Source organism: Pseudomonas sp. Van50, assembly GCF_055390755.1.
In genome coordinates, this window is record NZ_AP024343.1 from 4,359,051 (window position 1) to 4,414,073 (window position 55,023).

Consider the following 55,023-nt stretch of genomic DNA (forward strand, 5'->3'; position numbering starts at 1 on the left):
GCATTGGATGATCCTGCGCGGGATGCGCACCGCCGCCAAGGCCAACGCCCTGACGACGATCGCCAAGGTGGTGCCGTTGCTGTTGTTCATCGGGCTGGTCATTGCCGCGTTCTCCAAGGACACCTTCATGGTGGATTTCTGGGGCACGCCGGCGCTGGGCAGTACGCTGGACCAGGTCAAGAGCACCATGTTGGTGACGGTCTGGGTGTTCATCGGTATTGAAGGCGCCAACGTATTCTCCGCCCGGGCCGCCGAACGGGCCGACGTCGGCCGCGCTACCGTGATGGGCTTCATCCTCACATTGTTGCTGCTGATCGCCGTTTCCCTATTGTCGTTGGGCATCCTCAGACAGCCCGAACTGGCCGCGCTGAAGAATCCTTCCATGGCCGGTGTACTGGAAGCGGTGACCGGGCCTTGGGGCGCGGTGCTGATCAGTATTGGCCTGATTGTGTCAGTGGGCGGCGCGCTGCTGGCCTGGACGCTGTTGGCAGCCGAATCGGTCTTCACCCCGGCCAAGGAAAAGGTCATGCCACGCCTGCTGGCCACGGAAAACCAACATGGCGCACCGGCCAACGCGCTGTGGATCACCAACGGCTGCATCCAATTGTTCCTGCTGCTGACCCTGTATTCGAGTGCCAGCTACCTGGCGCTGATTTCACTCGCCACCTCGATGATCCTGCTGCCGTACCTGTTCAGTGGCCTGTATGCACTGAAAATGACCTGGCAAGGCCAGACCTACGCCGGCCATCGCGGCCTGCAACTGCGCGACATGGCCATCGCTGTGGTCGCGACGGGCTATTGCGTCTGGCTGCTCTACGCCGCCGGCCCCCGGTACATGCTGCTCAGTGCCCTGCTCTATGCCCCCGGCTCGCTGATCTACCTGAGCGCCCAACGGGCCAGGACAGGCCGGGCCCTCACTGGTTTTGGCTGGGGCCTGCTGATAGTGATCTGGGTGGCGGCGATCTTCGCCGGCTGGATGCTCTGGGCCGGCCAACTGTCTTTGTAAGTTCGCAAGCGTGCATTGACCCGTTCGGCAACGGTATCTGCTCATCTGGCCAGGTACCCGTCCGGACATCACCAAAGAGGAAAATCAAATGTCCAATTCAGTGAAGAAAATGCCGGTCAAAACCGAAGAAAACGCTCCACCTCTCGCCAAGCCTGAGCTCAGGCATCCGTTTGAAAAGCTCCGCCAGCAGGTGGATCGCCTGTTCGATGATTTCAACCGGGGCACGGGGCTTTCGCCTTTCAGTCGCGGCTTGTTCGATGTCGAGCCTTTCTGGCGTCGCGAGTTTTCCACCAGCAGCCTGCCGGCCGTTGACATCAGCGAGAAGGAAAAGAGCTTTGAAATCACCGCCGAGTTGCCCGGCATGGATCAGAAAGACATCGAAATCCGTCTGGCCAACGGCAACCTGATCATCAAGGGGGAGAAAAAAGACACCAAGGAAGAAAAAAGAAAGGGTTATCACCTGTCCGAGCGCCATTACGGCTCCTTCGAACGCGTGTTCAACCTGCCAAAAGGCGTCGACAGCGACAAGATCGAAGCCCAGTTCAGCAAAGGCGTGCTGACGCTGACACTGCCAAAAAAACCGGAAGCACTGAAAGCGGAAAAGGTCGTGCCCATCAAGGCCGATTGATCGCTTTGAACCCTGCCCCTCGCCGGCCAACGACGAGGGGCTTTTTCCTGCCTGTGCCTATTTCAGGCCGAATGCGTGGTTGAAGCGACCACCGCTATCGCGAGCAAGCTCGCTCCCACACTGAACCTTGGCGGGCACAAATCCCGTGGGCACAGAAAATCCCCTGTGGGAGCGAGCTTGCTCGCGATAGCGGTGGGTCAGCTGACGATGATGGGGGCTGGACTAATGCCTTCGCGAGCAAGCCCGCTCCCACACTGAACCGTGGCGGGTACAAATCCCGTGGGCACAGAAAATCCCCTGTGGGAGCGAGCTTGCTCGCGAAGGCGGTGGCTCAGAGTTCGACGCTATCGCGGTACTCCGGCACCGACACCGACCAACCCAATTCGTCGTGAATGCGGTGGCGCAAGACATCGGACGCATTGGGCTCGCCATGCACGACATAGGTGTGCCGGGGTGGTGTCTTGAAGCCGCCCAGCCATTGCATGATTTCGTCCGCATCGGCATGGGCCGACAGCGTTTGCATGGGCACCACTTCGGCATTGATCGGCACATCCTTGCCATGAATGCGCACCGCCGGCTCGCCGGCCACAATCCTCGCACCGCGTGTACCGCCAGCCTGGAAACCGGGCATCAGCAAGGTGTTGATGGGGTTGGGCGCCAGGCTCTTGAGGTGGTGCAGCACTCGCCCGCCGGTGGCCATGCCACTGGCGGCGATGATCACCGCCGGGGTGCGTTGCAGGTCCAGGGCCATGGAATCCTTGACCGAGCGCACCGGATGGGCGATGTGGCACATGCCTTCGCACTCTTCCCTGGAGAGACGGTGCTCGTCACCAAAGCGCTGGTACAACCGGGTGACGTCGATGGCCATGGGGCTGTTGAGATAGATCGGGATATCGGGGATCGCCCGGCGCTGTTTCAGGCGATACAAGTGGTACATCAGCAACTGGGCACGGCCAACCGTGAACGAGGGCACCAACGTGATGCCACGGCGCAACGCGGTGCGAGTGATCACCTCAGCCAATTGATCTTCCGGCGACTCGTGTGAGTGTCGACGGTCGCCGTAAGTGGACTCCACCAACAGGACATCCGCCTGCTCGATGACCTTCGGCGCGAACATCACCGGATCCTCGGGGCGCCCCAAGTCCCCGGAACACACCAGCGTCACCCCTGCGGCCTGGACCTGTACCGTCGCGGCACCGAGGATGTGTCCGGCGCGACGCAGCAAGATGGTTATCCCCCGGGCGATCTCCACTGGGTGTTCGAATGCAATCGGGCGCAGCAGTTTCAGCGCTCGTTCAGCGTGTTCACGGGTGTACAGCGGGAAGGCCGGTGCGTGTTTGGAAAACCCCTTGCGGTTGGCGTATTCGGCTTCTTCTTCCTGCAGGCGGGCGCTGTCACGCAGCAGGATCTTCACCAACTCACAGGTCGCTGGCGAAGCATAGATGGGGCCGCGATAGCCATTACGCACCAGCACCGGCAGGTAGCCGCTGTGGTCCAGGTGGGCGTGGGTCAGTACGATCGCATCCAGGTCACGCATCGGCAGCTCGAAGGGATCCCAGTTATGCAGGCGCAATTGCTTGTAGCCCTGGAACAGGCCGCAATCGATCAGGATGCGCTGATCGTCGTGTTCCAGCAGATACTTGCTGCCGGTGACCGTACCGGCGGCCCCGAGAAATGTCATGCGCATGGCGGTGCTCCTGGGCAATCGATCGTCAGTCTATTAATCACATTGCTGGACCTCGTTGCCGTTGATCTTTGTCAACAGCTAAGCGGTCGAGTCCGATCCATCACACCGCCAGGACACTGCAAGACACCTGGTACAGGATGTGCTCGGTCGTGCTGCCCAGTAGCCCATGCAGATCGTCGTGCTGGAATCGCCCCATGACGATCACGTCCACTTCATGCTCCAGGGCAAACTCACTCAGGGCCGAGACCGGATGCCCCAGTAGAAAATGCCTGCGCTCGGCCGGCACACCAAACAGGTTCGCCAGTTCCAGAAAGGTTTTTTCCAGGCTCCTGCGCAGTTCCTTGCTGAGCTGCGACAGCGCCAGGCCGCCACCGCCCACATCCCCCAGATAGACTGACGACACTTCATAGGCGTGAACCAGGTGCAGCTCGGCGTCGCACTGCAAGGCCAGCCCCATTGCCTGGCGGATGATCCGGTCGTTCAGCCCACTGTTCTGGGCAAACGCACTGGAAGGGTCCACCGCCGCGACCACTGTACGCGGCAGCGCATGACCGGTGGCCCCAACCAGATACATCGGCACAGGACAGTTGCGCAGCAGTTGCCAGTCCAGCGGGGTGAAAAATGCCCGCTTGAGCATGGGCTCGTGTTGTACCTGCTTGATCAGCAAGTCCGGCTGGATCTGCGTAACGTGTTTCAGGATCTGCTTGCCCATCTTCTGGGCCCATTCCACCTCAGTGGTGACCCGCAGGCCACGGCGGCGCAACTTGTCCGCCTCATCCTCCAACCAATGGCGATGGTCCTGGAGATAGTTCTGCCGCGCTTCCTCACGAGGCCCCTCTTCAAGCAGCGAAAGAATGTCCAGCGAGGGAATCAGGGCGGTGACATGCAAGTGCGCTCCACTGGCCGCCGCCAGGGCCGCGGCGTGATGCAGGGCGGGCGAATGACGCTGTGCCGGGTTGAGGATCAGCAACAGGCGTTGGTACTGGCTCATGATGGGTCTCCAAAGTCGGGCTCGAACGCCACGGCGCAGCGTCGATGCCATGAGGCATGTTGGCCGTCATTGCGGCGTCGGCGTCCAGCGCCAATTCAAGACTTCGGGCATGTCCTGCCCATGCTCGATGAGGTACAACTGGTGCTTTTCCATGGTTGCCCAATAGCGATCCCGAGCACTGTCCACCAGCGGCTGCAAGCGTGGCACGCGCTGGATGACATCGAGCGCCAGTTGGTAGCGGTCCAGGTGGTTGATGACCGCCATGTCGAACGGCGTGGTGGTGGCGCCCTCCTCCATGAAACCGCGGACATGGAAGTTATCGTGGCCGTGACGCTTGTAGACCAGCCGATGGATCAGCGACGGATAGCCGTGGAAGGCGAAAATCACTGGCTTGTCCACGGTAAACAACCCATCGAACTCGGCGTCCGGCAACCCGTGGGCATGCTGTTGCGGCGGTTGCAGGGCCATCAGGTCCACGACATTCACTACCCGCACGCGCAGGTCGGGTACGTATTCGCGCAGCAACGTGACAGCGGCCAGGGTTTCCAACGTTGGCACGTCACCGGCACAAGCCATCACCACATCCGGGTCTTCGTCGTTGTTGCAGGCAAAGGCCCAGCGACCGATCCCGACCGAGCAGTGCCGAACGGCCGAATCGATGTCCAGCCACTGCCATTCCGGCTGTTTGCCGGCCACGATCACATTGATGTAATCGCGGCTCTTGAGGCAGTGATCGGCAACGGACAGCAGGCAATTGGCGTCTGCTGGCAGGTAGATGCGCACCACGTCGGCGCTCTTGTTCGCCACCAGGTCGATGAACCCCGGATCCTGGTGGGAAAAGCCATTGTGATCCTGTCGCCAGACATGGGACGTGAGCAGGTAATTGAGCGAAGCAATCGACGCGCGCCACGGGATCTGGGCGGCAGTCTTGAGCCATTTGGCGTGCTGATTGAACATCGAATCGACGATATGGATGAACGCCTCATAGCAGGAAAACAGCCCATGCCGGCCAGTCAGCAAATACCCCTCCAGCCAGCCTTCACACACTTGTTCGCTGAGGATTTCCATCACCCGGCCATCGCATGCCAAGTTCGTATCGTTTGCCTCCAGGGCCGCCATCCAGGTTTTGCCACTGACCTCGTACACCGCATCAAGGCGATTGGAGGCGGTTTCATCGGGGCCGAACAGACGGAAATTGCCTGCCCGCAGGTTGTGCTTCATCACATCACGCACAAAACCGCCCAACACCCGGGTGGCCTCTGCCTGCACGCTGCCGGGCGCGCCGAATTGCACGGCGTAATCGGTGAACCGCGGCAGTTCCAGGGGTTTTAGGAGCACGCCACCATTGGCATGGGGATTGGCGCCCAGGCGCCGATGTCCCGTCGGCGCCAATGCGGCAATGTCCGGCAGCAACGCACCGTTGTCGTCGAACAACTCCTGCGGACGGTAGCTCTGGAGCCATTGTTCCAGTTGCATCAAATGCAGGGGCAACTCGAAGTGGCTCAGCGGCACCTGGTGGGCGCGCCAGGTGCCTTCGACCTGCTGGCCATCGACGAATTTCGGACCGGTCCAGCCCTTGGGCGTGCGCAGCACCAGCATTGGCCAAAGCTGGCGCTCCAAGGTACGTCCCGACGAATCCGCGCGGGCCATGCGCTGGATTTCGCGAATCTTGAGCAACATGCCGTCCAGGGTCCTGGCCAACTGTTGGTGCACCGTTTGCGGATCGTCGCCTTCGACAAAATAAGGATCGTAGCCGTAGCCATACATCAGGGCCGACAGTTCGTCTTCACTGATGCGCGAAAGCAGCGTGGGGTTGGCGATCTTGAAACCGTTGAGATGAAGAATGGGCAGCACGGCCCCGTCACGCCTGGGGTTGAGGAATTTGTTGGAGTGCCAGCTCGCCGCCAACGTGCCGGTTTCGGCCTCACCGTCGCCGATGACGCAAGCCACGATCAGGTCAGGGTTGTCGAACACTGCGCCATAGGCATGGGCCAGGGAATAACCCAACTCCCCACCTTCATGGATGGAGCCGGGAATCTGCGCAGAGACATGGCTGGATAAGCCATAAGGCCAGGAAAATTGCCGGAACAGGCGCAGCATTCCGTTTTCATTCTGCTCCACCGAGGGGTAACACTGGGTGAAGCTGCCCTCCAGGTAACTCTGGGCGACGATGGCGGGGCCGCCATGACCGGGGCCGGTGATCAGGATCATGTTCAAGTCACGGGTCTTGATCAGGTGATTGAGGTGCACGTAAATCAGGTTCAGCCCCGGCGTTGTGCCCCAATGGCCCAGCAGGCGCGGTTTAATATGATCGCGTTGCAGCGGTTTGCGCAGCAACGGGTTGTCCTTGAGGTAGATTTGCCCCACGGCCAGGTAATTGGACGCACGCCAGTAGGCGTCAATGCCTTCCAGTTGGTCGGGGCTGAGAAAATCGCTCATCACGTCCTCCGCAAAAACACAGGATTGCCATGCTTGATTCTGGAACGCAGGAAGGCATGTGACTTGATTTACATCAGAACCAGGGACGCTAAGGTCATACCAGGTGCTTGCTCGATGCCCTGGTGCCGCCGGCCTTGCCTGCTACCCATTGGTCCAAGTCAAACCAAACGCTGGAGCGCCTGATGAGCGGACAGGTCCATGGGGCCGTCGTACTCACTCCTTGACCGCCAGCACACTGCCCGGCACCGAATACAAGGCACGCTCTGTCGTGCTGCCAATCAAGCGCTCAAGACCGGCGCGGTGCACAGTACCCATCACCACCACATCGGCCTCGAATTCGTCGATGAATTCCTGGATGACCGGCACCGGCAGGCCAACGACGAAGTGCCGACGCTCCGCCGGTACGCCACAGCGCTCGGCCAGGCTGATAAGCGCCGCATGCAGCGATTCGCGCAGGGCGTCGGTAAAGTCGTCATCCCAAGCACCGGCCAGCAACGAGGCTTCGCCATTGAAGGCCGGCGACAGGTCGCAGGCGTACAACAGATGCAACGAAGCGTCGCACTGCCGGGCCAGCGCGGTAGCCGTCTGGACGATACGCTCATTCAAGGCATTGGCCTCGGGATCCGAGGGGTCCACCGCAGCCACGACCCGCCGCGGCAAGCTGTGCACCGCCTGGTTGACCAGGTGCACCGGCACCGGACAGTCACGCAACAAATGACAGTCAAGGGGCGTGGCGAACACGCGCTTGAGCAAGGGTTCAAGGGTAACGTCCTTGATCAGCAGGTCTGGCTTGAACTGCTCGACGTAGCGCAGGATTTCCAGCAACGGATGGAGCGTCCACACCACGTGAGTCGTCACATCCAGGCCTTCCTCCTTGAGCAGCGCCGCCTCTTCTACCATCCAGCGACGATAGCGGTGCAAATAGCGCTGCACGCTCGCTTCATCGATTTTTTCACCCCATAAATGGGTGCGGGCCGGTGGCTGGACGAACGCGCACAAGTGCAGCGCAGCCCCGCTGGCCCGGGCCAGGGCACAGGCCCTGCGCATCGCCGCAGAAGGATGCAGGTCGGGTTCGACGATCAATAGCAGACGCTGGTATTGCCCCATCGCACACCTCCATCGGATTGCCCATACGAAATCCAGAACCTTGCACCGGCCTTTTCCGGCACGATCTTCAGCGTGCGCCCATCTAGGCCCCGGACGGTTTGATCTGAATCAAAGGCAGGGCAATCGACGGACGGATACGCGGGCACTGATCCAGATCAGAATCGATCGCCGTGGCGGGCGTAGAACACTATCGAATGCGTAGCTTTTTATCGCACCGCACGTGTACATCCGAGGGAGGATCGCACCATGCTCACTGTCAAAGACCACAACGAACGCGCCGCTGCCCTGTATGCCAGCATCAGTGGCAAACACTGGATCCAGGCACTCAAGGACGGCCGGCATGTCTTGATCCGCCCGCTCAGGGAGCAGGATCGCCAGCGCGAATACGACTTCATCATGCGCCTGTCACCGGAGTCCCGGCACATGCGCTTTCTGGCGCAGATCAATGAGCCGGGCGCGGCGCTGCTCGATAATTTGATGGACGTCGACTGCAAGACGCGCATGGCCTACATCGCCCTGGTCCATGACAACGGCGAGTTGATCGAGATCGGGGTCAGTCGCTATTGCGCGACCCAGGAACACGAATGCGAGTGCGCGGTGACGGTCGCCGACCCTTGGCAACACCTGGGGCTGGGGACATTGCTGATGGAGCACCTGATCGACACCGCGCGTAAAAATGGCTACCGCCAGATGTACTCCGTCGATGCGGCCAGCAATGCCCCGATGCGGGATTTGGCCCATAGCCTGGGTTTTGAAACCCACAGCGATCCCGACGACACCCGGCAGGTCATCCACCGGCTCTACCTTTAGCTCCGGACGCTGCGCGAGGCCTTGGTATGGCCTCGCACAGCGTTGATCCCGTCACGCTTGCGGCTTGATCGCCAACACGCTGCAGGGCGCCCGTTGCAGCAGCAGCTCAGCGGTAGTGCCCAAGCGCCTGTCCAGGCCACGATGCGCCGTGGTGCCCATGACGATGACATCGACCTGGTGATCGGCGGCGAACGTGCAAATGCTGTTCAGCGGCGCTCCTTCGATGAAGTGGCGCTGCTGCGGTGCGACCCCATGCCGCTCGGCCAGGGACTCGAACACCTCATGCTGGGCCTGGCCCAACGCTTCATAGAGCCCGGTGGCCAGGGGCAGCGCGCCAATGCCCATGTCCGAGGCGTAGACAGCCGTCCAATCGAAGGCGTGCAGCAACTCGACCTGGGCATTACATTGTTCCGCCAGTTTGACCGCGGCGTCGACGATCTGGTCGTTGAACACCAGATCCTGCTCCTCGCTGCGCAGCACATCGACAATCGCCAGGACCCGCCGAGGCCGCGGGTGACGCGAATCCGTGACCAGATGCACCGGCACCGGACAGTCACGCAGCAAGCGCCAGTCCAGGGGTGTGAAAAACACCCGTTTCATCGCCGGTTCCGGCTGCGCGTCCTTGATGATCAACGCCATCGGCATCTCCTTGACGTATTGCTGCAAGGCTTGGAAGGCATCCTTGCTCCACACCACCTCGCAGGTCACCTCGACGCCGTGCCGGCGCGCCAGTTCGGCCTGTTGCCACAGCCAATGCCGATGGGTTTCCAGATAACCCTCACGCGCTTGCTTGACCTGTTCCGGGGCGAACAGACCGGCCACCGAGAGCAACTCCAGGTAGTCGAACGCCACAATATGCAGGGGCAGGTCCAGCGCCAGGGCCAACTCGGTGGCGCGGTCGAACGCCGGCGTACGGATCATGGCGTCAGGCGCCACTAGCAATAAACGTTGAGTCTGGGACATGGAACACCTCGGCACGTGGCGACAGCCACTTAAAGGATTGAGGTTTCCAGAATGGACGCCTGCCCGAGACAGGACTTGATCTTCATCAAACAGCCATCATTCAGGCTGACAAACTCGGGAGCAACAGCCCTGCCCACATCGCCAGTGTGACCAGCACCTGGCCGGGGATCACATACCCGGCGAACCTTCGCCCGCCACTGAGCCAGGCGACGACGCATTTGCTCAGGGAGTTGCTGCTCAGCGCCATCAGCACCGGTACGGCGACGCCGTCGAAGGGCAACAACCCGCCCTTGGCTAGGGACGCGATGGAGGCCGTCGAAGCATGTGCGTCGAGCAACCCGCTGAAAATCGCGGTGACGGTCACCCCGGCCTGGCCAAACGCATCGAGCATCGCCGACGAGAGGACGGTGATACCGGTCATTGCCAGAACCATGGTCAACGCCAGCTTGAGGCTGAAGGCACCGCCGTGTTTGATGGGTTCATCGGCCCGCGCCCTTGGACGGGGAAACATCAGCAGGCCGGCGTAGAGCAATACCATCAGCATCCCGCACACCAACGGCCCCCACATCCAACGCAGCAGCACGGGGTCCACGGCTGCGAGAATCAGGCTCATTTGAACCACCGTCGCCAGGTTGGATAATACCGCCGCGGCGCTCACCACCTTGAGATTGATCGGCTCTTTGACCGCGATACCGCCCATGGTCGCGACAGTCGCCGTGGCAGAAGCAAACCCCGAGGCAATCGCACTGAGGGCGTAGCCATAGCGGGTCCCCAGGGTTCGAACCGCGACATGCCCCAGCGCACCCACCGCCATCAGCATGACGGTGAGGGTGCACAGGTTGCGCAGGTTGATTGCGTCATAAGGCCCGAGGAATCGATCCGGTGCCAGCGGGAGCACGACCAGCGCGGCGATCAACAGCACCAGGCCATCGCGCAGCTCGGTGGCAGTCAATTGGTTGCGGGCAAAGTGGTGTAACGCCTGGCGGCTGGCGAGCAGCCCGGCAATCACTACGCCAATCGCCGTCGCCAGGCCCGGGGCGCTCGCACAGAGCGCACCCAGTGCCAGTACCGCGAACAACGCCACCTCGCTGGTAATCCCCGGGTCCTTGTCGAGATTTCGCCAATAGGCCACGGTCACCAATGCGCCCAGGGCGAGCGTCATGCCCCCCAGCAACAAGGGACCGCCCGCCTGGACCGCCAGGTAGCCGAGCACGGACGTGATGGCGAAGGTGCGCAGGCCGGCGAAGTCGCGCCGGTCACCCTCGCCTTTGCGTCGTTCGCGCTCAAGCCCCACCAGCAGGCCGATTCCCAGCGCGGCGGCGGCATTGGCGAAGGCCAGGGTTTCAGTCATGGTCACGGCTCTCTGGCGCTGCCTGCGGTTGTCACTCAATCCAGAGGCCCGAGCCGACTGCGCTCGGGCCCTGGGGCGACTGATCATGCTCAAACATAGCGCGATTGCCGCGCCGTTGCCGCCTTCAACGCAACGCTTTGAAGCGTGTTTGATGCAAATCAAGTTACCGGGCGCCATGACGCTCATGATCGATGACAGACACCACGCCGCGCGAAACGTCGCCCGGCGCCAACAGGTCCTTGCCCGGGAGGTTTGTCATGTCTACGCAATCACGCTTGATGCTGGTCGTCTCGCCACTGATGGAGCACAGCCCGGCGTTCGACCGGGCGGCCGCGCTGGCCAAGGCCGAAGGCGCGGCACTGCATATTGTCGCTTTTGACTACCTCGAAGGCCTGGCCACGGCGGGCCTGGTAAACGAACAAGCACTGGAGCAGATGCGCCTGGGCTACATCGAGCGCCATCGGCAGTGGCTGGAGGAACAGGCCAGGCCCCTGCGCAACCTCGGCATCGAGGTCACGACAGAAGTGACGTGGGTCGAGCGCCCCTTGCAGGAAATCCTGGTCCACCTCAAGGAAGCGCCTATGGATGCACTGATCAAGTCGGTGGACCCTGAGTCATGGTTTTCCCGACTGATGTTCACACCGCTGGACGTGCACCTGCTGCGCGAATGCGCAGTTCCATTGCACTTCGTCAACAAGGTCGCCCACGCTCGTCCGCGCAAGATCCTGGCCGCCATCGACCCGTTCCATCAGGACGGACACTACGAAGGCCTCAATGACCGTATCCTGAGCGAAGCCAACAAGCTGGCCACCCGCTGCGACGCGACGCTGGAAGTCATCTACGCCTATGACCTTTCGTCCATTACCGCCGCCGAATACGGTTTCGGCAACGGTTCGATGTTCTTCTCCTCGACCCTGGCCCGCCAGCTCTACGAATCCCAGGGCGCCGCCTTCGATGCACTGGCCGAACGCAATGGCATCGCCCCGGACCAGCGACGCATGATCATGGGTGACCCGGCCAAGGTGTTGGCGAGCTACGCCGCATCCCATGACATTGACGTCATCGTCATGGGGCGCGTGCGCTACGGCAGCCTGGACAAGCTGATCGGCAGCACCGTGGAAAGCCTGCTGTACAAAATGCCCTGCAGCCTGTGGGTGATTGCGCCGCAGCGAATTGGCTGAGGTGCAGTTGCGCAGATGACCCGCAGAACAACCGCACCGTACCCACAGGAGCGCGGCTGATGAACCGACCGAGCAACATACCTGCGGCGCACCCGACAACGCCCTCGCAGGACCTGGCCTGGTACACGTTGCCCGCCGCACAGGCACTCAAACACCTGGGTGTCGATGAGCAAGCCGGGCTGGACATCGCCGAAGCCCAGGCCCGGCTTGAGCGTACGGGTTTCAACCGGTTGCCAGCGTCAGCCCGGCGGCCAGCGTGGCAGCGATTTCTGCTGCAATTTCATAACATCCTGATTTATGTACTGCTCGGTTGCGCTGCAATCACCGCAACGCTGCAACACCTGTGGGACACGGTGGTCATTCTTGCCGTCGTGGTGGTCAATGCGATCATTGGCTATGTCCAGGAAGGCAAGGCCGAGCAGGCCATGGATGCCATCCGCAACATGCTGGCGCCCCGCGCAACGGTGATACGTGCCGGCGAACGCCTGGGCATCGCAGGCGAGGAACTGGTACCCGGCGATATCGTCTTGCTGGAGGCTGGCGACAAAGTCCCGGCGGATCTGCGCCTGCTGCATGCCAATCGGCTCCAGGTCCAGGAAGCCATCCTGACCGGAGAATCCGCACCGGCTGAAAAAAATACCGAACCGGTGCGCATCGAAGCAGCCCTGGCTGATCGTGCCTGCATGGCCTTCAGTGGCACCCTGGTGACCTGCGGCCAAGCAACAGGGGTCGTCGTCGCCACCGCAACCTCGACTGAAATCGGGCGCATCAGCAACCTGCTGTCGGCAGTGAAGCCGCTGACGACGCCCCTGATACAGCAAATGGACGTCTTCGCCCGCTGGCTGACGCTATTGATTTTGCTGATCGCCGGTCTGCTACTCGCTTATGGCCACTTTGTCGGGCATTACGTCTTCACCGAGATATTCATGGTCGTGGTGGGCATGTCGGTCGCGGCCATACCCGAGGGGTTGCCCGCCGTACTCACCATCACCCTGGCGGTGGGCGTGCGGGCAATGGCCCATCGCAACGCCATCGTTCGGCACCTGCCGGCCATCGAAACCCTGGGCTCGGTATCGGTCATCTGCACGGACAAGACCGGCACCCTCACCCGTAACGAGATGATGGTGGCATCCGTCGTCACCAGTGACCTGACCTTCACGGTCGACGGGGTCGGCTATCAGCCTTCGGGCAACATGAACCTTGCCGATCAGTTGATCGACACCTCTCACCACCCGGTGCTGGCCGAACTCGGGCGCGCGACCAGCCTTTGCAATGACGCGAGCTTGAGGCAGCACGAAGACGCCTGGAAGGTCGAAGGAGACCCCATGGAAGGTGCATTGCTGGTGTTTTGCGCCAAGGCCGGTATCAACGGTGAAGAGGAACGCGGCACTTGGGCGCGCACCGATGCCATTCCGTTCGACGCTAAACACCGCTTCATGGCAACGCTGCATCACAACCATGACCGACAAGCCGCGATTTATGTCAAAGGCGCGCCGGAGCAGGTTTTGACCATGTGCACATGCCAGCGTAGCAGCACGGGGGCAACGGCCCCGCTCGATACCGACTATTGGCACGCGCAGGTCAATGCCATCGCCCGCAAAGGCCAACGCGTGTTGGCGCTCGCCGTCAGGTCCGTCCCACCCGAACACGCCATCCTGGAATTTGCCGATGTGCAAGGGACACTGACCTTGCTTGGCCTGGTCGGGATGATCGACCCGCCCCGCCCGGAAACGATCCAGGCGATCAAGCAATGCCAGGCGGCCGGCATTGTCGTGAAAATGATCACAGGGGACCACGCCGGCACCGCCTGCACCATCGCTGATCAGATCGGCCTGGACAACCCCTACAAGGTACTGACGGGCATTGACCTGGATGCAATGAACGATGCAACCCTCAGGGAATCGCTCAAGCAAGTGAACATCTTCGCGCGTACCAGCCCCGAACATAAGCTCCGGCTGGTGACGTTGCTGCAACTCAACGGCATGACCGTGGCCATGACCGGCGACGGCGTCAACGACGCGCCAGCGCTCAAGCGCGCAGATGCCGGCATCGCCATGGGCGGCAAAGGCAGTGAAGCAGCCAAGGAAGCCGCGGACCTGGTACTGGCGGACGATAACTTCGCCTCTATCGTCGCCGCTGTGCGTGAAGGCCGCACGGTCTATGACAACATCAAGAAAGTGCTGAGCTGGACGTTACCCACCAACGCGGGCGAGACAATGACCCTGATTGTCGCGCTGCTGTTTGGCCTTACATTGCCAGTCACGGCGATACAGATCCTGTGGATCAACCTGATTACCGCTATCACGCTGGGTATCGCGCTGGCGTTCGAACCGACCGAAGACAACACCATGCGCAGGCCACCGCGCTCACGACAGGAGCCGTTGATCAGCGGCGCATTGGTCTGGCATATGGTGCTCGTTTCCATTCTGTTCCTGTGCGGTGTCTACGGCATCTTTACCTATGCCCTGGACCGAGGCTACTCCGTCGAACTGGCCCGCACCCTGGCAGTGAACACCTTGGTCGTGATGGAAATTTTCCACCTGTTCTTTATCCGCAATCTCTACGGCACGTCACTGACCTGGAAGGGCCTTCGGGGTACGAAGGTTGTGTGGGCGACCATCGCGGTGGTGACCGTCGCTCAATTCGCCATCACCTACGCGCCGCCGCTGCAAACCGTGTTCGCCACCCAAGCGGTGCCCTTCATGGATGGACTGCTGATCATCGCGGTGGGCATTGCGCTGTTCGCCATCATCGAAATTGAAAAACAGCTTCGACTGCGTTTAAGCGAGTCCGATCGTCAACCGTGACGATCACTCCCCTACCCACCCGCCAGGACCTGAACCATGAACGCATCCAGACTCGCCGCCCTCGCCCTGACCGCGGTGCTTTTCCCCACGCCTACCTTTGCCCAGCAGGCCACCGACGCCGCCAATCCGACGCCGCCATCAATGAGCATTGAACAATTTGATCAGCAGATGGCGAAAGCCCAGGAAAACCTGAAGAAGATGCAGGAGCAAATGAGCCTGATCCAGAAAACCACCGATCCGGCGCAACGCCAGAAGCTCATGCAAGATCACCAGGCCATGATGCAGCAAAGCATGCAGATGATGAATGGGATGATGGGGGCGGCATGATGGGCGGCCATATGAAGGGACACGGCCCGATGATGGGTTGGAAACAAATGGGCAACCACTATTCCCGGATGACGCCTGAGCAGATGAAGCAACACCAGTACATGATGGACAACTACATGGGCATGCAGCAAATGATGATGGAACAGATGATGCAGCACCAGCAGAACATGGGGACGCCATCTCCCTAGACCGGTCTCCCAGGGCAGCGCCTAACTGGACCGGCCCTTGCGCGTGGGTGCTCACGACTTAGGGCGTGGTCGGCGGGGTGCTTTTCGGGCTGCTCGGCGTGGGCGGTGGTTTCGTCGTGGTTCCGGCGCGCCAACGGTACAGCAATCTGACCACGCAATCGGTGCTCGCCACGTCGCTGACCGTTATCGCTTGGGTTGCCCTGTCAGGGGTGCTGACGAGCTCTGCGACAGGCCACCTGCAATGGCCAATAGCGCTACCCTTTTCCATGGGGGCCATCGTCGGCATGCTCGGCGGGCGCCTGGTCGCTGCCAAGTTGCCGGAACCCATCTGCAAAGATGGCTTCGCCCTTGTGTCGACGCTGGTAGCGGCCGCGCTGCTGGTAAAAGCCCTGGGTTGAATCGCATAGTGGAATATCAACGATTGTGTACCGGAGAACGCTGATGAATCTTGACTGGCTCAACTTTACGCCTTGGTCATCCCTTGCCGGCGGTATGTTGATTGGCTTGGCGGCCGGCCTGTTCGTGGTCGCCAACGGCCGGATCGCCGGCATCAGTGGGCTGATCGGCAGCCTGCTGCAGCGTGGCAGCGAAGGGCTGGGCGAGAAGGCTCTGTTTCTTCTGGGCCTGCTCGTCGCGCCGCTGGTATGGGGCGTGTTTGCCTCCTTGCCACCGATCGAGTTCCAGAACGGCTGGTTCGGCCTCACTGTCGCGGGCCTGTTGGTGGGTGTCGGCACTCGTTACGGTTCGGGCTGCACCAGTGGCCATGGCGTGTGTGGCCTGTCGCGCCTGTCACCGCGCTCGATGGTCGCCACTGCGTGTTTCATGCTCAGCGGTTTCGCCACGGTATTTGTCCTGCGTCACGTGATAGGGGTTTGAACATGCGCAAACTGACGGCATTCATCGCTGGCCTGCTCTTTGGTTTCGGGCTGCTCCTGGCAGGCATGGCCAACCCGGAAAAAGTATTGGGTTTCCTGGACCTGGCCGGCGCCTGGGATCCGTCCCTGGCGCTGGTGATGATCGGAGCGATTGGCACCGCGATCGTCCCGCTGGCCTGGGCGCGCCAACAGACTCATTCGCTGCTGGGCAGCCCCATGCAGTTGCCGGTCAAGCGAGAACTGGACCCACGCCTGATCGGTGGCAGCCTGGTGTTCGGTATCGGTTGGGGCATCGCCGGCATCTGCCCTGGCCCCGCCGTGGCCATCCTGCTGACCGGACACTGGCAAGCCTTTGTCTTCATGCTGGCCATGTTGGCGGGCATGTGGTTGTTCACCGTGCTGGAAACCCGGCGTGTCCATTGATCAGGAGATTGCCATGAAAGCCAACATTGGAACCATTGACCGGGGCGCACGCATTGCCGTGGGGCTTGTCCTTATAATTCTGGCCCTGACGGGCTCGATCGGCGCCTGGGGCTGGATTGGCCTGGTGCCACTGGCCACGGGTATCTTTCGCTTCTGTCCGCTCTATTCGTTATTGGGCATCAAGACCTGCAAACGTTGCTGAAGCGCACAACGGCCTTTCTCCTGGAGCGGCCATTGACGTTGCAAGCCCCTCTTGGAGCCTTGCAACGGGCTCCCTCAACCGAAGGATTCGCCGCCATGCCCTGCTCACAGCCCGAGACATTTGACGTAATCATCATCGGTGGCGGCCAAGCGGCCTTGGCGGTGGCCTATTTCCTGCGGCGTACGCCTCTCTCGTTCGTCATCCTCGACGCCCAGGAAGAACCCGGTGGTGCCTGGCGGCATGGCTGGAACTCGCTGCGACTCTTTTCCCCGGCTACATGGAGTTCGATCCCCGGCTGGATGATGCCCCCCACACAGAATGGCTATCCGTCGCGAGACCACGTGATCGACTACCTCACGCAGTACGAACAGCGCTATCGATTTCCCGTGGTGCGACCGGTACAGGTCACGCGTGTGGAACGCACAGCAACGGGTTTGCGGGTACACACCCCCGAGAAGCACTGGGACGCCCGGGTCGTGGTCAGCGCAACGGGCACCTGGAGCAACCCCTACATCCCTCGTTACCCTGATGCAGCCTTGTTCGCTGGGCAGCAATTGCATTCGGCGGACTATGTCGAGGCATCCCCGTTCGCTGGCAAGAAGGTCCTGGTTGTAGGCGGTGGCAATTCAGGCGCGCAGATTCTGGCCGAGGTGTCGAAAATCGCCGAGACCACTTGGGTCACCCCCATCGAACCACTGTTCCTTCCTGACGAGGTCGATGGGCGCGTGTTGTTCGAGCGCGCCACCGAGCGCTGGAAGGCCCAGCAGGAAGGTCGCGTCATTGATCAACCCGTGGGAGGGTTGGGTGACATCGTCATGGTGCCGCCGGTGGTCGAGGCCCGTGAACGCAACGTCCTTCAGGCCGTCAGGCCTTTCGAGCGCTTTACCCGCAACGGCGTGATCTGGGCCGACGGCCGCGAATCAGCCGTGGACGTGGTGATCTGGTGCACCGGATTCAGGCCCGCCCTACAGCATCTGGATGCGCTGGGGGTGCTCAACAACGACGGCCCTGTGGAGGTCGAGGGCACCCGCTCGATACAAGAGCCCAGGCTGTGGCTGGTCGGCTACGGCGAGTGGACGGGGTCGGCGTCCGCCACCCTGATTGGCGTTACACGCACGGCACGCAGCACGGTTGGCGAGATAGTCGACTTTCTCGCCCGGCAATCCATGGCCGATGCGCCTGCTTGAAGCACCGCACGGGATCGGCCACCTGTCATGGCAGCGGAAAATCGCTTAGAAGCGCCCTATTTCCAAGGTCGCGCACAGCCCACCCTCGGTGCGATTCTCCAGGCGTATGTGCCCTCCCAGACGATCCGCGATGGTGCGTACGATCGTCAGCCCCAACCCCGCCCCTTGGTCATTGCCACGACTGTAGAACCGCTCGAAGAGCCGCTCACGCTCGGCCTCGTCGATACCCGGCCCCTGGTCTTCGACAGACAGCTCGTAGTGATCGCCCTTCCTGGCCAGGCGTACGGTGATCGTGCCGTTGGCCGGAGAAAAATTGGCCGCGTTGGTCACCAGGTTGTTCAAGGCGATATCGATGGCCACCGGGTCGATTCGAACCGGACCGATGTCATCGCTGACATCCAGCACCGGCTCGAGCCCCTTGCTCAACAACCAGGGCGTCATTTGCACCAGGCTCGCCCGAACCGTGGCGGCCAGGTCGATGACCGCAGGCGTCGGCACACCTGCTTGCGGTTCGAGCCGCGCCATGGTGAGCAGCTGATTGACCAAACGCGTGGTGCGATCGACGCCAGCGATCAGGTGTTCCAGGGACTCGCGACGGCTTTGCTCGCTCCCCGCCTCCATCAGATTCTGTGCATGCACCCGCAGTACGGCCAAGGGCGTACGCATTTCATGGGCGGCGTCGGCGATGAAACGCCGCTCACGGCCCATCACCTCCTGGATCTGCGCCAAGACACGGTTGAGTGCCGCCTGCATGGGCTCAAGCTCGGTAGGAAGCGGCATCATTTGCAAGGGCTCCAGGGAACCGGGATGCCTGGCGCGCAGCTTTGCCGCCATATCGACCAGGGGCTTGAGCCCCCAGCCGATGGCCAGCCAGATCACGGCGGCAAGCACCACGCTGCCGATCAGGTTGGGCACGACGGTGTGACGAACAATGCGGTCGACCAGGTCGGCACGCACGTCGTCGCGCTCGCCCACCCAGATCTTCAACCCGTATTGCGCGTCGTCCAGGACGAACGCCCGCCACTTACGGTTCTTCTGGTCCACGATCTCGCTGAAACCGGGCGCAACCGGGGGTGAGGTGAACGACGGTGCGCTGGTGGTATGAACCAGCACCGAACCTTGTGAGTTCCAGACCTGGAAAGCGATCTTGCTTTCATAGGGATGACCGTCGACTTTAGGCACCGCCTGCCCCAACGCCGAATTGAACGCCTGATACAGTTCGGCGTGTTCCTTGCTCGCCATCGGCATGCGCATCACACCCTGCAGCAGCCGGGCATTCTGCGCCAATTGGGCATCGTAGACCTCGGCGATTTCGTGGTTGCTGTCATGCAGGTTGAATACCGTGATGATCAACAGGCCAAGGAACAGCAGGCCGAGGATCAACGTGAGGGTACGCCGCCGGATCGAACTCATCGGCGCTCCTCCACCAGGTAACCGACACCGCGAATGGTGCGGATCAGGTCGGTGGAGAATTTCTTGCGCAGGTGATGGATATGCACTTCCAGCGTGTTGCTCTCGGCCTCCTCGCTCCAACCGTAGAGCAACTGCATCAAATGATCGCGCGTCATGACGCGGCCCGGCGGCGAGAGCAGTTCATGGAGCAACTGATACTCCTTGGGCGTCAGGGCCACCGGCTTGCCCTGGTAACTGACTTGCTGGGTGCCGGGGTTCAGGCTGATACCGGCATGTTCGATCAACGCTTGGGCGCGGCCGGCGCTGCGGCGCAGCAGGGCCCGTAGCCGGGCCTTGAGTTCCGCCAGGTCGAAGGGTTTGACCAGATAGTCGTCAGCCCCGGCGTCCAACCCGGCGATGCGATCCTCGGTGGCATCGCGGGCGGTGAGGATCAGCACCGGCAGGTTGGAACCACTGTCACGCAAGCGCCGCAACACCTGCAGGCCGTCCATGCGTGGCAAGCCAAGGTCAAGCACCGCCAGGTCGAAAGTCTCACTGAGCAGCGAATGCAAGGCGCTGCTGCCGTCCTGCAACCAGTCGACGGTATAGCCTTCGCGACTCAAGGCCTGATGGATGCCCTCCCCCAAGGCCACGTCATCTTCGATCAGTAATAAACGCACACGCGCTCCTGTCAGTTCAGTTGCTTGTTCACATCCACCAGTAACGCGTCGATCTCCTTGCGGCGCCCGGCATCGGCCGTTTCCCGACCCGGCCGCGGCGCTGCCTGCAAGGCTTTTTGCAGCGCTGCCTTGGCTTCGCTGTAGCGTTTCTGACGGTAGAGGTGATCGCCCCAAAAGTACAGGCTGTCGATGCCGTTCGGGTTGAGTTGCAACGCCTGCTGGAGCAATTGCTCGGCCTTGTCCGAATCGCCGAAACCCAGGGGCCAGCCCGGCACCCGGTCGTAGAGTGCGCCGAGGCTGGTGTAGGCCGAGCCTTGCAGGGCCTTGGGGTCCAGGGTCAGGGCTTTTTCCAGGTCGCCCTTGGCGTCCTTGACCTTGCCCAGCGCACCGAGCCCACCCTTGGCACCGGCCCAACTGCTGTTGACGATACCGGACCAGATCCATGCTTCGGCCACCGATTGGCGCTCCTGCTTGAATGCCGAGGCCTGGGTCGCGAGTTTTTCGAACGCGTCGGCGCGTTGGCCTTCTGGCAATTCATATTGAATGTGGGCCCAGCGCTGCTGGATGTCGCTGAGACGTTGCTGGTCGGCCGCCTCCAATGCCCAGACGCTTTGGCTCAGGGTGCCGATCAATAGGCAAGCAAGGATTTTTTTCATGGCTTGAGGTGCTCGTTTTCAGGTTTGCGACTGAGGCGACGGACCAGTGGCAATTGCTTGCGCAGACCCCGATCCACCAAGTTGGGAAGCAGGCTGTTGAGGCCGACGAAAAAGCGTTCAGGCCAGCCCAGATACAGCTCGCGCCGGTCGCCGATAATCGCGTGGATCACCGCCGCCGCCACGGTTTGCGGGTCGTCGACGTTGGCCTTGAGGGCCTGGTTGAGCGCGTCGGCTGCCGGGCTGTTCATCGAGGTTCGGGTGGCCCGGGGCGCCACGTAGAGCACTCCGATACGGGTGTCGGCCAACTCCCGGCGCAAGGCTTCGGAAAAACCGCGCAAGGCAAACTTGCTGGCGCAGTAACTGGCGTAGCCCGGGTAGCCGATTGATCCGTAGGTCGAACCGACGTTCACCACCATCGCGCTGTCGGCCTGCTTGAGCAGCGGCAACAGTATTTTGGTCAGGCAGATCGGCGCGCTGATGTTCAGCGCCAGCATGGCGTTGATCTCGCTGTCGTCGAGTTGTTCGAGCATGGCGAAGTGGTTCACGCCCGCGGCATTGATCAGCAGGTTGATGCCGCCCTGGGCCTCGGCGGCGACCAGCACTTTGCGTCGGTCGGCGAGGAAGGTCAGGTCGGCTTCGACCCAGCTCAAGTGCTGCGGATAACGCTCCAGCAACGGCTGCAAGGCTTCGCGATGCCTGGCGACGGCCAGCACCCGCGCGCCACTGGCGCACAGGGCAGCGGCGATGGCCTGGCCGATGCCACCGCTGGCGCCCGTCAGCACGACACGTGCATCACACAGGCGCATGTTCAGGCTCCCCGTCACGCGGCAGGCCCCGGAACATGTCGGTGTACAACCGGTACACCACCTTGGAGGCATGGATCACCGCAGCCTGGTCCGCCGGATCGTCCAGGCGGTTCATCAGCCCGCGATAGGTCTGCATATGCTCGATGTCGAGCGATCCATGGGAGCTGAGATAACTGAACGCCGTGGGCGGCAATTCCAGGCGCTGGCGGATGCTGTCGGCGGCATGGGTCGCCAGGGCGATACTGGTGCCCTCCAGCACATTGACCATGCCGAACAGGCCAACCGGGTTGCCTCGGGCGATCAAGTCATAGAGGTAACTGACCATCAGCTCGATGGGTAACGAAGGCTGGCCGTTGCGCACCGCTTCCTTATCGCCACCGCACACGGCAATGTCATCCAGCACCCATTGCTCATGGCCGTACTCTTCGTCGATGTATTCGCACACGGCCTTGCGCAGCCATTCCAGGTGCGTTGGCAGGCGCGCCCCGCACGCCATCATCAACGGCACCGTATGGCGCACGTGGTAATACGCCTGGATCAGGAAGCCCCGGTAACTGGCCAGGCTGACCTGGCCGTCGAGGGCGTCACGAATGATCGGCAGATTGAACAGGGTCTGGCGCTCTTGCTGGGTGGCTTCTTGCAACGTGTCAAAAAAACTCATGATGGGGATTCCTCGGACAAGACGGGTGAAGTGAGCTGCGCGCGGTAATGCTCGACGATGGCTTCCCGGCGTGGCCGGCCATTGGCGGTGAGCATGCCGTTGGCAGCGCTGAAGGGTTGGTCCAGGCGCGTCCAGCAATGGACCCGCGCGTAATCGGGCAACGTGTCGTTGGCCTTGGCCACGGCCAGCTCCAGCGTTTGATCGGTACAGTCGGCGCGGGCAGGCCAGAGCAGTGCATGGTTGTGCGGCATGGCTTCGCCATAGACAAAGGCCTGGGCAATGTCACCGCCCTGGGTGAGTTCGGCTTCAACCCATTCGGGGTTCACGTTGCGACCGAAACTGGTGACGAATTGGTGCTTCTTGCGACCTCGCAGGTAAAGGAAACCGTCCTCGTCGAACTCACCCAGGTCGCCGCTGGGCCACCATTCGCTGGCGTGCGCAGGCTCCCCCAGGTAACCGAGCAGCGTCGAGCCCTTGATCAGGACTTCGCCGTCATCGGCCAAGCGGATCTCCACATGGGGCAGTGGCTGGCCGACACTGCCGGCACGATGAGCCTGTGGCCGATTGAGGCACACCACCGAAGCGCATTCCGACAGCCCATAGCCTTCAAACACCGGCAGGCCAACACGCTGGGCCCGCTGCAACAAATCGTGGGACACCCGTGCCCCGCCGACGGCGGCGAATCGCACGATGTGCGGGTTGAACATCTTTTGTTCGGCAGCCGTGACCAACATCAGCAGCAGCTGTGGAACCAGGATCAGGCTCTGCGCCCGACGCTCGGCCAGGCATCCCAGCAGGCGCGTCGGGTCGACCCCGCTGGCGCCCTGGATGCCAAGCGTCCTCTGGCTGGGCAGGCTCAGCATGGCACCGGCATACAACGCCGCGTAGCAGCCAAGGTTTTCCAGCAGAATCGCCAGGGGCAACAATGCCAAGTGATGCCTGGCCTCGACCGGTTGGCTGGCCTGTTCCAGTTCACGGGCCACCCGCAACAGGCTGTCGGCGCTCAGGCAGACGCCTTTGGGCGTGCCAGTGGTTCCGGACGTGAAGGTCAGCTTGGCGGTGCCTGCCGGCAGACGACTCGGCCCGTCGAAATGCCGCCGCCAGAACTCGCCACTGTGCTGGTATCCGGCGGCTTGCAGTTCCGTTTCGAACGCAGGCTCGGCAATCACCCGCTCGGCCTGGCTCTGCTCCAGGCAGTGGCGACGTTGTGCCTGGCTGAAAAAACCGGGCAGGATGACGCAGGCCAGCCCTTCGAACAGCGCGGCAAGGTCCCAGAGCATCGCTTCAATGCCGTTGTCCAGGGCCAGGGCGACAACGCTGATGTGTTCATCGCGCAGGCGTTGCTGGCGGTACACCACTTCGGAATAAAGCGTTGCGTAGTCGAGCTGCGAACCGTCGCCCCACAGTGCCACGGCATGGCCCCTGCGCTCGGCATGACCACGCAGAGTGCGCTTGAAGCGTTCCATTTCAGGCGACATGGCTGGTTTCTCCGAGGTCCGTCGGCAGTCCCAGGCGATTGAACACGCCGGTATTACGCAGGTGAACGAAACCGGCGCGGATGTTTCCGACATGAACCCACGGCTGGCTTTCGTAGTAACGCCCCCAGAGGTGACGCTCCTCGCCAAGGCGCTGCGGATCGGCCGGGCACAGGGTCACGGGCTTGAGACCCAGGCGATGGAAGCTGTTGACCAGGCCGATATTGCCAGTGAACGCAACCCATTCCAGGCCGCCCATGGCCAACAGATAAGTGATCGCTATGATGCTCAGCCGGGCGCTGCCCGTGTCACTGGCGGCCAGATTGCCGACTTCGACGATACCGGCGCGATCCACCGGACGGTCGGCGGCGGCGCTGATCAAAGGCTCGACGGGGCTGTCCAGATAATGTTCGAGGAACAGCGGCCCCTGGGCGGCCCGGCGCACGCCAGCCGCTGCGCAGAGCGTGCCGTGGACATCGTCGAGCCCGAACAGCTCCGGCATGAAGTGACGAATATCGGCACCGTGGACCTGGCGAAAACGCTGCTGGATGAACGCCTCGAACTCAGCTCGCCGGGCTTGTCCCGGCAACGCCCGGTGCAAGTGCCGAACCGGCGGGCCGGCATCACCGAAGGCCAGCGGCAAGTGGATGTTCCAGTCAAAATCGGGCATGGCACAACATTCTCCCTCGGGCTATTGGGGAGAAGTATCGAGGCCGTTTCTTAACGAAGTCTGAAGATGGGAAGTTTGCGTACGCTTGAGAAATAGTCCGATCAAACACGGGCTGCCTTTGTTTGTTTTTCCGTAGTACAGTAGGCAAAACCCGATAAATATCCACCTTTAGATGACCTGAAGTGCCAGGCCCGACGTCAATGGACCCGCACTCCCCGTCATCCTTCTACCGCGGCGGTAACTGCATGATCGACATCACCGAAGTCTCCATTGCCCAACTGCGCGCCGCGCTGGAATCGGGCCAGACCACAGCGGTAGCGCTTGTCCAGGCCTACCTCGCCAGGATCGATGCCTACGACGGCCCCGACACCCCCACGGCCCTCAACGCAGTGGTGGTGCGCAACCCGGATGCGCTGAAGGAAGCGCAGGCTTCCGATGCCCGTCGGGCCAGTGGCCAGACCCTCGGCCCACTCGACGGCATTCCGTATACGGCCAAGGACAGTTATCTGGTCAAAGGGCTCACCGCCGCCTCCGGAAGCCCGGCGTTCAAGGACCTGGTGGCCTATCGCGATGCGTTCACCATCGAACGACTGCGCGCCGCCGGGGCCATCTGCCTGGGCAAGACCAACATGCCGCCCATGGCCAATGGCGGGATGCAGCGCGGGGTGTATGGCCGCGCGGAAAGCCCGTACAACGGCGACTACCTCACCGCGCCCTTTGCCTCCGGCTCCTCGAACGGTGCGGGCACGGCAACCGCCGCCAGTTTCGCCGCGTTTGGCCTTGCCGAGGAAACCTGGTCGAGCGGACGCGGTCCGGCGTCGAACAACGGCCTGTGCGCCTACACGCCGTCGCGCGGGGTGATTTCGGTGCGGGGCAATTGGCCGTTGACGCCGACGATGGACGTCGTCGTGCCCTTCGCCAGGACCATGGCCGACCTGCTCGAAGTGCTGGACGTGGTGGTCGCCGAGGACCCGGACACCCGTGGCGACCTGTGGCGGTTGCAACCCTGGGTGCCGATTCCGAGCGTCGAGTCGGTTCGTCCTGCCTCGTATCCGAGCCTTGCCAGCAACCCGGGGGCGCTGGCCGGCATTCGGTTCGGCGTGCCACGGATGTACATCAATGCGGACCCTGAAGCCGGCACCGCCGAGGCCCCCGGCATCGGCGGCCCGACGGGGCAGCGAATCGTCACCCGTGCCTCGGTGATCGACCTTTGGGAGCAAGCCCGCCAGGCCCTGGAAGCTTGCGGCGCCGAAGTGGTCGAGGTGGATTTCCCGCTGGTGTCCAATTGCGAGGGCGACCGTCCCGGCGCACCGACGGTGTTCACCCGCGGCCTGGTTTCCAAGGAGTTCCTGCACCATGAGTTGTGGGATCTATCGGCCTGGGCATTCGATGACTTCCTGCGGGCCAACGGTGATCCGACATTGAATCGCCTGGCCGATGTCGACGGACCGAAGATCTTCCCCCACGACCCGGGCACCCTGCCCAACCGGGAGGACGATCTGGCCGCCGGCATGGACGAGTATGTGAAGATGGCCCAGCGCGGCATTACGCCCTGGGACCAGATCCCGACGCTGCCCGACGGGTTGCGGGGGCTTGAAGCGACACGCCGGATCGACCTGGAAGACTGGATGGAGCGGCTGGGCCTGGACGCGGTGATCTTCCCGACCGTCGCCGACGTCGGGCCGGCGGATGCGGATATCAATCCGGAATCTGCCGATATCGCCTGGAGCAACGGGGTCTGGGTCGCCAACGGCAACCTCGCCATCCGCCATCTGGGCGTACCCACTGTCACCGTGCCCATGGGCGTCATGGCGGACATCGGCATGCCCGTCGGGCTGACATTCGCCGGGCGTGCCTATGACGATTCGAGGCTGTTGCAACTGGCGTCGGCGTTCGAGTCGATTGGCTCCAAGCGCCGGGTCCCGCCTCGGACACCGCCATTGTCGGCTTGACCCGATCATGGGGCTGCTGCGCAGCCCGGCGGGAGCAAGCTCCCTCGCCACAAAAGCGCACAGGTGCATTACCTGAGGGCTATTTTGGCGAGGGTGGCGTTTGAATGATCACACCCTCGCCCAGCCGAACATGCAACCGTGGCGAGGGAGCTTGCTCCCGCTGGGCTGCGCAGCGGCCCCGATTCCATGCCTACAGCCGGAAATACTGCTGCATGGCACGGGCCAGCAGGCTCACGGCTTCATCGCCGCGTGACGCCTGGGCTCGCATGAACACCACCTCATGCTCCGCGATCACCGGCAGGCCTTCGAGGATCCGCATGGCAGCCGTCACCCGTCCACGGTCGATCAGGCTGATCGCCAACCCGGCCTCCACGCAGGCCTTGACGGCCTGGTTGGAGGGGCTTTCCAGGACGATGCGGGTCTTGCGCCCGCTTTGCCTGAGGGACTCCATCATCGCTTGCCGATAAGGGCATTGCGCCGCATGCACCGCCAGCGGCAGCGGCTCCATCGAAGCCGCTATCGTGTGGGCCGGCCCGACCCAGACCGGCGTGGTGGACACCAGCACCTGCACCTCTGCATTCGCCTGCCCCTTCGGCTGGGCGACAACCGCCGCCTGAAGCTTGCCGCGCTGCACCAGGTCGCGTAGCGCATAGCTTGGCGCGGTCTTGAGCTCCAGCACCACGTTGGGCCACGCGGCGGCGAAGGTCGGGAGGATGTCGCGGATCACATGGTCTGCGTACTCATCCGGCACCCCCAAGGTGATACGCCCCGCCAAACGGGTTCCGTGCAGGTCGGCCAGCACCCGGTCATGGGTGCTCAACAGCTCCGTCGTCGCCACGAGCAAACGCTGGCCCAACGCGGTGAGGGATACCGATTGATTGTCCCGGTTGAGCAAGCGCCCGCCAGCGACCGCTTCCAAACGCTGGATATGCACACTGACCGCCGCCGGGCTTTTGTGCAGTTGGTCTGCCGCCGCACTGAATTTACCGATCCGCGCCACCGCATGAAAAGTACGTATCAAGTCGATATCGAGTATGGCCGTCATGATTCAATCTTCGTGAACAACTGATGCATTACATTTTGATTTATTAGATTAGCCGGGTTTCGTAGCCTGTGGTCATGAACCCGAATAAATCGCTGACCTGCACTTCCCTGCCCCGGCCCGCCTGGTACTGGCTGATTCCATTGCCGTTGCTCGAAGCGGCATTGCTGGTGTCGTGGAGCTCGGGCTTCGTCGGCGCGCGCTTTTCCATCGATTACGCGCCGGCCCTGCTGGTGGTCTTCTGGCGGTGTGTCGTGGTCACGCTCGTCCTGTTTCCCTTCGTCGCCAGGCCGCTACGCCGAACCTCGCCTAGCGTGCTGTTGAAGAACGCCGGCATCGGCCTCCTGGCGATGGCGGGCTACCTGGGCGGCATCACCCAAGGCATTGCCCTGGGTGTGCCGGCGGGCCTGGCCGCGCTGGTCGCCGACCTGCTGCCGATGGCCTGGCGCTGCTCGCCGCAGGCGTACTCCGGCAACGACTGGCCTGGCAGGTCTGGGTGGGGCTGCTCATCGGCCTGCTCGGCGTCACGCTGGTGACCCAGGGCGCACTGGCGTGGGCCAATGCGCCCTTGTGGGCCTATGGCCTGCCGTTGCTTGGCATGCTCTCGCTCGCCGTCGCGACCCTGTGGCAAAAACACTTACCCGCCGAACAATCGCTGGGGCTGCTGCCCAACCTGTGGCTGCAGTGTTGCGTGTCGGGCCTGGCCTTCGCCCTGGTCGAGGGCGCCCATGGCAGCCTGGCCCCGCTGCCCAGCACAGGCTTCGCACTGAGCGTATTGTGGACCGCGGGCCTGTCGACCATGGGCGGCTACGGCCTCTATTGGTTGTGCCTGCGCCGCGCAACCGCCACCCGCGTCGCCAGTGTCCTGTACCTCAGCCCGCCCATTACGATGCTCTGGGCCTGGGCCATGTTCAACGAACCGCTTTCCTGGCAGATGGTGGTGGGGATGGCGGTGTCCGGGATCGGCATCTGGCTGGTCGTCGGCACCGAAGCCCGGCAGGCTGCAAGTTCAAGATAGCAAGATCGGTCGAGCGCATTGTGCTCGCCGGCCTCATGCTGGTGGCCTTTACTGGGAAAGACCATGACCGACACAAAAAAGCATTACCAATCCCGCATGCGCAAGGTGCTCGATTACATCGACCTGCACCTTGATGACTGCCTGGACCTGGACACGTTGAGTGGCGTTGCGGCTTTTTCGAAATACCATTTTCACCGGCAGTTCATGGCGACGTTCAGCTTGCCTTTGAATCGCTACGTCCAACTCGCGCGCCTGAAACGCGCCTCCTACAAACTGGCGTTTCGCGAACATGAAACGATTACACAGATCGCCATGGACGCCGGTTACGCAGCGCCTGACGCCTTTGCCCGCGTATTTCGACAACGGGTGGGACAACCGCCTTCGCATTTCCGCAAGTCTCCCGACTGGCAGCGCTGGAGCACCCTTTTCACACCATTGCACACTGCGAGGAACCGCCTCATGCCCACGCCCTATCAGCCCAGTGACGTACAGATCCGTACGGTTCCCGCGACCCCCGTCGCCATCATGGAGCACCGAGGCGATCCCTCGACGCTCGGTACGACCCTCCAACGCTTCATTGCCTGGCGGCGAAGTGTCGGCCTGATCCCCTCGATCAGCCCGACGTTCAATGTCTTTCACACCGACCCGCGCACGACGCCGCCGCAAGACTATCGCCTGGATTTATGCGCGGGGACGGGCCGACCTGTCGTGCCGAACGGAGAAACGATCAAGGCTGGCAGTATTCCCGCCGGACGTTGTGCAGTGCTGCGGGTCGAAGGGGGCGCCGACAACCTCGAGCCCGCCGCGCTGTACCTGTACAGGGACTGGTTGCCGGCCAGCGGTGAGGAGCCAGGAGATTTCCCCCTCTACTGCCAGCGTATTACGTTCTTTCCGGACGTTGCGGAGAACCAAGCCATTACCGAGCTCTTTCTGCCACTCAGGTGATCGTCTAGTGGGTAATGCCAGTCAGAGATCAAACGGCACAAAACCTGTGGGAGCAAAGCTTGCTCGCGATAGCGGCAGACCCGTCAATGGGTTGTCGACTGGCTCACCCCAATCGCGAGCAAGCTTTGCTCCCACGGGTATGAGGCTTAACTGACTGGCACTATCGTCTAGTGAGCGCTTTTTTCCTGTCTAACCGATGTACGAGTAAACGGCGAAATCGAACCCATTGAATGGAAAGGAAGCAACTTCTTTCATACCCATTTTCAAATGCGCACGTAGCGAGGGTTCATTGTCCTTGCGTATGAAAAGAATACCTTCACGCCCCCGCTCGAGCCGCCGGAGCTCCGCGAACATTCGCTGGGCCAAACCCTTGCCACGTTCCGCCTCGCCCACGCAAATCGGGCCATAGACATAGGCATCCGGCGTTCCATGATAAGCGGCGAACATCGCCTGTACGATCGGCAGGTCAGCATTCATCGCCCGCGTGGTAGTCATCAGGAAACCGGTGATACGACCCTCTCGACGCGCAACAATCAGAGGCATTTCCTGCATCATCGCTGCCACACGGGCCCTTGGCAGGCTCGCAGAAAGCGAGCCGCCGCGGGCCATTTGATTCGCGGCCTGAAGCACCAGGATCCCGTCCAGATCAGCCTCATTGGCTCTGCCGACATCGGTTTCATGATTCGTCATTCGAGGTATCTCTGCTGGCTAGTTAAATGACTACTCCTACCGTGCCTGCCAAGAGATTAGTACAGGTCAACAATTACAGGATTTATACCTCGACAACGCAGCCTCAACCCATAGGCAACACCAATACATTGCATTGCATATCGGTCTTGGACGCTATAGCTAAAGCGGCAGATGATGGCTTCAACCAAGCGACATCAACCCGATCCAAACCGATAGGAGCTACGCCATGCAACAGTCCCACGCCTACAACGACATCAGCCTGGCCCTGACCACCGAAGTGCTGGATGCCAAGGCACGCAAGCACCTGTCCTGGCAGGACTTGGCCGATGGCACCGGCCTGAGCCTTGCCTACGTCACCGCCGCCCTGCTCGGCCAGCATCCATTGCCGGAACACGCGGCCAAGGTGATTGGCGAGAAGCTCGACCTGACCGCTGACTTGGTCGCCCGCCTGCAGATCATTCCCCTGCGCGGCAGCCTCGCTGGCGTGCCGACCGATCCGACGATCTATCGCTTCTACGAAATGATCCAGATCTACGGCACCACCCTCAAGGCCCTGGTTCATGAGCAGTTCGGCGACGGCATCATCAGCGCGATCAACTTCAAGCTCGACATCAAGAAAGTCGAAGACCCTGAAGGCGGCTCGCGTGCGGTGATCACCCTGGACGGCAAGTTCCTGCCCCTGCGTCCGTTCTGATCGTCCCGCTGGCCCCAGGCGAACCTGGGGCTTCGCTGCAAACAACTTATCGCTGATTTGAACTCACTACTCATTCTTGCGTGGAGCATGACTCATGAAAAAATTCCTGTTTCTGACCCTGTCGCTGACCGCCTCGCTGTCGGCCCATGCCCAACCATCCACCGCACCTGCGGACGTCGTTCCCTATGCCTACGGCATGCATCTGGACATCGCCCAGGTGTTGGACATCACCACGCCAGCCGATGTCTGCGGGCCGACGCCAGTGCAAATGACCTATCGCGATTCCCAAGGTGAAACCCACATTCTTGAATACAGCCTGATCGGCAACGGCTGCACGAACTGATAACACCCTATTCATTGGAGGCAAGCAGCATGAAAGCGCTGATCGAAGGTTTCCTGAAGTTCCAGCAAGAGGTCTTTCCACAACGCACGGATCTGTTCAAACACCTGGCCACCACGCAACACCCGGGCACGTTGTTCATCACCTGCTCCGACAGCCGTGTTGTGCCGGAACTGCTGACCCAGCAAGAACCCGGCGAACTGTTCGTGATCCGTAATGCCGGCAATATCGTGCCGTCCTATAGCCCGCACCCGGGCGGTGTTTCCGCGACGGTGGAATATGCCGTCGCGGTGCTGGGCGTGAGGGATATCGTGATCTGTGGTCATTCCGATTGCGGTGCCATGACCGCCGTCGCCAAATGCGCCTGCATGAATCACCTGCCGGCGGTCAGCGGTTGGCTGCAACACGCCGAGTCGGCACGGGTCATCAATGAGTCACGGCCTCACGTCGATGACGCGGCGAAAGTCAGTTCGATGGTGCGTGAAAACGTCATCGCCCAATTGGCGAACATCCAGACGCACCCGAGTGTGCGGCTGGCCCAGGAGAAGGGCTTGCTCAACCTGCACGGCTGGGTCTATGACATCGAGACCGGCTCCATCGACGCCCTGGACGTCGACAATCGCAGCTTCAAGTCCTTGGCGGACAACCCCCAGGCGTGTGCCGTACCGGCCCGGACGGCGACTGCCGCGTGAGGGTAGCTGCCTGGTCTATGGCAGTTGCCCACCTCGATCACGGTGGCGAGGGAGCTTGCTCCCGCTGGGCTGCGCAGCGGCCCCAAAGCCATCCACCCCGTGCAACAGTGTCTCCACGAAAGCCACGGACGCCGCGCTGTGATAGTTGTTCTTGCGCCGCAACAGCGAAGCTCCACGCCGGGGCGCCGCGTCCTGCAGCGCCAGCTTGCGCAGTGCGCGCTCCTGGGTGGCGATGGGCTCTGGAAGAATGGTGGCGACGGCCGAATGCCCGATCACTTCCAGCAACGTGCTGACCGAATTGACCTCAATGCTCACCTTGGGCGTGATCCGAGCCTGGACGAAGTAGTCGTCGATGCACGTACGGGTGGCAAAGTCAGGGCTCAACAAGGCGAACTCCAGTTGCCCGACCTGCTCAGCCGTCAGCGCGGTCTGGCAGTCATACAACGGGTGATTGCGCCCCACCATCAGTCCCAGGGTTTCGGTGAACGCCGGGATCGATTCGATATCGGCGCTCCTGACCTGATCGAATGCGATGGCGATGTCTAACGTGTCATTCGCCAAGCCCTCCTCGATATCAACCATCGACAACTCGAAGATTTGCAGATGGATATTCGGGTATCGCGCTCGATAGTCACGCACCAGCGGCCCGACCAGGTAAGCCATGAACGTCGGGGTCATGGCCAGCCTCAAGCTGCCGCGGGACAGGTCCTTGACGTCGTGCAGCGCGCGCTTGCCGGCGGCCAGCTCCACCAGCACCCGCCGGGCGCATTCGATATAGGCCGCCCCGGCATCCGTGGGCCTGACCGTGCGAGACGTGCGGTCGAACAGACTCACGCCAAGAGTTTCTTCCAGTTGCCGGATCTGTTGCGACAGGGTCGGCTGCGACACGTGCAGCACCTCGGCGGCACGCGTGAAACCGCCGTGGTCAGCGACCGCCAACAGATAGCGCAAGTGACGTAGCAACATCGGAACCACCACCTGGAGCTTGGGTAATTGCGATGCATTGTATAGGGGACATGTCGCGTCCACATCCGCCACGGGCTCAGCGTTGCGTTTAGCGGGTCGGCGTCAACCTCAGCACCCGCATCACAAAAGCGCTCGCCTTCGCCAGCATGGCGCCGCTCGTACTCGGCTGGCACAGGACGTTCGAAACGGGTGCTGCAGACTCGCTGGCCAGGGCGCCCATCAACTGGGGCAACAGGAATCCGCTTTCGTATTCTGGGTGAATCGCAACAGAGGTGTCCGACCAAGGGTTGCCGGTGCAGGTGACGTCGATCATGGGAAATCTCCTGGAGGATGGAGAGCACTGCGACGGCCCGAAACGGTCGATCGCTTCTGGGATCAGTTTCACTGGCGAACAGTTTTTAGAGAATGCCCAGGAATCTGATGACTTGATTGCGCCATCTGAAACAATCGCCCCGGGCAGCCAAAAAAGCCCCGGTGTCGTTGCAATGCTGTTCACTTAAGGCTGTCGACAAAGCCGTGGCGAGGGAGCTTGCTCCCGCTGGGCCGCGAAGCGGCCCCAAAAACTGTCAAATGCGGAGCATCAGATACACCGCACCCACCGGTTTACGACTGCTTCGCAGCCGAGCGGGAGCAAGCTCCCTCGCCACAGGTCCATCATCTTTCTTAAATGAACAGCATTGCGGTGTCGTTGAGGGACCGGGGCTTGGGACCGGCTATGAGTCACGCCGGTTTTTTCAGCGTGTCATACGCTTCAAGCGAGCGCAGCGAGTAGATGTAGGCAGCCCCCGCATTCAACGAAATCGCAGTGGCCAGGGCCGCTGCGACCTCTTCACGGCTCGCCCCCGCCTTGATCGCCGCATCCGTGTGGGCGGCGATACAGCCGTCGCAACGGGTGGTCACGGCGATGGCGATCGAGATCAGCTCGCGGGTCTTGGCATCGAGCACGTTGTTTTCGCTGGCGGCTTCCCCGAGCGCCATATAGGCCTTGACCATTTTCGGGTTGCTGCGGCCCAGCGCGCCAAACGCTTTCTGAATGGTGGGCAACAATTCGGACCAGTTATTGAACATGGCATTAACTCCTGAGTGGGTTGGGTGTACTGTTTTGACGCCCTCAGTTTTTCACCCTGGCGCCACTCGGTTTTGCTCAATCCGCTCAGTTTTTTTGGCGAAACGCTCAAATGAATGCGATCGATAAACTCATCAGCCTGGCCAACGTTCGCGGCAGCCTGGACCTGCGCTGTCAGTTCCAGGGCGACTGGGCCCTGGATCACGGCCAGCATGCCCTGGGCACGGCGCCCTATCACATCGTGCTGGCCGGCGAATGCCGCGTCGAGTTTGCCGATGGGCAGCGCTTGCCTATGCGCGCCGGTGACATCCTGCTGCTGCCGCGCGGCGCCCCGCACCTCATGCACAGCCCTGGGAAAATGGTGACGCCGACCTCACCCCGGATCGTGACCGGAGGCGCCCTGCCGATTCACCGCATTGGCGGTGCCAGCGCGGAGCTGGACATGCTTTGCGGTGGTTTTCACTTCAACCGGGCTTCGTTGCTGTTCAGCGCCCTGCCCGACTACCTGGTGATTCCCAGCGGCGCCTTACCGGCCAACGGACCTTTGCCGGCATTGGTGGAAATCCTTCGCGGGGAAGCGGATGGGAACCAGCCCGGCGCTCGCTTCTTGCTCGACGCCTTGTCCCAGGCCCTGTTCACCCTGATTCTGCGTGCGCACCTGGCGAGTCATGGCCAGGACAGCGGCACGCTGGCCCTGCTCGGCGACAAGCGCCTGGGCCGGGCCTGGCAGGCGATGCTGGCGGACCCTGCGCACGAGTGGACCATTCAAGGCCTGGCAGACCTCGCGAGCATGTCCCGGGCCAATTTCATGCGCGCATTCGTCAAGCTGGCCGGCGTCTCGCCGTGGGTACTGTTGACGCAAGTGCGAATGGAGTTGGCCTTCAGTCTGCTCAGCCACTCACACCTGGGGCTGAGCGATATTGCCGTACAGGTCGGCTACCAATCCCAGGCTGCGTTCAGCAAGAAATTCAAGGAAATCTACGGCGAGGCGCCAGGGCGGGTGCGTCGTGGGATCCAGGCCCCGAACGCGCGCTGACTATCAAGAGATATCCGCTCGCAGGGCCGGGTGCTCGCGCAGGTGCTCGACGATGTAGTCCACGAAACTGCGCACCCGCATCGGCGCCTTGCGCCTTTCACGGTAGACCACCTGCACGGGCATGGAGGGTGGTTCATAGGCTTGCAAGACCCTGCGCAAGCGTCCGCTGCTCAGATAGTCGTACAACGGATAGCTCAAGCAACGCGTCAACCCGGCCCCATGAGCTGCTGCGTCGATGGCCGCCTGTAGCGTGGCGCAACTGAGCCGCGTGCGGGCCTTGAAGCCGTTGGTCTCGCCCTGCTGTTGAAAAGACCACTGGACCCAGTCCTGGTTGGCCTGCGTGGCGATCAGGCGGTGATCGTGCAGATCCTGCGGCACAACCGGCTCACCATACATCGCCAGATAACCAGGACTGGCGCAGACGAGCGAGCGAACGCTGCCGACAGGTCGTGCGATCAATGAGCAACTGGGTAGATGCCCTACCAGCACCGCGACATCCAGCCCTTCCTCATGCATGTTCGGGAAACGATCATGGTAGTGGGCCAATACCCTGATCTCGGGAAAGTGATCCATGTAGCCGGCCAATACCGGGGCCATGACATAACGGCTGAACAAGGTGGGCAACAGAATCGTCAGATTGCCCTGGGCCTGGACATGCCAGCCCTTGGCCGATGCTTCAGCCTCGTCAACGGCCTGGAGAATGCGTGAACAATCGGCCATGAAGCCGACCCCGGCTTCCGTCAGCGCCACCCCGCGCGTGCTTCGTGACAGCAGCTGCACACCCAGTCGCGCTTCCAGTCGAGCGACCGCACGCATCACGGTCGGGCCGGAGACGTTGAGGCGCTGGGCGGCCGAGGCGAGGCTGGGGCACTGCGACAGCGCGTGGAATATCAGCATTTCATGGTGGCGCGCCATCAGCCGGTGCCTTTTACAACAGGCTTGAGCGTGACGTCGTCTCCCAGCCGATCGGCGAGGAAGTCCACGAACGTACGCACTTTGGCCGGCACCCGATTGCTCTTCTGATACACCACGTGAATCGGCAACGCCGGTGGTTCGAAGGCCTTGAGCACCACTTCCAGTTCACCCTCGGCGACCTGCCGGGCCACTTGATATGACAATACCCGGGTAACGCCCCAGCCCTGGCGGGCGATATTGATCGCGGCCTGATTCGCGGTCACCACCAGGCGTGGGTCAACCCGCAGGCTCAGCGAGTTTGCTTCGTCCATGAACTGCCAGTGGCTCAGCAAATGACTGGCCGAAGACATCACGATATTGGCCGTGCTCAACTCGCCAGGATGGGTTGGACGTCCATGGCGCTGGAAATAGGCCGGAGCGCCGCAAATCACTTGGCGTACCTCACCGACCTTGATGGCGTGCTGATTGTTTTCCTGCAAATGGCCGATGCGGATCGCCACATCGATGCCCTCGTCCGCAATATTCACCACACGGTCGACCAACAAGGCATTGAGGTGCACCGAGGGAAACCGATCCAGGTAATCCGTCAGCAAGGGCGCGATGTACAACTCGCCAAACAGCACCGGCGCGGTAACCGTCAGATACCCGCACGGGATCGAGTAGCTGCCGGCGGCGGCCTCCTCGGCCTCTTCGAGCTCACTCAGGATCCGCCGGCAATCTTCCAGGTAGCGTTGCCCCGCTTCGGTCAGGTGCACATTGCGGGTGGTACGAGACAATAGTTGGGTGCCGATCCGTTCTTCCATCGCCGCAATGGCTCGCGTCACGCTCGGTGGCGAAATGCGCAAGCGCCGGGCGGCAGCGGCGAACCCTTCCTCCTCGGCAACCACCATGAAAATCTGCATTTCCTGAAAGCGATCCATGGGTGATCCAGCCTTGCTTGAGGGAGATTGAACATACGTGGCGGTTTCGGCCTCAAGGCTTGCCGGAAGAGGCCTCCCGGCAAGCTCCTGCGGTTTGACTCAGGCTTGCTGCAAGCCCTTGGCGGTGCGCTGCATGCCGACGAAATTCGGCAAGGCTTCGATGCTGCCCAGCCAGGCACGGACGTTCGGATAGTCGGTCAGCGCGACATTGCCTTCCGGTGCATGGGACACGTAGGTGTACGCGGCCACGTCAGCGATGGTCGGTTGCTCACCGGCCAGGAACCGGCTTTGCCCCAGCTCCGTCTCCATCACCTTCAACAGGGCGTGGGAACGCTTGATGGCATCTTCGGCGTCATAGCCGGCGCCGAACACGGTGATCAATCGGGCGTTGGCCGGCCCCTGGTTGATCTGGCCCGCGGCCACCGAAAGCCAGCGCTGCACCCGGGCCTGGGCGAGCGGATCGCCGGGCAGCCATTGGCCCTTGCCGTATTTGGCCGCGAGGTAGACCAGGATCGCGTTCGAGTCGGCCAGCACAACACCGTTGTCATCGATCACCGGCACCTGGCCGAAGCTGTTGATGGCGAGGAACTCCGGGGTCTTGTGCTCGCCTTTCATCAAGTCCACGAATACCAGCTCGGTCGGCAGGCCCAGCAGCGAGAGCATCAGCTCGACACGATGGGCGTGACCCGACAACGGGTGGCGATAAAGTTTGATCGCGTTATCAGGCATGACGTACTCCATGTTGTTTGGGCTCGAAGCGGTGATCGCGTCGATGGGGCTATCCTCTGCTCCTGCTCCGGACAGTGGAATAACCAGCTTTTACAATCCAGCATTTCACCCAGTGAAACGATCGCAAGCCCTAGACCTCAAGCACCAACGGTTCGCTGCCTTGAGCCGGCACCGCGCAACAGATCAGCACTTCGCCTTCGCCAACCGGTTCGGCCGGCTGGCTCAGGTAATGCACCTGGCCGCGGCTCAAGCGGGTTTTGCAGGTGCCGCAGGAGCCGCCGCGGCAGCTGAATTCAGGGTTCAGGCCGCGCGCTTCGGCCAGTTCCAGCAGCGTTCCGCCGCCGGGTTCCCAGCGGGCCTCCTTGCCGGAACTGGCGAACAAGACCTTCACCGCTTCAGTCGCGGCCGGCACTTGCTGGGGCGCCGGCATGCTGACTTCGATGTCCCGCACAAGGGTGGAGGGACCGAAGGTTTCCGCATGGATGCGATCGTCAGGGATACGCAATTTGCGCAGCCCGTCGTACAGCGCCTGGGTAAAGCTGCCCGGCCCGCACAGATAGAAGTCGTAGTCGTTGAGCGGCAGCAGTTTCTTCAACAGTTCCACATCGATCCGGCCCGCCAGGTCATAGCCTTCACCCGCATTTGCTTCGGTGGGCGGTTGGCTGACCATGCGCACAACCTGGAGCTTGTCGCCGGCACGGGCGGCCAGTTCGTCGATCTCTTCACGGAACGCCAGGTCGGCCACCGAGCGGGCGCTTTGCAGCAGCCAGACCGGGCGCATGCGGCTGATGCGTTGCCCCTGGTAAACCACCTCGCGCAACATCGACAACAGCGGCGTGATGCCCACCCCCGCTGCCAGCAATACCAACGGACGCCGCTCGGTGGCCTGGACGGTGAAATGGCCCTGGGGCGCCCGCGCTTCGATCTCGTGCAGCGCCCGCACCTGCTCATGCAGGTGGGACGACACCGATCCATCGCGCTTGACGCTGATGCGCAGGAAATCATCCGACGGCGCACTGGAAACGCTATAGGTTCGAATCGACGGCGCTTTCTGCCCCTCCAGCTGGATCCGCACCGGCAAATGTTGCCCGGCTTCAAACCGAGGCAAGCCCAAGCCATCGCTCGCCTGCAGGTAGAACGAACGAATGTTGTGGCTCTCATCCACGACTCGCGCAACCCGCAACGCACGCCAGCGGCTACGCAGCGCCTCAGCCTGCAAACGCTCGGCGGCTTGCTCCCAACTGCCGGTCATCAATGAATTGGGCGAATCGCCTTCATCCTGATCCTTCCAGCGCAGCGCGATGGCGGCCGGACGATAGACGATGCGTTGCGGTGTGAAGCGCAGCAGCCGCTCGGCGCCTTGGAAGGCATTGATCTCGGGATCGTCCAGCAGGACTTGCGCCGAGCCACTCATTTGCAGCAGATCGCCGGTCTGGAAATCGACGAACACCAGCCCGGCCCGTGGGTTGAGCAGAATGTTGCCCAGGGTGTTGAAGAACAGATTGCCGGAAAAATCCGGAATGGTCAGCGACCCGTCTTCATCCATGCGCACGAACCCCGGCTTGCCGCCACGGTGAGAAGCATCGACCTGCCGCTCGCCATCGCGCACCACGTAGGTGGCGATATAAAACGAATCGGCCGCCGTCACCAGGCGCCGGACCAGCGGGTCTGACACGCTCAACTGCCGCGGCGCGACCGCCTGTGGGTCGACAAATTGATACTGGCGCAGGTTGATGTAGCGAGGGCAGTTGCCATAGGCCTGGCTCACTGCAATCTCCAGCCCTGGGGCAAGCTGACGGCGCACGACGCCATTCATGCGATTACGCCGACGGGTGTGCAATTCGATCCCCAGCATGCCGATGGCATCCCCCTCGCCCATGCCCTCCTGGGCGGGGTCGTTCGGCTCGGGCGCGAGGTTGATGTGCAGGGTCTGCGGATCGGGCGAATTCATGAAACCCGGTTGCCCCGCGCGCAGGGTCGCCCACACGTCGCCTTGCCGGTCCACCGCCCCCAGCACCACGAAAGGCAGTTGGGCGTAGAACTCCCGGTGCTGGTCCGGCATCCACGTACGCGCCAGTTGCCGTTGGCCGACACTGGCCATCATGTCGACAGCCCCGACGGAGCGCTGCAAGGTCAGCTCTCCTTCGTGCCAGGGCGAGGTTTTTGCTTGCAAGGCTTCGTCCATCAGCTACTCCTCGCGCTCGCAGCATGAACGCCTGCGCCAGTGCGCTACGGTTGGGGATTCTCCGCCATCGTTTGCACGGGTGTGCAAGTGGCTGGCGTTATCTTCTGCCCAAAGCGGTTGCGCAGGAATACGCACGAACTGCAATCCACCGTTTCATAAAATGGAATGGTGGACTCATGGCCTGACACTGGCGAAATGCTTGGTCAATTCGAGCAAGGTCACCCGCAACTCCGGAGGCCGCACGGGCTTGGCCAGGATTGAAATGTTCATGTGGTGCAGGGCGTGGCGAATTCTTTCGATTTCATGGCCGGTCATGATCATGGCGGGGACTTCCCAGCCTCGCTGTTCGCGAATCGCGGCAATGCATTCGGCCCCCGAGACTTTCGTACCCAGGTCGAAGTCAGCAATGATGATGTCGCAGTCGCTGGTCACACCCACCCCGTCGCTGTGGGTTTCCACTTCGCATCCCCACTTCTCCAACAGCGCCGACGTCGCCATCAGCACGTTGGCGTCATCCTCCACCAGGCACACCCGCAAGCCCTGCAAACGGCTTTGCGTGGGCACCGGTCTGTCCACCACAGCCCTTGGCGCGACCCTTTCCAGCCCTTGGATCGTGGCGCGCGTGCCCTGGCCGAGCCGGGAGTCCAGCTGGATGTCCAGATTGATCAGGTGGCTGATTCGCTTGACGATGGACAACCCCAGGCCCAGCCCCTCGACATCCTTGTCACGGACATGGCGTACCCGATAAAACTCCTTGAACACCTCAGGCAGATGTTCGGCGGCAATGCCCCGGCCCTTGTCGTAGATGACGATGGCCAGGCCACTGCCTTTCGGACGCACACCGATCAACACCGGTTGGCCGGGGGCATATTTGAGCGTATTGGAAACCAGGTTCTGCACCATGGTCGCCAACAAACCGGCATTGACGCTGACCCAGTGCCGGCAAGGCCGCAGGCGCAACTCGACACCGGCCCAGCGGGCGGCTTCGGTGTTCTGCTTGACCACATCCTGGAGCAACGCGCCCAGGTGCACGGGTTCGGCCTGGGGTTCAAGCTGCCCGTTGTCGAGGGTGTAGATGTCCAGGATCGAACGAAACAGCTGCGACACGATGTGCAGCGAACGGTCGATGTTGTCCACCAGTCGCAGCTCTTCCTGGCCCAACCGGGCATCACGCAGGCAGGCGGTGAACAAGCCGATCGAGTGGATCGGCTGGCGCAAGTCATGGCTGGCCTGGGCCAGGAAGCGGGATTTTTCCTGGTTCGCGGCAATCGCCTCTTCCGAAGCGATGCGGGTACGGGTCAGCAGGATATGCGCATAGGCAGGCACCACGATGGTGGTGACGATCAACGTCAGGAACAGATAGGGCTGGCCACGCCAGAACGGCGTGAGCAGGAAAATCACCCCCAGTGTCGACAGCGCGAGAACGGTTGCCAGCGCCAGGTAGCGCGAGCCGAAGCGCATGCCATTGCCCAACGTGACCCAGAGCAATGCCGCGTACACCGGCAGCGTGCCCTCCCCACCGACGATCAAGGCAAAGGCGAGGCTTGCGTAATCCAGGGTCATGGCAAAAAGACGACGCAGGAAAAAGTGCCCGGGCCAGCGCCTGACCGCCATGCGCAGCGGGACCGCGGCGCCGAAGAAAAAGGCCATGTACCACAGGATCGGTACATAGGTTTCGAAGTCGCTGGCCAGAAAGGCCACCACAATGATGTAAAGCGCAGTACACGCCCCGACCGTCAATCTCAATGTCGCCTGATCAAGCTCGCTATTCTTTTCCGTCATAGTCACAGGAATATTCCCAACATGAAAGTTTGTATCAACTTGAAAACCAAGGGAGTCGTTTAGGTTACGATGTGCGAACTTGAAGTCAGAAGGATCTGAAGCATGACGTGCAGAGTCATTGTGGCAGATGACCATCCTTTGTTTCGTGAAGGTATGTTGAGAACCATCGAACGGCTTCTGCCGACAGCCACCATAGAACAAGCTGGCAATCTGGATGAAGTATTGGCGCTGGCGCGTTCCGGGGTGGAAGTGGACTCCCTGATACTCGACTTGCGCTTTCCCGGGATCAAATCGCTGCAAGTCATAGGCCAGTTGCGCAGTGAGTTCAAACGGACCTCCATTATTGTGGTTTCAATGATGGATGACATCGAGGTTATTTCCCAGGTGATGGCGCTGGGTGCCGACGGTTTCATCGGCAAGAATATCGACCCTTCCGATATTGCCGACGCCATCATGGCAATACGCGAAGGCGAAGTGGTGGTGAAGTATCAAGCCGAAAATTCGGTACTGGACGATGCGCTTTCCCAGCTGACCGTACGCCAACGGCAAGTGCTTGGGTTGATCGCGGCCGGCAAGACCAACAAGGAAATAGCCCGGGACCTGGGCATTTCCCCGTTCACGGTGCGCATCCATGTCTCGAGCCTGCTCAAATCCCTGGGTGTCCCCACGCGCGCGGCGGCCGCGGCGCAATTTTCCAACTTTCCAAGCAATGGAGGATGGTCGGAAAAACAAGACAATTAAATGTATAACAGCTGCAAATACTCATTGAGCATTACCCTCCCTGCCAGTCCCCCAGGCCATAGCACACTTGTACTATAGCTTCGCCCAGTACTCTCCCCCTAAGCTGTGGGCGTTCCATACAAAGGCTGTTCGAACAGCCAATCATAAAGAAAGCCAACGCGCCATTCGCCGTGCAGTATCACTGTGCCTATCGAAACGTCATGGCGTGCGAAGCCTATGGATTAAATAAGTCCACAGGCGGCGCAATGCTGGGTCAACTTCACCGTCTGTGCGGTTGAAATGGAATGGTCCTGACATTAACTCAAGGTAAGTCATCATGTCCTTCGAATATGGAAAAACACTTAGAAATGGATTGGCGCTGTGCGTGCTGGCGGGCGTACTCAACGGTTGTGCAAACACCGGTGACTTGGGCAACTTGGGCAACTTGGGCAACTTGATGGGCACCTTGAATCAGGGCGCCCAGAAATACGACGTCTCTTACCTCAAGCAAACGATCATTCCGGGCAAGACGACAAAAGGCCAGATCACCCAAATGTTCGGCGCGCCGACGAATGAAGAGCTCAATTCGACCAGCGCCAGCAACGAGTCGAACTGGACCTATGAAAAGAGTGATGAGGGCCTGGATAAGTACATGAAGCTGGCCCATAAGTACGTGTCGCCCGAGACACGCCTGAAGATGGCCGACACCTCGGCACAACTGTACAAGGCACAAACCGTGGCCAACGACGTCAGCAGCGTGACCGGTGGGAAAACGGGCCAAAGCCAGACCCAAGGTTCGGTATTGACCATTTATTTCGTCGATGACGTCGTGAAGTACTACAGGGTCTACTGACGCAATGACTCGTCCGTTGGGGGCAGCATCAAGCCTGTCCCCAACCTTCACCGATCACTCCTTCCACGTACCTCCGCTCAAGGCGCAACTCTTGCGGGTGCTGTCCAACAGCTCAGCGGTACGCTTGTAGTAATAAAAGTCCACGCCCTGCCCGTTCACATTCACACAGGTGCCCTGGGGATTCTCCGGGCAGGTTTGCGAGTAGGTGATCCTGCCCGCTTCGCCACCAAGCGCGACCGGCATGTTGGCGAAGGATTCACAACTGGCGCGGAACTTGGCCGCCGGTTGCTTATCGCTCGCCTGCACGCAGTCTTTCGCCTCGATGTGTTGCCCCATGACGGTCATCTCACCTTCCATCGTGCACGCCTGGCTACCCGCATGGGCCACTGAAACGCACAGCATCGTTGCGCTGATCACACTGAAAAAACGAACGACTCCGTTCATGTACTCTCCCGACGTCCTGAGTGGTCATACCTCCTGAAGTATCCTGACTCGGGCAACAATTCTGAATAGCACAGATGGGCTAGCCGCTAAGCTTGCTCAAGGCACCAGAGGCACATGAGGTTCGAACGCCCGTGGAAAAGAACAGTGAACTGGACCAGGCCACGTTGCGCCTGATCGTCAGCGCCTGTGCGCTGTTGTACATCGTCGTATTGGCCAGCCTCCATCCCGGCGATGCCACAGGCTACGTGCCCATCATCATTTACATCACAACGTTTATCGTCGCCTCGGTATTCCTGCGCATGATCATCAAGCGCTGGCCAGGACACTTCTTCTGGCGGCGCCTTTTCTCGATGCTGCATGACTACACGGGCATCGCTTTCGCCATGGTGCTGGGCGGTGAAAGCGCACTGCCGATCTACGCGGCACTGCTCTGGGTCACCCTGGGCAATGGCATGCGCTTCGGCTCGCGCTACCTGGCGCTGGCAACCGTTATCGCACTGTCGACCCTGGTGCTGATTTTCTGGCTCAATCCGTTCTGGCATGGCCAGCCCTACATGTTCCTGATGTTGATCGTCACCACCATCGTGGTGCCGGCCTATGCGCACATTTTGCTCAAGCGCACCCGCATTGCTTCGGAAGAGGCGATTGCCGCGAACCAGGAGAAATCCCGTTTCCTGGCCCAGGCCAGCCATGACCTGCGCCAGCCGATCCACTCCATCGGCCTGTTCACCGCCTGCCTGCGTGACGCCAGGCTGGGCCTGGAGGAATTACGGCTGGTGGACAACATCGACCGTTCGCTGCACACCGTGTCGCAGCTGTTCCGTTCGATCCTCGATATCTACACCCTGGACCATGGCCAACTGATGCCGAAGGCCGAACCCGTGCACCTGGGCGCGTTGCTCCAGGATGTGGTCAAGCAGAACACCGAGGCGGCTCGCTGGGCTGGGGTCGAACTGCGCCTGCGCGCCAGTCCTTACTGGGTCAGCGTCAATCCAGGCATGCTGACCACGATGGTCCAGAACCTGCTGTCCAACGCCCTCAAATACGCGCCCGGCCAACCGGTACTGATCGGCGTGCGACGCCAGGGCAAGCGCCTGGCCGTGGTGATCTACGACAAGGGCCGGGGCATTGCGGCCGAACATTTGCCCGAAGTGTTCAAGGAGTTCTACCGCGTGCGCCATGTGCGCGACAAGGATGTCGAGGGTCTTGGCCTGGGCCTGTCCATCGTCAAGCGCATCAGCCAGATTCTCGGTGTCGATGTACACATCCGCTCCACGGTTGGACAAGGCACCAAGGTAGCGATCAGCGGCCTGGAACTGGCGGCGCCAAAGGCCATGGAGCCCAAGGTGTCGCCCGTCCAGAATCGCTTGGACGGATTACGGGTGTGCTTGGTGGAAGACGACGCCAACGTCCTGATGGCGACGTCGGCGCTCCTGGAAAAATGGGGTTGCGAGGTTGAGGCCCACAGCGACGGCGAGGGGCTGACCAGCGATTGCGCCATCGTCATCGCCGATTTCGACCTGGGCACAAAAGTCTCCGGCGCCGAATGCATCGCCGCGATACGCGCACAGCGCGGCTGGGAAGTCCCGGCATTGGTCATCACCGGACACGAGATCGAGCGCATACGCCAGTCATTGCAAAGCCTGAACATCTCGGTGCTGGCCAAGCCCGTGCGACCGCCGGAGCTGCGAACAGTATTGCTTGAACTGCTCAAGTCCATGAATCGCGAGGGCTCAGCTCACCTCAACCCACCCAGCCGATAGCCGTCTTGGGAATCACCTCGGACTCGTCGAGCTTGGAGGCAAACATGCTCACCGCATCGAGGGCATCGGTGGTCCCGTTCCGGATCTGCACGATGACCGATCCGGCCTGGTCTGCCAGGGTGACACCGCGCAAGGCGCCCTCGTGGGTCACGTTCATGCTCGCGACGGCATCGCGGGTTTCGGAGAGGATCATGCCGATCATTTCGGCAATCTCCGAGGTGGAACGACTGGTGCGCCCGGCCAGTTGCCGGACCTCGTCGGCCACCACCGCGAACCCCCGCCCCTGATCGCCGGCCCGCGCAGCCTCGATGGCCGCGTTCAGGGCCAGCAGGTTGGTCTGGTCGGCAATGCCGCGAATGGTGTTGACGATGGCCGTGATCTCTTCCGAACGGGCGCCCAGTTGCCCAACGAGGCGCGCGGAGGCGCCGATGTTGTCGGCGATCTCGCGCATCTCCTTGGCGGTCTGGTGGATCACCTGGGCGCCCTGCTCGGCCACGCGCTCGGTCTCGGCGGAGATGTGGTACGCACGGGAGGCGCCGCGTGAGTCCTCCTCGAATTTCTCTACCCGTTCGGTGATGTCACTGGCGAACTTCACAATCTTGCATAATTTGCCTTCGGCGTCGTAGACCGGGTTGTAGCTGGCTTCCAGCCAGACAACTTTGCCGTTTTTGCCGAGACGCTTGAATTGCCCGCTGAAAAACTCACCGGCGTTCAGACGACGCCAGAAATCACTGTACTCCGAGCTACCCACCAGGCTCGGTTCGCAAAACATCCGGTGGTGCTTGCCCTTGAGTTCGGCCAGTGAGTAATGCATGACATTCATGAAGTTGTCGTTGGCGGTCAGGATGTTGCCGCCCAGGTCGAACTCGATGACCGCCATGGCCCGGTCGAGGGCCGCCAGCCGGCCGCGTGTTTCGGCCTCGGCGGTGACCTTGGCGGTGACATCGAGTGCGTACTTGACCACCTTCACGACACGGCCTTGTTCGTCCACTACCGGGTTATAGCTGGCTTCCAGCCACACGTTCTGGCCTGAAGCGCTGCGGCGGTGAAACGTGCCGGATACGAATTGACCGGTGCGCAACTTGTTCCAGAACTCACGGTACTCGGCGCTGCCCGCCAACGCCGGGGGGCAGAAATCCCGATGGGACAGGCTGGCCAATTGCTCCGCACGGTAACCCATCGTGCTCAGGAAATTCTCGTTAGCCCGAAGGACCTTGCCATCGGAGCTGAACTCGATAACAGCCATCGACCGCTCCAGAGCGCCCACCAGTCCTTTGTAAGTTGCCAATTCGGCCGTCCTAGCCGTCAGTTCATCTTTTAGTTTTTTATTAAACATGACGTACCCTCGAAGTAACCGGACCTTATATACATATCGACTGGTTAGCTTGGGGCTGAACGGTATGGCGAAATTATGTTTCGACGCCAAAACCCACCGAATCCATCAACCAGGTTCTAAAGGCCTGCACCTTTGGGGCATCGGCCAGTTCATGTGGGGTGACGAAGTAAATCGCGGGGTTGTCCGCTAGGCAGCATCATAAAAACTTCATGGTGCCGGAGCATGATCGCTACGTTTGCTGATTACTTTCGTTCCCATTCAGCGAGGTAGGACCATGCCACCGCAAGGACTCCAGGTGGACTTCGCCCATCGACCACGGCTTGCCGATCTGCACCCCCTGCTGGAACCCGCCAGGCGCCTGTCCGGCACCCTGCGCAAACAGCCAGGGCCGGCCATCACACCGGCGGTGCAGTTGCAAGACCGGCAGGGATACGACAGCGGCTTTCTTGGCGACTTCATCGTGCCTTGGCCAAGCGTGGAAGCAGCCTTGGTCGATGACGTCTACCCGACCGGCACCGTCGACAATCGCCTGGATTATCAGCACTTCTCCATCGCTCTTTCGCGACGGCGACGCCTGGCCCTGGTGGCGGGCGTCAACATCGATGGCGCCAGCAGTGTCGAGATCGACCGGGGTCGTGATGCCTGGGCATACGACGGTCGAATCCCCAGTGACGCCCAGATTGGAGAGGCGCTGTACGCCGGCAATTTGCTGGATCGCGGTCATCTGGTCAGACGACAGGATCCCAATTGGGGCTCCGATGCACAGACCGCCAACAACGACACCTTCCACTTCACCAATTGCTCGCCGCAGATGGCAGCCTTCAATCAAAAAACCTGGCTCGAGCTTGAGGATTACATCCTCGATAACACGCGCCGGTGGAAAGCCAGGGCGACGATATTTACCGGGCCCTTGTTCCGGGACGATGATCAAGCGTACAGAGGCGTACAGATCCCCACTGCGTTCTGGAAAGTCGTGGCCTTTCTCGGTGACGACGGCAAACCTTCGGCCAGTGCCTACATGATTGACCAGCGCCAGGAACTGGAAAAGTTGGAACTTGTGTTCGGAGCGCTCAAGACCTACCGACGCAGCGTCGATCAAATTGAGGCGCTGACCGGTATCCGCTTTGGCGACTTGGCTGACTACGACGGCTTTTCCAATGAAGAACGACTGACAGGTACGAGGATTGAAGCGCCAATCCGTGGGCCTGAAGACATTCGCCTTTGAAAACGGTGGGAATGAGCTGGCTCGCGATGACGGCAGTACAGACATCCCCGCAAGCTGACCCGCCGCTATCGCGAGCAAGCTCGCTCCCACAGGGGATTGAAGGTGCATGGGATGTTGGTGAACGACTCAAAATACTGTGGGAGCGAGCTGGCTCGCGATGACGGCAGCACAGCCAACATCCCCGCAAACTGACCCGCCGCTATCGCGAGCAAGCTCGCTCCCACAGGGGATTGAAGGTGCATGGGATGTTGGTGAACGACTCAAAATACTGTGGGAGCGAGCTTGCTCGCGATGACGGCGGCACAGTCAACATCCCCGCAAACTGACCTGCCGCTATCGCGAGCAAGCTCCCTCCCACAGGGGATTGAAGCTGCATGGGATGTTGGTGAGCGATTCAAAAAACGGTGGGACTTATTCGCTCAAGGCTTGGCTGAAGGAGGTGTCGATAATCCCGGCAGTGGCCAGCGGGGCTGGCAGCGCCTTGACCTTGAACAGGAAGTCCGCCGTGCTTTGCAGGTCGGCGGCGGCCTGTCGATCCACCGGGCCGACGCTCATGTGGGCCTGGCGCAACCAATGGCGTGAGACGTTCTGGTCGAGGTTGGCCTTTTTCGCCCACAAGTCCGCGTATGAGTCGGTGTGGTTGTCGACCCAGGTTCGGGCTTGTTTCACGCGGCCGAGGAAGTCGGCGATGGCTTCGCGCTTGCTGTCGATGGCCGGTGTCGAAGCGGCAATGGCGCTGAGACCGGGCATGAGGTTTTTCGCCGTCAGGATCGGCCGGGCGCCGGAGAACAGGATCTGTTGCGAGATGTAGGGTTCCCACACCGGAAAGGCATCGATGCTGCCCTGGGGCAAGGCCGCCGCCGCGTCGATCGGCATCAGCTTGATGAATTCCACATGGTTCTCCGGCAAGCCGGCCTGCTCCAGGGCGCGCAGGGTCAGTTGCTGGCTCCAGGCGCCGGGCCAATAGGCAACCTTCTTGCCCTTGAGGTCGGCGATGGTCTTGACCGGTGAGTCCTTGGGCACCAACAGCGCAATGGTGTCCGGGTTCTGCCGCGAAACACCGATCAGTTTCACCGGTGCCTGTTTGGCAGCCAGGAACAGAAAACCCGAATCGCCGAGAAAGCCCAGGTCCAGGTCGCCGGTATTCAGCGCCTCGGCCAGGGGCGCGGCGGCTTGGAAGTGTTTCCAGTCGACGCGGTAGGGAGCGCCCTCAAGCACCCCCGAGGCCTCCACCGAAGCCCGCACGTTGTAGTAGTTCTGGTCGCCAACATACAGGACCAACGGCTCACTGGCCTGGAGCCAAGGGGCGGCGAACAATGTGCTGAGGAGCAGACCGCGCAGGGATCGGGCGAACGTCATGAAGGCAATCCTGAATGAGTTTCATAGAACATAACGCTCTTGTAATTCACATCATAAATTCTTTTAACGCATAAGCTCATAGTCACAAGCAGCCACTGTCCATGACCCAACAGTGCCGCAACAGACTGTTGGCTGGGCAACATTTCCTTGAAGCCGTCACCCCGTGGCGGCACCCGAAAACCGCCCATTCGCCGGCTATGGCACAGAGCCTGCAATATTCCTTTAAAGCGCGATTTTCTTCCGCGCTCCGATCTTTCGGAAATAAGAACATTGCCTTCTCACCGCCTTGCTGGAGCTGTTCCATGAAACCCGACTTCCGCTTCCCACTGGCCCTCGCCAGATCCCTGATCGGTGCCTGTGCCCTGGCGTTGAGCCTGCCGTCCCTGGCCCAGACCGCAGAAAGCCCTCCGGCCGAAGTGCACCTGGATTACGCCTATTACTCGCCGGTCAGCCTGGTGCTCAAGCATTTCGGTTACCTGGAAAAGGCCCTGCCCCAGACCAAGGTCAGTTGGGTCCTGAGCCAGGGCAGTAACCGCTCCCTGGAATACCTCAATAGCGGCGGCGTCGACTTCGCTTCGTCCGCCAGCCTCGCCGCGGTGCTGAGCCGGGCCAATGGCAGCCCGATCAAGTCGGTGTATGTCTACAGTCGCGCCGAATGGACCGCCCTGGTGGTGCGCAAGGATTCGCCGTACCAGACGGTCGCCGACCTCAAGGGCAAGAAAATCGCCGCCACCAAAGGCACCGATCCCTACCTGTTCACCCTGCGCAGCCTGCAACAGGCCGGGCTGAAGAAAGACGATGTGGAGCTGGTGCACTTGCAGCACCCGGACGGTCGCACCGCCCTGGAAAAAGGCGATGTCGACGCCTGGGCCGGTCTCGACCCGCACATGGCCGCCAGCGAAGTACAAGCCGGGTCGCGCCTGCTGTATCGCAACCCCGCCTTCAACAGCTACGGCGTGGTCAGTGTCACGGAGAAATATGCCCAGGAGCATCCGCAAACCATCGACACCGTGCTTGCGGCCTACGAACAGGCCCGGGCCTGGTCGGTGGAGCATCCGCAAGAGCTGGCCAAATTGCTGGCCGACGAATCCGGACTGCCGCTGGAAGTGGCCCGGCTGCAACTGTCCCGCACCGACCTGGGCAGCCCGCAGTTGAGTGCCAAGGATGTGCTGGCTTCCAAGGCGGCCGCGCCGATCCTGGTCTCGGAAGAGTTGGTTCGTCGCGGGGTGAATGTGGACCAGGTGATCGATCAATTGCTCGACACCGGTCGCCAGCAGGCCGTGGCCCGTCAATAACCCTTGCCCAGGCGACAACCGATCCGCGCCTGGCGCGGATTCGGCGTTGCCGGAGGAACGCCATGAGCAGTAACAGCGAAGACCTCTCCAGCCCCCATTTGGCCCTGCCCGCATCGGGCAAAGCGCCCCTGTTCAATCCCGACCGCTGGCGGCTGCGCCTCAAGGGGCTGGCCCTGCCGGTGCTGATCATCGTGTTCCTAGAGATCATCGTGCGCATCGGTTGGCTGCCCGCCTACCAGATGCCGGCCCCCAGCGAGATCGCCCTGACCCTCGGCGACCTGGCCGAGGGGGCGCTATGGAAACATATCAGCGCCAGCCTGTTGCGAGTGCTGCTGGGCTTTGCCATCGGCGCCAGCCTGGCGTTGGTCTTCGCCGCCTGGGTTGGCTTGAGTCGGGAGGCCGAAGCCTATCTGGAGCCGACCTTCGCCGGCCTGCGCTCGATCCCCAGCCTGGCCTGGGTGCCATTGCTCCTGCTGTGGCTGGGCATCGACGAAACCTCGAAGGTGGTGCTGATCGCCATCGGCGCGTTCTTTCCCGTGTACCTCAATGGCGTGGCAGCGATTCGCAACATCGACCGCAAGCTGGTGGAGGTCGGCCAAATGTACGGCTTCAGCCGCCGCCGTCTGGTGCGGCGGATTCTCCTGCCCGCCGCCCTCCCCGGCCTGTTCACCGGGTTGCGCGGCGGCATGAGCCTGGCCTGGATGTTCCTGGTGGCCGCCGAGCTGATCGCCGCGACCAAAGGCCTGGGCTATCTGCTCAGCGATGGCCGCGAAACCTCGCGTCCGGACATCGTGCTGGCGGCGATCATCGTGCTCGCCCTGCTGGGCAAGCTCAGCGACGGCATCCTCGCCGCCCTGGAAAAGCATTTCCTGGCCTGGCGCGACACCTTTAACGGCACCGAGGAGTGAGCCATGACCCAAGCCCTGCTGGACATCCACGTCGAGCGCAAGACGTTCGCCGACACCACCGTGCTCAATCATATCCACCTGCAACTGCAACCCCGGGAAACCGTGTGCCTGCTGGGCCCTAGCGGCTGTGGCAAGAGCACCTTGCTGCGCATCGTCGCCGGTCTGGAGAAAGACTTCGAAGGGCAACTGCTCAGCCACACCGAACACCTGGCCTTTGTGTTCCAGGAACCGCGCTTGATGCCCTGGCTGACGGTGCAACAGAACATCGGGTTCAGTGATGACGACGATTACGACAAGGCCTGGGTCGCGCAGTTGATCGAGGAAGTCGGCCTCACGGGATTTGCCGACGCATTGCCCAAGGCGTTGTCCGGCGGTATGGCGCAGCGGGTGGCGATTGCCCGCGGCCTGTACGCGCGACCACAGGTGCTGTTGCTGGACGAGCCCTTCAGCGCCGTGGATGCCTTCACCCGAATGAAATTGCAGGACCTGTTGCTGCAACTGGCCGAACGGCATGGGATCGCCTTGTTGCTGGTGACTCACGATGTCGACGAGGCGCTGTACCTGAGCGACCGGGTGTTGGTGATGGACAACCGCCCCAGCCGCATTCGCCAAGCATTGACGGTGCAACTGGACCATCCGCGAGACCGGCGCGACCCGTTGCTGGCCCGACTCAAGGCGCTGGCCCTGACCGAACTGCAACGTGCTCATGTGATTTGATCAAGGCCCTTCGCTAAGCACTTAATAGCATTAACAAATAAAAAATCAGTATTTATGGTTATAAAAATAACCACGTACTCTCAACTCATCCCGTCCCATTGGTCACGACAGTGAAGTGCCTTATGAAACCGACTGACAACGTTATCGACTTCGTCCAATTCCGCAAACGCAAGCAGGCTCAGCAACAGGCCCGGGCCATGTGGGAAATGTACGCGCGTAATGCCGGTTACCAGGCGTTCCAGTGGGTCCAGGCGTTCCAGCCGACCAGGACGTACCAGGCGTGAGCGCCCAGGAACCCTCGCGCTTTTTGGCGAGTGCCGACGAACCCGAAGTGGATCTGAACAACCTGGAAGCCTTGGATGAAGATCCGATTTGCGAACGGGTCGCGCAGAACCTGCAACGCCTGCGCGGCAAGCGACACCTGTCCCTGGACGCCCTCGCTCGCCAGTGCGGGGTAAGTCGGGCCATGCTGGCGCAGATCGAGTCCGGACGCAGCGTGCCCTCGATCAAGGTGCTGTGCAAAATCGCCAAGGGTCTGAAGGTGTCGGTTGCCGCGTTCCTGGAACATCGGGCTTTCGAGGGGGTGGCGGTGCTGTCGGTCAGCCAGAGCAAACGCCTGGTCAGCGCCAGTGGCGCCTTCGTCAGCCGTGCCCTGTTCCCGTTCGATGTGGCACGCCAGTCGGAATTCTACGAGCTGCGCCTGAGCCCGCTGGGGGAGGAACACTCCGAAGGGCATGGGCCGGGTGTTCAGGAGAACTTGGTGGTGTCCCAGGGTGTGCTGGAGATCAGTGTCAACGACGAGCGCTACCTGCTCTCCACCGGCGACTCGATTCTGTTTTATGCCGACCAACCACACCGCTATCGCAACCCGGCCGACAGCGAAGCGGTGGCGTACCTGGTGGTTACCTACCCGGAACGCCTGGACTGAACCCGCCTGTGGCGAGGGAGCTTGCTCCCGTTTGAGTGCGCAGCGCTCACAAAATGGGGGCTGCTGCGCAGCCCAGCGGGAGTAAGCTCCCTCGCCACGGGGCCAGTCTCAAGGACGTTGCCCGGCTGTAATCAGCAGGTGCAGCACATCATCGGCATGCCGTTGCAGCTCATCATCATCGGCATGCTGCAGTCGTCCATCATCTTCATCATCAAGGCGCAGCAGTTTTTCATCATGTCCATGTTCATGCCCGCCATCGGCATGACTTTGCACATCATGCAGTCCGCCATCACCGTGCATTCCATCACGCACTTCATCATCGGCATCGGCATGCCCATCATCGGCATTGGCATCATCATGCTCGCCATCGGCATGGCCATGCTCGCCTGGGACATGCACATCATGCTCATGTTGCCGCAGTGCATCATCATCGGCATGCCGCAGTTCATCATCATCTGCATCATGTCGGCGCTGTTCTTGAACATGGCCATGTCCATGCCGGCGGCTGGCATCATTTTGCACATCATGCCGTCGTCCATCATTTCGCAGGTCATGGTCGCCATCATCATCGGCATGCCCATCATTGGCATCATCGGCATGTTGGCGTTCATCGGCATTGGCATCTGCATGGCGTTCATCATGGTGGTGTTCCCTGTAAGGTTCGAGAGTCGGACAAGCTGATGGGGCGGATTCTAAGCATTGACCCGGACCCGACAAGATGGCGATCGAACAGCAAGAATGAACGTTCAGACAGGCTTACCGGAGCGACACACGCAAATCCTTCTGCTATTGCATGCACTTCGCTTTCATTACAGACACTTTCCAAACGACAGCTTCGATTCTTCGGTCATGGATATGCCATCCAAACCTATGTCAATAACCGTAAGAAATAATCGATCTAAATATCCCCCAGCGTTTCCCGCCACGAGGGCTCAGCCAATCAACTGGGCATACACCGGCCGGTCGATATTCCCACCAGACAGAATCACCCCCACCTTTTTCCCCTGCATCGCTTCACGTTCCTGCATGAGTGCCGCCAAGGCCGCGGCACCTGCGCCCTCGGCCAGGTTATGAGTGTCGGTGTAATACACCCGCATGGCCTCGGCAATTTCCGCGTCGCTGACCGCGACGATCCGCGCCGCAGCGGCCCCATAGATGGCAAAGGCCTCGGGAATGGGTCTACGCACGGCCAACCCGTCCGCGAAGGTATTCGCCGAAGCGGTCTCACACAGTCTTCCGGTTTCAAATGACAACTTCGCCGCGACGGCCTCGGTGGACACCACGCCCACCACTTGGGTTTTCAGCCCCAAGGCATCGCGGGCGGCGATGACTGCGCAAACCCCCGATCCACAGCCTATCGGCACGTAGACCGTGTCGAGGTCGGGCACCGCCTTGAACAGCTCAAGCCCATAAGTCGCCACGCCCCTGACCAACTCAGGATGGAACGGCGGCACCAGGTAGAGCCCCTGAGCGTGGGCCAGGCGTGCTGCCTCTTCCCGGGCCTCATCAAAATCGCGGCCATACTCGACCACCTCGCCGCCAAAGCCACGCATGGCATTGTTCTTCTCCACCGAGTTACCTTGCGGCACGACGATCAACGCTTTCAAACCCAAGGCGGTGGCCGCCAGTGCCAGGCTCTGGCCATGGTTGCCGCGCGTCGCCGTGACAATGCCTTTCGCCTCGGGATGCTCGCGCTTGAGCCAGTGTACGAAGGTCAGGCCGCCGCGCACCTTGAAGGCCCCGGTCGGGGTGTGATTCTCGTGCTTGACCCACACCGTGCAACCCAGCCGTTCAGCCAGCAACGGCCAGGCGTACTGGGCCGTGGCGGGCATGAATTGATAGAGATGGCGGGCAGCGTGTTCGATGTCGTCGCGGGTCAGTGTGTGCATGATGGGCCTCCTGGTTTTGCCCAGTCTAATCAGCGCGCCGGCGACGGGGCTTTCAGAAAACTGACCTGACTTTCGGGCCCACTCTTCATTACTATGCTGTTC

Annotated in this window: 55 protein-coding genes and 3 pseudogenes (2 of these 58 running past the window's edge); 29 read left to right on the plus strand and 29 right to left on the minus strand. The window is 61.5% G+C overall.

Features of this window, described 5'->3' with window-relative positions; genetic code table 11:
* On the plus strand, positions 1–1,006 hold the 3' portion of the coding sequence (gene arcD / locus ACZ5M5_RS18275) for an arginine-ornithine antiporter (RefSeq protein WP_060741872.1). Its footprint begins 488 nt before the window's first position; only the last 1,006 of its 1,494 coding nucleotides appear in the window; its start codon lies off the left edge, out of view; its stop codon occupies positions 1,004–1,006.
* 88 nt (positions 1,007–1,094) lie between these two features.
* Positions 1,095–1,634, plus strand: coding sequence for an Hsp20/alpha crystallin family protein (locus ACZ5M5_RS18280; protein ID WP_060741871.1), 540 nt, complete (start codon positions 1,095–1,097; stop codon positions 1,632–1,634).
* A 331-nt stretch (positions 1,635–1,965) separates the two neighbouring features.
* On the opposite strand, the gene ACZ5M5_RS18285 is transcribed toward ACZ5M5_RS18280, so the two are convergent.
* The 4 genes from ACZ5M5_RS18285 to ACZ5M5_RS18300 form a co-directional block, all read right to left on the minus strand.
* Entirely contained in the window at positions 1,966–3,321 is a 1,356-nt protein-coding gene (locus tag ACZ5M5_RS18285; RefSeq protein WP_060741870.1) for an MBL fold metallo-hydrolase RNA specificity domain-containing protein, read from the minus strand.
* A gap of 100 nt (positions 3,322–3,421) precedes the next feature.
* A complete protein-coding gene (locus tag ACZ5M5_RS18290; RefSeq protein WP_103308034.1) occupies positions 3,422–4,312 on the minus strand; it encodes a universal stress protein in 891 nt (296 codons plus the stop codon).
* A 66-nt stretch (positions 4,313–4,378) separates the two neighbouring features.
* Entirely contained in the window at positions 4,379–6,751 is a 2,373-nt protein-coding gene (locus ACZ5M5_RS18295; protein ID WP_060741868.1) for a phosphoketolase family protein, read from the minus strand.
* Positions 6,752–6,964: 213 nt separating this feature from the next.
* Positions 6,965–7,858 (minus strand): universal stress protein, encoded by an 894-nt coding sequence (locus ACZ5M5_RS18300; RefSeq protein WP_464737744.1) that lies wholly within the window; start codon positions 7,856–7,858, stop codon positions 6,965–6,967.
* 246 nt (positions 7,859–8,104) lie between these two features.
* Between ACZ5M5_RS18300 and ACZ5M5_RS18305 the strand changes: the two genes are divergently transcribed.
* Positions 8,105–8,668: a GNAT family N-acetyltransferase gene (locus ACZ5M5_RS18305; protein ID WP_072347403.1), complete on the plus strand. Its 564-nt coding sequence runs from the start codon at positions 8,105–8,107 to the stop codon at positions 8,666–8,668.
* Positions 8,669–8,719: 51 nt separating this feature from the next.
* On the opposite strand, the gene ACZ5M5_RS18310 is transcribed toward ACZ5M5_RS18305, so the two are convergent.
* Complete coding sequence (locus ACZ5M5_RS18310) at positions 8,720–9,631, minus strand: universal stress protein (protein ID WP_103308032.1); 912 nt, start codon at positions 9,629–9,631, stop codon at positions 8,720–8,722.
* Positions 9,632–9,731: 100 nt separating this feature from the next.
* Positions 9,732–10,982, minus strand: a complete 1,251-nt coding sequence (locus ACZ5M5_RS18315) for an MgtC/SapB family protein (RefSeq protein ID WP_464737745.1) — start codon at positions 10,980–10,982, stop codon at positions 9,732–9,734.
* Positions 10,983–11,239: 257 nt separating this feature from the next.
* Between ACZ5M5_RS18315 and ACZ5M5_RS18320 the strand changes: the two genes are divergently transcribed.
* From ACZ5M5_RS18320 to ACZ5M5_RS18355, 8 genes and pseudogenes are all read left to right on the plus strand, one after another.
* Positions 11,240–12,163: a universal stress protein gene (locus tag ACZ5M5_RS18320; protein WP_464737746.1), complete on the plus strand. Its 924-nt coding sequence runs from the start codon at positions 11,240–11,242 to the stop codon at positions 12,161–12,163.
* 59 nt (positions 12,164–12,222) lie between these two features.
* Positions 12,223–14,970: a cation-transporting P-type ATPase gene (locus ACZ5M5_RS18325; RefSeq protein WP_464737747.1), complete on the plus strand. Its 2,748-nt coding sequence runs from the start codon at positions 12,223–12,225 to the stop codon at positions 14,968–14,970.
* A gap of 36 nt (positions 14,971–15,006) precedes the next feature.
* Positions 15,007–15,485: pseudogene (locus ACZ5M5_RS18330) on the plus strand (hypothetical protein).
* A gap of 65 nt (positions 15,486–15,550) precedes the next feature.
* Positions 15,551–15,883, plus strand: coding sequence for a TSUP family transporter (locus ACZ5M5_RS18335; protein WP_305891268.1), 333 nt, complete (start codon positions 15,551–15,553; stop codon positions 15,881–15,883).
* Between the two features lie 43 nt (positions 15,884–15,926).
* A complete protein-coding gene (locus tag ACZ5M5_RS18340; protein ID WP_464737748.1) occupies positions 15,927–16,361 on the plus strand; it encodes a YeeE/YedE family protein in 435 nt (144 codons plus the stop codon).
* Between the two features lie 2 nt (positions 16,362–16,363).
* A complete protein-coding gene (locus tag ACZ5M5_RS18345; RefSeq protein WP_103308029.1) occupies positions 16,364–16,783 on the plus strand; it encodes a DUF6691 family protein in 420 nt (139 codons plus the stop codon).
* Positions 16,784–16,796: 13 nt separating this feature from the next.
* Complete coding sequence (locus ACZ5M5_RS18350; RefSeq protein WP_092141787.1) at positions 16,797–16,985, plus strand: YgaP family membrane protein; 189 nt, start codon at positions 16,797–16,799, stop codon at positions 16,983–16,985.
* Between the two features lie 95 nt (positions 16,986–17,080).
* Positions 17,081–18,172 carry an ArsO family NAD(P)H-dependent flavin-containing monooxygenase gene (locus ACZ5M5_RS18355; RefSeq protein WP_464737749.1) on the plus strand — a complete coding sequence of 364 codons (1,092 nt, stop codon included), beginning with the start codon at positions 17,081–17,083 and terminating at the stop codon, positions 18,170–18,172.
* A 45-nt stretch (positions 18,173–18,217) separates the two neighbouring features.
* On the opposite strand, the gene ACZ5M5_RS18360 is transcribed toward ACZ5M5_RS18355, so the two are convergent.
* From ACZ5M5_RS18360 to ACZ5M5_RS18390, 7 genes are read right to left on the minus strand one after another with little or no spacing between them, the layout of a single operon-like run.
* Positions 18,218–19,585 carry a sensor histidine kinase gene (locus ACZ5M5_RS18360; protein ID WP_060741856.1) on the minus strand — a complete coding sequence of 456 codons (1,368 nt, stop codon included), beginning with the start codon at positions 19,583–19,585 and terminating at the stop codon, positions 18,218–18,220.
* Positions 19,582–20,244 carry a response regulator gene (locus tag ACZ5M5_RS18365; RefSeq protein WP_122565764.1) on the minus strand — a complete coding sequence of 221 codons (663 nt, stop codon included), beginning with the start codon at positions 20,242–20,244 and terminating at the stop codon, positions 19,582–19,584. The genes ACZ5M5_RS18360 and ACZ5M5_RS18365 overlap by 4 nt, the downstream gene beginning before the upstream one ends.
* A gap of 11 nt (positions 20,245–20,255) precedes the next feature.
* Entirely contained in the window at positions 20,256–20,900 is a 645-nt protein-coding gene (locus ACZ5M5_RS18370) for a tetratricopeptide repeat protein (protein ID WP_060741854.1), read from the minus strand.
* Entirely contained in the window at positions 20,897–21,706 is an 810-nt protein-coding gene (locus ACZ5M5_RS18375) for an SDR family oxidoreductase (protein ID WP_060741853.1), read from the minus strand. Before ACZ5M5_RS18375 ends, ACZ5M5_RS18370 begins: the two co-directional genes overlap by 4 nt.
* On the minus strand, positions 21,693–22,367 hold the full coding sequence (locus ACZ5M5_RS18380) for a TenA family transcriptional regulator (RefSeq protein WP_060741852.1): 675 nt from the start codon (positions 22,365–22,367) through the stop codon (positions 21,693–21,695). The genes ACZ5M5_RS18375 and ACZ5M5_RS18380 overlap by 14 nt, the downstream gene beginning before the upstream one ends.
* Positions 22,364–23,845: an AMP-binding protein gene (locus tag ACZ5M5_RS18385; protein WP_464737750.1), complete on the minus strand. Its 1,482-nt coding sequence runs from the start codon at positions 23,843–23,845 to the stop codon at positions 22,364–22,366. The genes ACZ5M5_RS18380 and ACZ5M5_RS18385 overlap by 4 nt, the downstream gene beginning before the upstream one ends.
* Positions 23,835–24,512 carry a thermostable hemolysin gene (locus tag ACZ5M5_RS18390; RefSeq protein ID WP_464737751.1) on the minus strand — a complete coding sequence of 226 codons (678 nt, stop codon included), beginning with the start codon at positions 24,510–24,512 and terminating at the stop codon, positions 23,835–23,837. Before ACZ5M5_RS18390 ends, ACZ5M5_RS18385 begins: the two co-directional genes overlap by 11 nt.
* 245 nt (positions 24,513–24,757) lie before the next feature.
* Here ACZ5M5_RS18390 and ACZ5M5_RS18395 point away from each other — a divergent pair, with 245 nt between their 5' ends.
* Complete coding sequence (locus ACZ5M5_RS18395) at positions 24,758–26,464, plus strand: amidase (protein WP_103308024.1); 1,707 nt, start codon at positions 24,758–24,760, stop codon at positions 26,462–26,464.
* Positions 26,465–26,654: 190 nt separating this feature from the next.
* Here ACZ5M5_RS18395 and ACZ5M5_RS18400 read toward each other — a convergent pair whose 3' ends face one another.
* Entirely contained in the window at positions 26,655–27,509 is an 855-nt protein-coding gene (locus tag ACZ5M5_RS18400; protein ID WP_103308023.1) for a LysR family transcriptional regulator, read from the minus strand.
* 74 nt (positions 27,510–27,583) lie between these two features.
* Between ACZ5M5_RS18400 and ACZ5M5_RS18405 the strand changes: the two are divergent.
* A pseudogene (locus ACZ5M5_RS18405) lies at positions 27,584–28,524 on the plus strand (DMT family transporter).
* A gap of 63 nt (positions 28,525–28,587) precedes the next feature.
* The gene (locus ACZ5M5_RS18410; protein WP_464737752.1) at positions 28,588–29,469 is read left to right on the plus strand and encodes an AraC family transcriptional regulator; all 882 of its coding nucleotides are present in this window, start codon (positions 28,588–28,590) and stop codon (positions 29,467–29,469) included.
* Positions 29,470–29,658: 189 nt separating this feature from the next.
* Here the strand turns inward: ACZ5M5_RS18410 and ACZ5M5_RS18415 are convergent, their stop codons facing one another.
* Positions 29,659–30,159 (minus strand): GNAT family N-acetyltransferase, encoded by a 501-nt coding sequence (locus ACZ5M5_RS18415; protein ID WP_177431674.1) that lies wholly within the window; start codon positions 30,157–30,159, stop codon positions 29,659–29,661.
* 226 nt (positions 30,160–30,385) lie between these two features.
* Here ACZ5M5_RS18415 and cynS point away from each other — a divergent pair, with 226 nt between their 5' ends.
* The 3 genes from cynS (at position 30,386) to ACZ5M5_RS18430 (ending at position 31,885) form a co-directional block, all read left to right on the plus strand.
* Complete coding sequence (cynS, locus tag ACZ5M5_RS18420) at positions 30,386–30,853, plus strand: cyanase (protein ID WP_060741845.1); 468 nt, start codon at positions 30,386–30,388, stop codon at positions 30,851–30,853.
* A gap of 94 nt (positions 30,854–30,947) precedes the next feature.
* Complete coding sequence (locus ACZ5M5_RS18425; protein ID WP_464737753.1) at positions 30,948–31,196, plus strand: DUF2790 domain-containing protein; 249 nt, start codon at positions 30,948–30,950, stop codon at positions 31,194–31,196.
* Between the two features lie 29 nt (positions 31,197–31,225).
* On the plus strand, positions 31,226–31,885 hold the full coding sequence (locus ACZ5M5_RS18430) for a carbonic anhydrase (RefSeq protein WP_464737754.1): 660 nt from the start codon (positions 31,226–31,228) through the stop codon (positions 31,883–31,885).
* 15 nt (positions 31,886–31,900) lie between these two features.
* On the opposite strand, the gene cynR is transcribed toward ACZ5M5_RS18430, so the two are convergent.
* Together cynR and ACZ5M5_RS18440 are read right to left on the minus strand one after the other, a co-directional pair.
* Positions 31,901–32,851 (minus strand): transcriptional regulator CynR, encoded by a 951-nt coding sequence (gene cynR, locus ACZ5M5_RS18435; RefSeq protein WP_464737755.1) that lies wholly within the window; start codon positions 32,849–32,851, stop codon positions 31,901–31,903.
* An 88-nt stretch (positions 32,852–32,939) separates the two neighbouring features.
* Positions 32,940–33,164: a hypothetical protein gene (locus tag ACZ5M5_RS18440; RefSeq protein ID WP_060741841.1), complete on the minus strand. Its 225-nt coding sequence runs from the start codon at positions 33,162–33,164 to the stop codon at positions 32,940–32,942.
* Between ACZ5M5_RS18440 and ACZ5M5_RS18445 the strand changes: the two genes are divergently transcribed.
* Entirely contained in the window at positions 33,163–33,351 is a 189-nt protein-coding gene (locus ACZ5M5_RS18445) for a hypothetical protein (protein ID WP_207283073.1), read from the plus strand. The genes ACZ5M5_RS18440 and ACZ5M5_RS18445 overlap by 2 nt on opposite strands.
* A 220-nt stretch (positions 33,352–33,571) precedes the next feature.
* Here the strand turns inward: ACZ5M5_RS18445 and ACZ5M5_RS18450 are convergent, their stop codons facing one another.
* Positions 33,572–33,919 carry a carboxymuconolactone decarboxylase family protein gene (locus ACZ5M5_RS18450; RefSeq protein ID WP_060741839.1) on the minus strand — a complete coding sequence of 116 codons (348 nt, stop codon included), beginning with the start codon at positions 33,917–33,919 and terminating at the stop codon, positions 33,572–33,574.
* A gap of 110 nt (positions 33,920–34,029) precedes the next feature.
* Here ACZ5M5_RS18450 and ACZ5M5_RS18455 point away from each other — a divergent pair, with 110 nt between their 5' ends.
* Entirely contained in the window at positions 34,030–34,953 is a 924-nt protein-coding gene (locus ACZ5M5_RS18455; protein ID WP_464737756.1) for an AraC family transcriptional regulator, read from the plus strand.
* A gap of 3 nt (positions 34,954–34,956) precedes the next feature.
* Here ACZ5M5_RS18455 and ACZ5M5_RS18460 read toward each other — a convergent pair whose 3' ends face one another.
* From ACZ5M5_RS18460 to ACZ5M5_RS18480, 5 genes are all read right to left on the minus strand, one after another.
* Entirely contained in the window at positions 34,957–35,868 is a 912-nt protein-coding gene (locus tag ACZ5M5_RS18460) for a LysR family transcriptional regulator (protein WP_103308020.1), read from the minus strand.
* The gene (locus tag ACZ5M5_RS18465; protein ID WP_464737757.1) at positions 35,868–36,788 is read right to left on the minus strand and encodes a LysR family transcriptional regulator; all 921 of its coding nucleotides are present in this window, start codon (positions 36,786–36,788) and stop codon (positions 35,868–35,870) included. Before ACZ5M5_RS18465 ends, ACZ5M5_RS18460 begins: the two co-directional genes overlap by 1 nt.
* A 99-nt stretch (positions 36,789–36,887) precedes the next feature.
* Entirely contained in the window at positions 36,888–37,517 is a 630-nt protein-coding gene (locus ACZ5M5_RS18470) for a glutathione S-transferase family protein (RefSeq protein WP_464737758.1), read from the minus strand.
* Positions 37,518–37,647: 130 nt separating this feature from the next.
* Complete coding sequence (locus ACZ5M5_RS18475; RefSeq protein ID WP_464737759.1) at positions 37,648–39,702, minus strand: 2Fe-2S iron-sulfur cluster-binding protein; 2,055 nt, start codon at positions 39,700–39,702, stop codon at positions 37,648–37,650.
* A 174-nt stretch (positions 39,703–39,876) separates the two neighbouring features.
* Positions 39,877–41,484 (minus strand): ATP-binding response regulator, encoded by a 1,608-nt coding sequence (locus tag ACZ5M5_RS18480; RefSeq protein ID WP_060741833.1) that lies wholly within the window; start codon positions 41,482–41,484, stop codon positions 39,877–39,879.
* A gap of 102 nt (positions 41,485–41,586) precedes the next feature.
* On the opposite strand from ACZ5M5_RS18480, the gene ACZ5M5_RS18485 reads away from it, so the two are divergent.
* A complete protein-coding gene (locus ACZ5M5_RS18485) occupies positions 41,587–42,225 on the plus strand; it encodes a response regulator (protein WP_060741832.1) in 639 nt (212 codons plus the stop codon).
* A 316-nt stretch (positions 42,226–42,541) separates the two neighbouring features.
* Complete coding sequence (locus ACZ5M5_RS18490; RefSeq protein ID WP_464737760.1) at positions 42,542–43,057, plus strand: hypothetical protein; 516 nt, start codon at positions 42,542–42,544, stop codon at positions 43,055–43,057.
* Positions 43,058–43,111: 54 nt separating this feature from the next.
* On the opposite strand, the gene ACZ5M5_RS18495 is transcribed toward ACZ5M5_RS18490, so the two are convergent.
* Positions 43,112–43,501: a hypothetical protein gene (locus tag ACZ5M5_RS18495; RefSeq protein ID WP_464737761.1), complete on the minus strand. Its 390-nt coding sequence runs from the start codon at positions 43,499–43,501 to the stop codon at positions 43,112–43,114.
* Positions 43,502–43,632: 131 nt separating this feature from the next.
* On the opposite strand from ACZ5M5_RS18495, the gene ACZ5M5_RS18500 reads away from it, so the two are divergent.
* A complete protein-coding gene (locus ACZ5M5_RS18500) occupies positions 43,633–45,264 on the plus strand; it encodes an ATP-binding response regulator (protein WP_464737762.1) in 1,632 nt (543 codons plus the stop codon).
* Here ACZ5M5_RS18500 and ACZ5M5_RS18505 read toward each other — a convergent pair.
* Complete coding sequence (locus tag ACZ5M5_RS18505; RefSeq protein ID WP_371128517.1) at positions 45,245–45,859, minus strand: methyl-accepting chemotaxis protein; 615 nt, start codon at positions 45,857–45,859, stop codon at positions 45,245–45,247. The genes ACZ5M5_RS18500 and ACZ5M5_RS18505 overlap by 20 nt on opposite strands.
* Positions 45,833–46,600 (minus strand): annotated as a pseudogene (locus ACZ5M5_RS18510) (PAS domain-containing protein); the annotation flags it as partial. The gene ACZ5M5_RS18505 and the pseudogene ACZ5M5_RS18510, both read right to left, overlap by 27 nt.
* A 274-nt stretch (positions 46,601–46,874) precedes the next feature.
* Here ACZ5M5_RS18510 and ACZ5M5_RS18515 point away from each other — a divergent pair.
* The gene (locus ACZ5M5_RS18515; protein ID WP_464737763.1) at positions 46,875–47,825 is read left to right on the plus strand and encodes a DNA/RNA non-specific endonuclease; all 951 of its coding nucleotides are present in this window, start codon (positions 46,875–46,877) and stop codon (positions 47,823–47,825) included.
* A 411-nt stretch (positions 47,826–48,236) separates the two neighbouring features.
* Here ACZ5M5_RS18515 and ACZ5M5_RS18520 read toward each other — a convergent pair whose 3' ends face one another.
* Entirely contained in the window at positions 48,237–49,184 is a 948-nt protein-coding gene (locus tag ACZ5M5_RS18520; RefSeq protein ID WP_464737764.1) for an ABC transporter substrate-binding protein, read from the minus strand.
* 302 nt (positions 49,185–49,486) lie between these two features.
* Here ACZ5M5_RS18520 and ACZ5M5_RS18525 point away from each other — a divergent pair, with 302 nt between their 5' ends.
* From ACZ5M5_RS18525 to ACZ5M5_RS18545, 5 genes are all read left to right on the plus strand, one after another.
* Entirely contained in the window at positions 49,487–50,479 is a 993-nt protein-coding gene (locus ACZ5M5_RS18525) for an aliphatic sulfonate ABC transporter substrate-binding protein (RefSeq protein WP_464737765.1), read from the plus strand.
* A 62-nt stretch (positions 50,480–50,541) separates the two neighbouring features.
* Positions 50,542–51,387 (plus strand): ABC transporter permease, encoded by an 846-nt coding sequence (locus ACZ5M5_RS18530; protein ID WP_060741825.1) that lies wholly within the window; start codon positions 50,542–50,544, stop codon positions 51,385–51,387.
* A gap of 3 nt (positions 51,388–51,390) precedes the next feature.
* Complete coding sequence (locus ACZ5M5_RS18535) at positions 51,391–52,104, plus strand: ABC transporter ATP-binding protein (RefSeq protein ID WP_060741824.1); 714 nt, start codon at positions 51,391–51,393, stop codon at positions 52,102–52,104.
* A 122-nt stretch (positions 52,105–52,226) separates the two neighbouring features.
* Entirely contained in the window at positions 52,227–52,388 is a 162-nt protein-coding gene (locus tag ACZ5M5_RS18540) for a hypothetical protein (RefSeq protein WP_177431673.1), read from the plus strand.
* A gap of 53 nt (positions 52,389–52,441) precedes the next feature.
* Positions 52,442–53,032 (plus strand): helix-turn-helix domain-containing protein, encoded by a 591-nt coding sequence (locus tag ACZ5M5_RS18545; protein ID WP_162491264.1) that lies wholly within the window; start codon positions 52,442–52,444, stop codon positions 53,030–53,032.
* 131 nt (positions 53,033–53,163) lie between these two features.
* On the opposite strand, the gene ACZ5M5_RS18550 is transcribed toward ACZ5M5_RS18545, so the two are convergent.
* The gene (locus tag ACZ5M5_RS18550) at positions 53,164–53,673 is read right to left on the minus strand and encodes a hypothetical protein (RefSeq protein ID WP_072404789.1); all 510 of its coding nucleotides are present in this window, start codon (positions 53,671–53,673) and stop codon (positions 53,164–53,166) included.
* Between the two features lie 291 nt (positions 53,674–53,964).
* Complete coding sequence (locus ACZ5M5_RS18555; RefSeq protein ID WP_464737766.1) at positions 53,965–54,921, minus strand: threonine dehydratase; 957 nt, start codon at positions 54,919–54,921, stop codon at positions 53,965–53,967.
* Between the two features lie 93 nt (positions 54,922–55,014).
* Between ACZ5M5_RS18555 and ACZ5M5_RS18560 the strand changes: the two genes are divergently transcribed.
* Positions 55,015–55,023 carry the beginning of a helix-turn-helix transcriptional regulator gene (locus tag ACZ5M5_RS18560; RefSeq protein WP_412548318.1) on the plus strand. Its footprint extends 807 nt past the window's final position, so the window shows 9 of its 816 coding nt (coding positions 1–9); its start codon is at positions 55,015–55,017; the stop codon falls past the right edge of the window.

Bases quoted from the DNA above. Each gene is read 5' to 3' on its own strand.
- ACZ5M5_RS18280 (WP_060741871.1), top strand. From the start codon at position 1,095: ATGTCCAATTCAGTGAAGAAAATGCCGGTCAAAACCGAAGAAAACGCT.
- ACZ5M5_RS18285 (WP_060741870.1), bottom strand. From the start codon at position 3,321: ATGCGCATGACATTTCTCGGGGCCGCCGGTACGGTCACCGGCAGCAAG.
- ACZ5M5_RS18290 (WP_103308034.1), bottom strand. From the start codon at position 4,312: ATGAGCCAGTACCAACGCCTGTTGCTGATCCTCAACCCGGCACAGCGT.
- ACZ5M5_RS18295 (WP_060741868.1), bottom strand. From the start codon at position 6,751: ATGAGCGATTTTCTCAGCCCCGACCAACTGGAAGGCATTGACGCCTAC.
- ACZ5M5_RS18300 (WP_464737744.1), bottom strand. From the start codon at position 7,858: ATGGGGCAATACCAGCGTCTGCTATTGATCGTCGAACCCGACCTGCAT.
- ACZ5M5_RS18305 (WP_072347403.1), top strand. From the start codon at position 8,105: ATGCTCACTGTCAAAGACCACAACGAACGCGCCGCTGCCCTGTATGCC.
- ACZ5M5_RS18310 (WP_103308032.1), bottom strand. From the start codon at position 9,631: ATGTCCCAGACTCAACGTTTATTGCTAGTGGCGCCTGACGCCATGATC.
- ACZ5M5_RS18315 (WP_464737745.1), bottom strand. From the start codon at position 10,982: ATGACTGAAACCCTGGCCTTCGCCAATGCCGCCGCCGCGCTGGGAATC.
- ACZ5M5_RS18320 (WP_464737746.1), top strand. From the start codon at position 11,240: ATGTCTACGCAATCACGCTTGATGCTGGTCGTCTCGCCACTGATGGAG.
- ACZ5M5_RS18325 (WP_464737747.1), top strand. From the start codon at position 12,223: ATGAACCGACCGAGCAACATACCTGCGGCGCACCCGACAACGCCCTCG.
- ACZ5M5_RS18340 (WP_464737748.1), top strand. From the start codon at position 15,927: ATGAATCTTGACTGGCTCAACTTTACGCCTTGGTCATCCCTTGCCGGC.
- ACZ5M5_RS18345 (WP_103308029.1), top strand. From the start codon at position 16,364: ATGCGCAAACTGACGGCATTCATCGCTGGCCTGCTCTTTGGTTTCGGG.
- ACZ5M5_RS18350 (WP_092141787.1), top strand. From the start codon at position 16,797: ATGAAAGCCAACATTGGAACCATTGACCGGGGCGCACGCATTGCCGTG.
- ACZ5M5_RS18355 (WP_464737749.1), top strand. From the start codon at position 17,081: ATGCCCTGCTCACAGCCCGAGACATTTGACGTAATCATCATCGGTGGC.
- ACZ5M5_RS18360 (WP_060741856.1), bottom strand. From the start codon at position 19,585: ATGAGTTCGATCCGGCGGCGTACCCTCACGTTGATCCTCGGCCTGCTG.
- ACZ5M5_RS18370 (WP_060741854.1), bottom strand. From the start codon at position 20,900: ATGAAAAAAATCCTTGCTTGCCTATTGATCGGCACCCTGAGCCAAAGC.
- ACZ5M5_RS18375 (WP_060741853.1), bottom strand. From the start codon at position 21,706: ATGCGCCTGTGTGATGCACGTGTCGTGCTGACGGGCGCCAGCGGTGGC.
- ACZ5M5_RS18380 (WP_060741852.1), bottom strand. From the start codon at position 22,367: ATGAGTTTTTTTGACACGTTGCAAGAAGCCACCCAGCAAGAGCGCCAG.
- ACZ5M5_RS18385 (WP_464737750.1), bottom strand. From the start codon at position 23,845: ATGTCGCCTGAAATGGAACGCTTCAAGCGCACTCTGCGTGGTCATGCC.
- ACZ5M5_RS18390 (WP_464737751.1), bottom strand. From the start codon at position 24,512: ATGCCCGATTTTGACTGGAACATCCACTTGCCGCTGGCCTTCGGTGAT.
- ACZ5M5_RS18395 (WP_103308024.1), top strand. From the start codon at position 24,758: ATGATCGACATCACCGAAGTCTCCATTGCCCAACTGCGCGCCGCGCTG.
- ACZ5M5_RS18400 (WP_103308023.1), bottom strand. From the start codon at position 27,509: ATGACGGCCATACTCGATATCGACTTGATACGTACTTTTCATGCGGTG.
- ACZ5M5_RS18410 (WP_464737752.1), top strand. From the start codon at position 28,588: ATGACCGACACAAAAAAGCATTACCAATCCCGCATGCGCAAGGTGCTC.
- ACZ5M5_RS18415 (WP_177431674.1), bottom strand. From the start codon at position 30,159: ATGACGAATCATGAAACCGATGTCGGCAGAGCCAATGAGGCTGATCTG.
- cynS (WP_060741845.1), top strand. From the start codon at position 30,386: ATGCAACAGTCCCACGCCTACAACGACATCAGCCTGGCCCTGACCACC.
- ACZ5M5_RS18425 (WP_464737753.1), top strand. From the start codon at position 30,948: ATGAAAAAATTCCTGTTTCTGACCCTGTCGCTGACCGCCTCGCTGTCG.
- ACZ5M5_RS18430 (WP_464737754.1), top strand. From the start codon at position 31,226: ATGAAAGCGCTGATCGAAGGTTTCCTGAAGTTCCAGCAAGAGGTCTTT.
- cynR (WP_464737755.1), bottom strand. From the start codon at position 32,851: ATGTTGCTACGTCACTTGCGCTATCTGTTGGCGGTCGCTGACCACGGC.
- ACZ5M5_RS18445 (WP_207283073.1), top strand. From the start codon at position 33,163: ATGGGAAATCTCCTGGAGGATGGAGAGCACTGCGACGGCCCGAAACGG.
- ACZ5M5_RS18440 (WP_060741841.1), bottom strand. From the start codon at position 33,164: ATGATCGACGTCACCTGCACCGGCAACCCTTGGTCGGACACCTCTGTT.
- ACZ5M5_RS18450 (WP_060741839.1), bottom strand. From the start codon at position 33,919: ATGTTCAATAACTGGTCCGAATTGTTGCCCACCATTCAGAAAGCGTTT.
- ACZ5M5_RS18455 (WP_464737756.1), top strand. From the start codon at position 34,030: ATGAATGCGATCGATAAACTCATCAGCCTGGCCAACGTTCGCGGCAGC.
- ACZ5M5_RS18460 (WP_103308020.1), bottom strand. From the start codon at position 35,868: ATGGCGCGCCACCATGAAATGCTGATATTCCACGCGCTGTCGCAGTGC.
- ACZ5M5_RS18465 (WP_464737757.1), bottom strand. From the start codon at position 36,788: ATGGATCGCTTTCAGGAAATGCAGATTTTCATGGTGGTTGCCGAGGAG.
- ACZ5M5_RS18470 (WP_464737758.1), bottom strand. From the start codon at position 37,517: ATGCCTGATAACGCGATCAAACTTTATCGCCACCCGTTGTCGGGTCAC.
- ACZ5M5_RS18475 (WP_464737759.1), bottom strand. From the start codon at position 39,702: ATGGACGAAGCCTTGCAAGCAAAAACCTCGCCCTGGCACGAAGGAGAG.
- ACZ5M5_RS18480 (WP_060741833.1), bottom strand. From the start codon at position 41,484: ATGACGGAAAAGAATAGCGAGCTTGATCAGGCGACATTGAGATTGACG.
- ACZ5M5_RS18485 (WP_060741832.1), top strand. From the start codon at position 41,587: ATGACGTGCAGAGTCATTGTGGCAGATGACCATCCTTTGTTTCGTGAA.
- ACZ5M5_RS18490 (WP_464737760.1), top strand. From the start codon at position 42,542: ATGTCCTTCGAATATGGAAAAACACTTAGAAATGGATTGGCGCTGTGC.
- ACZ5M5_RS18495 (WP_464737761.1), bottom strand. From the start codon at position 43,501: ATGAACGGAGTCGTTCGTTTTTTCAGTGTGATCAGCGCAACGATGCTG.
- ACZ5M5_RS18515 (WP_464737763.1), top strand. From the start codon at position 46,875: ATGCCACCGCAAGGACTCCAGGTGGACTTCGCCCATCGACCACGGCTT.
- ACZ5M5_RS18520 (WP_464737764.1), bottom strand. From the start codon at position 49,184: ATGACGTTCGCCCGATCCCTGCGCGGTCTGCTCCTCAGCACATTGTTC.
- ACZ5M5_RS18525 (WP_464737765.1), top strand. From the start codon at position 49,487: ATGAAACCCGACTTCCGCTTCCCACTGGCCCTCGCCAGATCCCTGATC.
- ACZ5M5_RS18530 (WP_060741825.1), top strand. From the start codon at position 50,542: ATGAGCAGTAACAGCGAAGACCTCTCCAGCCCCCATTTGGCCCTGCCC.
- ACZ5M5_RS18535 (WP_060741824.1), top strand. From the start codon at position 51,391: ATGACCCAAGCCCTGCTGGACATCCACGTCGAGCGCAAGACGTTCGCC.
- ACZ5M5_RS18540 (WP_177431673.1), top strand. From the start codon at position 52,227: ATGAAACCGACTGACAACGTTATCGACTTCGTCCAATTCCGCAAACGC.
- ACZ5M5_RS18550 (WP_072404789.1), bottom strand. From the start codon at position 53,673: ATGATGAACGCCATGCAGATGCCAATGCCGATGAACGCCAACATGCCG.
- ACZ5M5_RS18555 (WP_464737766.1), bottom strand. From the start codon at position 54,921: ATGCACACACTGACCCGCGACGACATCGAACACGCTGCCCGCCATCTC.